Raw genomic sequence first — 54744 nt, forward strand, 5'->3', positions numbered from 1 at the left:
TATTGATATCGCGATCCAGCTGATCGGGATGCATAAATGGTATGGGGAATTTCATGTCCTGAAAGACATCAACCTGACGGTGGAACGGGGAGAGAAAATCGTTGTCTGCGGGCCGTCCGGTTCGGGCAAGTCAACGATGATCCGCTGCATCAACCGGCTGGAGGAGCATCAGCAGGGCCAGATCATCGTCGACGGGATCGAGTTGACCAACGATGTGAAGAAGATCGATGAAATCCGCCGCGAGGTGGGGATGGTCTTCCAGCATTTCAACCTGTTTCCGCATCTGACGGTTCTGGAGAACTGTACGCTGGCGCCGATCTGGGTCCGCAAGACCCCGAAGGCGGAAGCCGAGGAAATTGCCATGAAGTTCCTCGAACGGGTGAAAATCCCGGAGCAGGCGCTGAAATATCCGGGCCAGCTCTCCGGTGGTCAGCAGCAGCGTGTGGCGATTGCCCGCTCGCTCTGCATGAATCCGCGCATCATGCTGTTTGATGAGCCGACATCGGCGCTTGACCCGGAAATGATCTCCGAGGTGCTGGACACCATGATCAGCCTTGCCGAGGAGGGGATGACGATGATCTGCGTGACCCATGAAATGGGCTTCGCCAAGACCGTCGCCGACCGGGTGATCTTCATGGACGAGGGCGAGATTATCGAGCAGGCGCCGCCAACGGAATTCTTCGAGAATCCGCAAAGCGAACGGACCCAGCTGTTCCTCAGCCAGATCCTGCACAACGGCTGATAACGCCTTACAATAAAAGAAAAAGCCCGGTAAGAAATTGCCGGGCTTTTTTATGGGAAGAAAAGGCGCCTAACTCCCGGCGCCGAGGGACTTCCAGTATTTCGTGTTGAGCGTGCCGATCAGGCGGTCATGCCAGCTCCCCAGACAGGCGCGGAAGCTGAGGCTGCCGGCCATGGTGCGGTCATAGCATTCATTGACGACGGCGTTCGCGTTATCCCTTGCACCGCTCGCAAATCCGGATTTCTCGGTGAGGTCGTCAAAGGCGGCGCGGACAGTGGCGCGCTCGGTATCGCTCGCCCGGCCACGCCAGGGCAGACGGTTGATCGCCTGGTTAATCAGTTCCGCCGCGTCGCGCTTGTTCACATCCAGATCGACAAGGCGGGTCGCCGCCTCCCGCAGTGGCCCGGTGGCGAGCAGGATATCCTCCTCCGTCTGCGGTTTCACGTCGTTAGCGACGGGCAGCGGCACGAGGGAGAGATTATCCGGTACGGAAAGGCTTATCTCCAGTGGCCCGTATTTTTTCAGGTGGGTGTCGCGAAAGGTGAGGCGGACTGCGTTATGGCCCCGCGCGGCGGTAATCTCGAGCGGGAGATGGGCGAGCGAGATTTCCTGTCCCGTTGCCGTCCGGCCGCTAAGATCGAAGAATTTATCGCCATGGACGTAATAACCCGTACCAATATTGGGGGAGGCGCGATGCTCCTGCAGGCAGATGGTGGTCAGTTCCACTGTGCATTCGCCCTTTTCGCAGGTGACGGGCAGTTTCAGGTCAGTCGAGGCCACGGCCAGGATCTGCGGCGCGGCAAGCGCGGGCAGGGCCGCCACGGCACCGGCGAGCGAAGCGGCCGTAAAGAGGGAGACGCGTAGTTGTTTGTTCAGGGGCGCCATATGAAAACCTCCGCGCGTGTCAAACCAGCATATATATCAGAATAAACTGATATGGTGCGCCGGTCAACGCGGAGACGATCACATCCTGGCGATCAGAGGTTCTCGATCGGGTCGATTTCCACCTCGCGGCGGCGGATTGGTTCGAACCCTGCGCGTTGATACATGGGCAGCGCCTTCGGATGATCGAGGGTGCAGGTATTGATGGTGACTTTCTCCGGCTCCTTCACCCAGGCCTCATCGAGCGCCCAGTTCAGGAAATAGGGGCCGAGCCGCATCCCGATAAATTCGGGCATGATACCGAAATAGGCGACATCGACGGCCTCGGGCAGATCGGCGCTGTTCAGCTCGACAAAACCCGCCGGGACGCCATTGACATAGAGTACATAGACTTCGGTCGTTGACGCATGAAGGATTTCCTCAAGCTCGGAATCAGGGATGAAACGGCGGTCAACCCAGCCCCAGTCGCGCCCCACCGTGTTGTAGAGATAGCGATAGAAGGAAACCGTCGGTTTTTCCGCGCGGATGATCGCATGGGGAACCGCTGGCGGCGGGGGCGGGGCGGCATGTTGCCGCGTCGTCATTTCAAGAAAGGTAATGGTCACGGGCCATTTACCCGTGCTCGTCGGTTTCGGCGGTCGTTTGAGAGGCATTCTTACTTTCCGGTTTCGACTGGTAATTCCTCATCAAGAGCCCATTCGGTCCAGGAGCCATCATAGACGGCGACGCGCTGATGGCCCAGCAAATGCAGGCCGAACGCCAGGACGCAAGCGGTGATACCCGATCCACAGGATGTAATCACTGGTTTCTTTAAATCAATCCCTGCGCCACTAAAAGCTGCATTCAGTTCTTCTGCCTGACGGAAGGTTTTGTCCGCGTCATTGAGGAGGGCCGTATAGGGCAGGTTCTTTGAGCCCGGGATATGGCCGCCACGCAGGCCTTCGCGCGGTTCCGGCTCCGTGCCGTCAAACCGTCCGGCGGAGCGTGCATCGAGCACCTGTTCGCGGCTTTGGTCGATATTGCGGGCAACCTGATCCTTCTCGCGCAACAGAAAGCTGTTAATGCGGGAGGTGAAGTGACGTTCGGCGGGCTTTACAGGCATATCGTCGACCGGGCGTCCTTCCGCCTTCCACTTGGGCAGGCCCCCGTCGAGGATGGCAACATCCTGATGCCCGAACAGCCGCAGCAGCCACCAGGCGCGCGCGGCACTGACCATGCCAAGGGTGTCATAGACGACGATCCGGTTGCCGTCGCCAAGGCCCAGTTTCCGCATCCGACTCGAGAATTTCTCCGGGCTCGGCACCATATGGGGCAGCGGGTTGTCGGTGTCGGCAATCTCGTCAATGTCAAAGAAGACCGCGCCGGGGATATGTTCCGCGTCATATTCTGCCCGTGGATTACGGTTGGTGGCCGGCATATGCCAGGAGGCATCGACGATCCGGACGTCCGGGGCGGAGGCGTGCTGTGCCAGCCATTCAGTGGAGACAAGAGAGGAGGAGTTTACATAGGACATATCGCTCATTTCACTTTTCTTTGGCGTTTAGGTCTGACTTCATTCCGTAAATTCTAGCGACACCCGACGGTTTTGCCGACCCTTCTTTTCAATTTTTCTTACCCGGACCGCGCCGATCTCCGACGTGTTGCGCACATGCGTCCCGCCGCAGGGCTGCAAATCCACGCCATCGACCTTGATCAGGCGGATTTGGCCGGCGCCGCGGGGCGGTTGAACGGACATGGTTTTCACCAGGTCGGGCTTGGCATCAAGCTCGTCCTCGCTGATCCAGTCGCTGCTGACCGGGTGATTTTCATTGATGATCCGGTTGAGCTCGGTGGTGATTTCTTCCTTGTCCAGCGTCGCCTCGGGCAGGTCGAAATCGAGCCGGCCCTTGCCGTCGGACACCTGGCCGCCGGTTACCGGATAGGGCAGGACGGCGGAGAGCAGATGCAGGCAGCTATGCATGCGCATATAGCGATGGCGGGTATCCCAGTCGATTTCGGCGGTGACCGTGGCGCCAACCTCAGGAAGAGTGCTTCCCTCCGCCGGGACATGGACAATCTCGTCCGGGGTTTCCCCCTTGACCGTCGTTGCAATCTCGATCTCTGTGCCGCCCTCCAGGATCAGGCGGCCGCGATCCCCCGGCTGACCGCCGCCGGTGGGATAGAAAACTGTCTGGTCCAGAATGATGCCGCCCCGTTCGTTCACGCCTTTCACCACCGCCGACGTTTGGGTTAGGTAAGCGTCGTCGCGAAAGAGGGGGTGTGTCATGATGTACTCCGGTTGGTTAGCTGTCGCCGGTCAACCAGGGGGCAACCGGCAGGTTCTTTTCCTTCAGCATATCAATGTCCATCAACTTGCTAAAGTATTTTTGCGCCGTATCGCAAAGAACCGTGACAATCGTATGACCGGGGCCCATTTCCTTCGCCATGCGGATGGCGCCGGCCACATTGATGCCGGTGGAGAGACCAAGTTGCAGCCCTTCATGAATATTGAGGTCATAGAGGACGTTAAGCGCCTCCACATCGTCGATCTGGAACGGCAGGTCGATATCAAGCCCTTCCAGGTTGGCGGTGATGCGGCCCTGGCCGATGCCTTCGGTGATCGAGCTGCCCTCGGACTTCATTTCGCCATTCTTGTAGTAGTTATAGAGCGCCGCGCCCATCGGGTCGGCGAGGCCGATCTTGATATTCGGGTTCTTCGCCCGGAGCGCTATCGCCACGCCCGCCAAAGTGCCGCCGCTGCCGACGGCGCAGATAAAGCCGTCGACCTTGCCGTCGGTCTGTTCCCAGATTTCCGGGCCCGTGGTGTCGATATGGCCCTGACGGTTGGCGACGTTATCAAACTGGTTGGCCCAGATGACGCCGGCATTATTGGTTTTCGCCATTTCCTCTGCCAATCTGCCGGAATATTTGATATAATTATCCGGATCCTTGTAGGGCTTGGCCGGGACGAGGCGTAAATCCGCGCCGCAATAGCGGAGCAGGGCCTTCTTCTCCTCGGTCTGGGTTTCCGGCATGACAATAATCGTTTTATACCCTTTTGCATTGGCCACCAGGGCAAGGCCGATGCCGGTATTCCCCGCGGTTCCCTCGACGATCAGGCCGCCAGGCTTCAGAAGGCCTTTCTCCTCGGCATCCTTTACGATGGCAAGGGCCGCGCGATCCTTCACCGATCCGCCGGGATTAAGAAATTCGGCCTTGCCGTAAATATCACAGCCTGTTGCCTCGGAGGCGGCTGTCAGGCGGATGAGCGGCGTATTGCCGATGCTGTCGATAAAGTCTTTGCGGATTTCCATGAGAGGCTCTGTAGTTTGTCGTTAATACCAGCGTATTTATGTTAATCTGGCAATTTACATGCGTAGCGTCAAGCGCTGTCGGTGAAATAAATGGCGGTTCCTAAAATTGCCGGAAGCAAGAGCAGGCAAACATCGCCTGAACGCCATCCATTGACGTAATATTAGGAATGTATTATACTATAAATAGAATTAATACCTTTATTAGGTGTAATTATAAATTTTATGTCGTGTGAATCTGTACTTTAAACAAAATTTTCGACAGAAATTATCCTCCCCTTCAGGCGCATCTTTTCGGCGTTCCATACGAACTGCCTGCGCGACCGCATTTCCGACTTCTCCAAAGGCACCACTGGAACGGCAGAATGCCCTCAGTGGCTGGATTAATACTAACGCTATAAACCAGCTATTTCAGATTGAGAGGAAATATGACATCCAAATTGATTGGCGCTCGTAAATTGCGGGACAACCCCATAACGCAGAAATTGACGGATCGCATGGTTGTTTCGGCCAGCGGCGGTATGGGGCCCTGTTGGCGATCCGCCCGGAATAATCCTTCGGCCAGAATGAGAACGTCTAATGGCAGGGCGGGGGAACCGCGCTTGTTCGCTCTGTTGACAGAGGACCAGATTCGGATCGCGGAAAGAATTGCGCGCGGCTTTCATCTGCGGACGGCGGGTCTCGGGATGCGGACACAAACCTACCGGTGGCAACCGACGAGCACAGGCAACGCAGAAGATTGGCAGTTTGATTTGATGCGTCGCTTCACGCTGTGGGCGGTTGCGGTACAGGAGGCCGGGCTTTCGCTCGCCGCCGTGCTTGATGTGCTTGTTTTCGGGAACAGCTGTCGGGCCGTTGACCGGGCGCGGCGTAAGCGAAATGGATATGTGCGGGCGCAGATTATGGAAGCCCTGGAGCTTTACGAGAAACTATAAAAAACATCCTCAGATAGAAAATGATTGACAATTGGGGAACATTACCTTACACTAATTGTCACAGTCGGAAAATGGGCCCATGGAAATCAAAGCATTTCTGTGGGCCTTTCTTTTTGGAAAAATAGTCAATTAAAACAACGTCTGTTCCCTGAAAATTCTGATACATAACTTTCGTAATTCTAGATTACCTAGCCCGAAATAGTCTCCGGGCCGGGCGGTATCGGATAGGGTAAACACCTAAAGATAGAAACATATAGTGATCGTTGAAAAATGAGGCCTCCGGTATGACAACTATCGAGCTGTTGAAATCTGCCCTGCATAACAAGATCTGGCGCCGCAATGTCGCCCTGCCGCTGCTGGAGGAAATCAAGCAGGCCGGGCGGATCAATGACATAGTTGCGCTGCTCGGATCCGTCTTCCTGAAGAAGGAGGAAGAGACCGTCCGCCGCTTCGTTGCCGATGTCTTTGCCGGGGAAATTCTGGAAATCGCCGACAATGCCAATGACAATGACGCGGAAAAGGAGGCGCGGGAGGATATCGCCCGCTCCAAGCTCCGGATCGATACGCGCAAATGGCTGATGGCGCATTTCGCGCCGGCGCAATATGGGGACGGGGCGGCCAATGACAAGGGCAAGCGCAGCTTCCCCGTGCCCCGTCTGTACCTGCCGGAAAATGGCCGTGATTAGACCCCAGCCCGGCCCGCAGGAAATGTTTCTTGGCACTTCCGCCGATATCGCCATCTATGGCGGCGCGGCGGGCGGCGGCAAGAGCTTTGCCCTGTTGATGGAACCGCTCCGTCATATGGTGCATGGGGAGTTCAAGGCCGTAATCTTCCGCCGCACCTCGAAACAGGTGAAGAATGAGGGCGGGCTGTGGGATGCCTCCGCCGCGCTATACGGCACTCTTGGTGGGCAGGCGAAGGAGAGCGAGCTCAGCTGGAAGTTCCCGAGCGGGGCGTCAATCAGCTTCGGCCATCTGGAGCATGAGAAGAACAAATATGACTGGCAGGGATCGGAACTTGCCTTCATCGGCTTTGACGAGCTGACCCATTTTACCGAGAGCCAGTTCTTCTACCTGTTGAGCCGGAACCGCTCCACCGGGCGGGCGCGGCCCTATGTGCGGGCGACCTGTAACCCGGATGCGGATAGCTGGGTCGCCGATTTTATCCGTTGGTGGATCGATCCGGAAACCGGCTATCCGATTTCCAGCCGCTCTGGAGTCTTGCGCTGGTTCGTCCGGGAGGACGACAGCCTGATCTGGGGCGATGACAAACGGGCGCTGGAGGCAGCGCATCCCGGGAGGATCGCCAAATCCGTGACCTTTATCGCCGCCTCTATTGAAGATAACCAAATCCTGATGGAGCGGGACCCGGGCTATCGCGCCAATCTTGCCGCTCTCTCCACGGTGGATCGGGAACGGCTGCTGAAGGGGAACTGGAACATCCGCCCGGCGGCCGGCGCCTATTTTCGCCGAAGCTGGTTCCCCGTTGTGGCGGCGGCACCGGTGGAGGCCCGCCGGGTGCGCGGCTGGGATCTGGCGGCCAGCCATATGGAACCGGGGACCTCTCCCGACTGGACCGTCGGGGCGCGGCTTGCCCGGGACACCAGCGGGGTGTTTTATGTAGAACATGTAGAGCGGCTGCGGGGCACCCCGAACGAGGTCGAACGCGCCATCCGTAATCTCGCCATGAGTGACGGGCGGGAGACGGAAATCGCCCTGCCGCAGGACCCGGGGCAGGCTGGTAAGGCGCAAGTTCAGGCCCTCGTTCGTCTGCTCGCGGGCTTCCGGGTAAAAAGCCAGCCCGTAACGGGCAGCAAGATTGTCCGCGCGATGCCCTTCTCGTCACAGGCCGAGGCGGGCAATGTCCGACTTGTGGCGGGGCCATGGAACGGGGACTTCCTCAATGAACTCGAGAATTTCCCGACCGGTCGTCATGATGATCAGGTCGATGCGGTCTGCGAGGCGTTTCACGCTCTCACCCAAGTTTCACAGAAATCACAACAGGATATGTACTCATGAACGATCCTTCCACCTCCTCACAGCTGTATGACACGATGGCGCTGCGCTGGGCACTGCCGAAGGCGCTGATGGGCGGCACGCTGGCGATGCGGGCGGCGGGCACGCGCTATCTGCCGCGCCATCCGGCGGAGAACAGCGCCATCTATACGGAGCGGGCGAGCCGGACCGTGCTGCGCAATCATTTCCGCCGCACGGTGACAAAGCTGGTCGGCCGTCTCTTCGCCGAACCGCTGATCCTCTCCGACGACTTGCCGGAGGAAATGGTTGCGATCTTGCGCAATATCGATCTGGTCGGACGCGGCCTCAATGTCTTCGCCCGCGACTGGTTCGAGGATGCGATGGTCTGCGGTCTGTCCCATGTGCTGGTGGATTTTCCGGCGACGGCGGGCGGGCAGTCCCTGGCCGAGGAACGCGAGCAGGGCGCGCGGCCCTATGCGGTGCATGTCCGCGCCGATCAGCTGATTGCCGCACAGTGGGATGTCCGGGGCGGCGACAAGGTGCTCACGCAAATCCGTATCCGCGAGAAGGCGCTGCGCTATCACGGGTTCGAGGAGCGGGAGGAGGAACAGATCCGCGTGATCGAGCCGGATCGCTGGCGTCTCTATCGAATGGACAAGAAGGGCATCTGGCAGGAGGTACAGGCAGGGGAGAATACCTTGGGCCGCATTCCGCTCGTCACCCTATACACCGCGCGGACAGGATTTTTGCAGGCCGAGCCGCCGCTTGAGGATCTCGCCTTTTTGAATTTAGAGCATTACCAGATCCGCTCCGATCAGCGTAACGCGCTCAATGTCGCGTCCTTCCCGATCCTCGCGGCCTCCGGCTACAACCCGGAGATTGACGGCCCGATCGAGGTGGGCCCCAATAAGGTGCTGACCACCAGCGAGAGCGAGGGCAAATATTATTATGTCGAAAGCTCCGGCGCGGCGCTGGAGGCAGGCGCGACGGAGCTGGAGGCGCTGGAAAAGGCGATGCTGCTTTTCGGGTTGCAGTTTGAAACCCCGAAGGAACGGGAGACGGCGACCGGCCGGGCGCTGGATGCCGCCGATGCGCTCTCGCCGCTTTCCGCCATGGCGATGAATCTGGAGGATAGCCTCAACACCCTGCTGTCGTTGTTCGCCGCCTGGATGGAGATGCCGCTGACCGGCAGCATTGCAGTTGCGTCGAAGTCTGGCGCGGCGCAGGCGAGCGAGCGCGACCTCGACTTCCTGCTAGAGGCGCGACGGCTTGGCGATGTGAGCGGGGAGGAATTGATCCGCGAGGCAAAGGCGCGTGGGCTTCTCAGTGACAGTCTCAAGGTGAACGCCGCCGCCGAATAGCTGCGTTTCGATAATTTTTCATCCATCAGGGCCCCGTTGCGGGGCTTTTTTATTGAGGTTTTCCATGTTTGACTTTCCCAATAACGTGACCGACTTGAGCGAGGTGCCGGAAGCCTATCGCAGCCTTTACCAACCGGGGGAGGAAGGGTTTACCCTCGACCCTCATCTGGCAGAGAAGCTGGATGTCTCCGGGCTGTTATCGGCGCTGGAGAAGGAGCGCGGCAATGCGCAAAATTTCGAGAAGGAGCTGAAGGCCTGGCAAACGCTCGGCCCTGATCCGGAGACTGCCTGGGCGAATAAGCAGAAGGCGCTTACGGCGGAATTCACGGAACAGTTCGATGCGATTCTGGCGGAGAAGGATGAGGAGATCGCTCGATTGAAAGAGCGAAATGCCGAGTTCCTGACCACCACCCGCGCGACGGAGGCGCTTTTGAAAGCCGGCGGCAGCGTCGAGCTTCTGATGCCGCACTTACGCGCCGCGATCACGCTGGTGGAAGAAGAGGGCGCGCCGGTCCTCCGGATTATCGATACGGACGGGTCCTTCCGCGAGAAGGCGGAAGGGGTGCCCCTGACCGTCGAGGATCTGGTGGCGGAAATGCGCAGTTCCCCGGTCTTTGCCCGCGCCTTCAACCCGACCGGCAACAAGGGCAGCGGCATGGACCCGAGCGGGGTTCCCGTCAACCGCGCCACTGTCAACGGACAGAACCAGTGGGCGCTCAACGCCCGGATCGAGGATATCGCCGCCGGAAAGGTGTCTGTCTCGATGTAGTGAACCAAGTCCGCGGGATGCGGCAGGGCCCGGGACGGGTCTGCAATAACCCCTTAATCCCTTATTCTGGAGATAAAGAAAATGGCAAATGATATTTCGGCCGCCATGCCGAAGATCCTTGCGCGCGGCCTGATGGCCCTGCGCGAACAGACCGTGATGCCGCGCCTCGTGAATGGCGATTTCAGTGCCGATGCGGCGCAGAAGGGCGACACCATCGATGTGATCCTGCCGTCCGACCTGACAGCGGATGACGTGACGCCGGGGACAACTCCGCCGACACCGACCAGCTCAACGCTTGAGAAGGTGCAGATCGAGCTTAACAACTGGAAGAAGGCGGACTTCTATCTCACCGACAAGGAGATGATGGAGGTCGAGGCGCGGGAGAATTTCATGCCCGTGCAAGCAAGCGCGGCCATTCGGGCGCTTGCGAACGCGGTCAACCAGTCGATCCATGCGAAATATACCGGCATCTACGGCCTGGTCGGCACGGCGGGCACGACGCCCTTTGCGTCGGATGCCAGCGATGCGACGGCCGCCAGAAAGCTGCTGCTGGAGCAGAAGGCCCCGAAAGAGTTCCGCTATGGCGTACTCGATTTCGATGCGGAATCCAACGCGCTCGATCTTGCAGCCTTCGCCGATGCGGACCGCGCGGGCAGCAGCTCCGCCAAGATCGAGGGCGAGATCGGCCGCAAATATGGTATCGACTGGTACAGCGATGATCACGTGGCCACCCATGTCACGGGGGCGGAAGGAACGCCGCTCGTCAAGGGCGCATCCCAGACCGGCACCAGCCTGATCGCCGATGGCTTTACGACCAAGCCGTCCGTTGGCGATATCTTCACCATAGATGGCGATACGCAGCAATATGTGGTGCAGGCCGCAACGGATTTGTCGGGCACGGAATCGACCCTGACCATCGCCCCGGCGATTAGTTCCGCGCCAGCCGACAACGCGGCGATGACCTTCGTCGATGATCATGTGGTTAATCTCGTGTTCAACCGCGATGCCTTTGCCTTCGCCAACCGTCCGCTGGCCCACAGCACGCAGGACATGGGGCTGGGCAGCCAGATCCTGTCGATGACCGATCCGATGACCGGCCTGTCGCTCCGCCTTGAGGTGGCGCGCCAGTACAAACAGGTCGTCTGGGAGTTTGACATCCTCTGGGGTGTCGCGCTGGTCCGGCCCGAGCTGGCGGTCCGTCTCGCTGGCTGACCGGAGTGGGGAGCGGTGCGAAACATCGCCGCTCCCTTTTTCTTTTCTGATCTAGCAGGAAAAAATCCATGACCTTGATAACCGAAACCGGCAGCGGCGTTGCCGGGGCAACGACGTATGTGTCCCTCGACGAGGCGGACAGCCATTTCACTGCGCTTGCTAATGATGACTGGACCAGCGCCACGGACGGCCAGCGCGAGCTTGCCCTGATCCGGGCGGCCCTGCATATCGACAGCTATCTCTATCCCGGCACGATCCTCGATTGGGATCAGGGCCTGAAATGGCCGCGAAGTGGCGCCTATGACCGCGACGGGCGGGCCATGACCGGCATCCCTCATGCGCTTCGCACCGCCACGTTGGAGCTTGCGGATATCTTTCTGCGCGATCCCAACGGCCTCGATGACCGGCAGATAACGCGGCAGAAAATCGGTCCCATTGAGGTGACGTATGAGGAAGGCAAAAAGCGCATGAGCTTCGTCTTTCGCCTGCTGCAGCAGATTGGCGCGCGCGCCCAGGACAGCCAGATGGTGAGGGGGTGAACCATGCGGAACGAGACTATCCGGCAGATGGTGCGCGACCTCTTCGATACCGTCGGCGAGGTGGCCGTGAGCGCCACACTTCGACAAAAGATCCAAGGCGCGTATGACCCTGGCAGCGGTGCGAGTGAGGCAACAACCGACACCACCATCCGCTTGGTGCGGACGGAGAAAAGCCTTTCTGATGCGGCGAATGTGGGCGGCACGCCGATTAACCCCGCGCTCCATCACGCGCTGATCGAGTGCGAGGACGTGACGCCAAAGGCAGATGACGACCTGATCATCGGCGCGGAAACTTTCACCCTGCTGCAGGTTGTCGCGGCAGATACCGGCGCAGGCATTCTGTATGAGGTGAGCTACCAATGAGCTATCGCAAAATACAGGCGGCGCTGGATGCGCGGCTTCAGGCTTATGAGTCTGACGATGTGGCCTTTCCGGGCACGTCTTATTACCCCGCCCATGGCACCTCATATCTGGAGGTTCTGTTCCTGCCCGCCCCGGCGGAAGGGATATTCCTCGGCTCCGGCGCGGTGGAACTGCATACGGGCGACTACCGCATCACCGTCCATGACGCGGACATGGCCTCCGCGCAGAGCCGCATCGATGCCCTGCGGTCGCATTTCAACAAGGGCCGCGTGCTGAGCTTTGAAAGCCTTGACGTGCATCTTGATGGCGCGGCCGTCGGTGCCAATGAGGGCGACCTCAAGAAAATCGCCCTCCCGCTTCTCGTTTCCTGGCGCAGCTATTTTTAAGGAGCCACTGCCATGACCTTTGCTACCGGAGCCCAGCATGGGCTGACCTATATTACTGAAAGTGTCTTCGGCACGACGCCGGCCTCGCCGGAGATGACATCATGTCGTCATACGGCCTGCAGCCTCGGCCTTTCCAAGACGACACTGGAGACGGCGGAAATCCGGAGCGACCGCCAGATCGCCCATCTCCTGCATGGGCAGAAAACCGTCTCGGGCAATATAGATATGGAGCTTTCTTACGGCGCGTTCGATGACCTGCTCGCCGGCCTGATGCAATCAAGCTGGTCATCGGATGTGCTGAAAGCGGGTGCAACACAGCCCAGCTTCACCTTCGAGCGCGGCTTCAGCGACATCGCCCAGTATCAGGTGCTGACCGGCTGCGTGATCGACCGACTGCGCCTCAATGTCCGGCCGGATCGGTTGATCTCGGGAACATTTGGTCTTGTCGGCAAATCCTCCGCGATCAATTCCTCTTCCCTTGATGCGAGCCCGACGGCTGCCGCCGCCAATGACCCGATGGACAGCTTCTCCGGATCACTGGAAGAGGGGGGCAGCAGCATCGCTATCGTGGTCGGTCTGGAACTGAATATCGATAACGGCCTGGAGCAGGCCTTCGTGATCGGGGAGGACGAGGCGACGAGCCTGCTCGCCGGGCAATCGCGTATTACCGGGGAAATCACCACCTATTTCGAGGATGCGGCGCTGCTCAACAAATTCGCCGCCCGCACCGAAAGCAGCCTTACGCTTACCTGCAGCGGGGCCGGCGGCAGTCTTGAGTTCGATCTCCCGCGGATTGTCTACACCGGGGCGGAGATCCCGACGCTGGGCGCAGGGCCGATCACCCTCTCGTTGCCCTTCAGCGCACTCTATGACGAGACGGAAGCCACCAACCTGAAAATCACCCGGACCGCAGCATAGGAGGGGTTAAATGCCTAAGAATGTATTTGATGTGGCAGCGTTTGACCTGAAGGCCCGGTCGGAGGCGGGGGCGCCGCTAACCCTCCGTCATCCCAAGACGGGCGAAGACCTCCCCGCCGTTATCTGGCTGCAGGGGGAGGATGCGGAGAATTACCGCAAGTGCCTCCGGTCGCAGATCGACCGGCAGATCATGGAACGCAAGCTGGAACTGACCGCCGCAGAGCTGGAGGAGAGGCTGATCGAGCGGCTCGCCGCCATCACGCTCCGCTTCGAGAATATTGAGCTTGACGGCGTGCAGTATGACGGCACGGCGGAAAATGTCTTGAGGCTCTATCGGGATCATCTCTGGATCCGCGAGCAGGTCGCCGCCTTTGTGGAGGACCGGGCCAATTTTTTGCCCTGACCGCCGCGCGCCTCACGGACTGGGCAGCGCATCAGTTTCAACTGGCGGAAGAGGTCGGTCCCGGCATCACCCGCGCCGCCGCGCTGCGTCAGATGGCGAAGGCAACGGGCCGGAAGATAGCGAATTCCGGAACGGTTGTCCCGCCGCCATCCTGCATCGCCCATGTCTGGAGCTGGTTTTTGGGGCTTCTGCCGCTCTATGCGGCGGGACCTTTACCGCGTCCAGCCTGGATTGCGGCGGATATCGAGGCGCGCTTCGGCCTACGCCCCACGGGGTTTGAGGTTGGGGTTCTCCTCGATCTCTTCGGTCTCTGGTGGCGGCAACGGGCCGGGAACGCAGAACAAGGATAAAGTATATGGCAAATAACAGTGATTTCACCGCCCTTGGCGGGCTGGACAGGCTGCTCAAAAGTCTCGACACGCTCGGCGACAAGACCCGCAAGGCAGAAAAAGAAGCCGCGCGCCTGACGCAGCAGTTTTCCGGCTTGCAAAACGGGCTTGCCAGCTCAAGCGGGACGGGCGGATTCGTCGATGATCTGAACGCTGGCCTTCAAACCGCGAAAGAAGAAATGACTGATTTCGCGGAGATTTCGGGCAAGGTCGCGGCGGGCATCGGCACCGCGTTCGAGGACGCGTTCGAGAAACTGCTCCTGTCGGGCAAGGATTTCAAGACGGTCCTGCAAAGGCTGGAGGCGGATCTCATTCGTCTCGGCACCCGGACGCTCACCTCGACCGCAAGCCAGAGCCTCGGCGGGGCAGGTGGCCTGCTTTATGAACTCGGCGGCGCCCTCTTTGGCGGCGGCGGATCGCTCGCCAGCCTGTTCCCCGGCTTCTCGACCGGTGGGCAGTTCACCGTCGGCGGCGCGGCCGGGGTGGACCAGAATCTTGTCCCCCTCCGTCTGACGCGGGGGGAGCGGGTGACGATCGAAACCCCGGCGCAGCAGCGGCTAGCGAATAATGCCACAGCGGCACCCGTCATCAATATGGCGTTCAATATCTCGACCCCCGACGCAGCAAGCTTCCGCCTCAGCCAGACGCAAATCCAGGGCGAAGCGCTTCGTCAGGCACAACGCAGCCTTAGAAGGAACGGTTAAACCATGAGCTTTCATGACGTCAGATTCCCGACCCGCATCTCCTACGGCGCAGTGGGCGGGCCCCGCTTTTCGACCACGGTGCAAGTCCTGAATTCCGGGTTTGAGCAGCGCAATATCAACTGGGCACAGGCGCGGCGCGAATATAGCTTCGATATCAGCCCGAGCCGGGGGGAGGACTGGACCGCGGTCCTCAATTTCTTTCATGCACGGCGCGGCCGGGCCTATGGCTTTCGCCTCAAGGATTTTTCCGATTTCGAGCTTGCCGAGCAATCCATCGGTACTGGCGATAACAGCACCACCCAGTTCCAGATTTTCAAGCGCTATGTCGACGATGATGAACTTGCCCCGCCCTATGACCGGGACCTGAAGAAGATCGTCGCCGATACGGTGGAGGTGTCCGTCGATGGCACACCGCTGGCCAGCGGCTGGAGCGTGGATGAAACGACCGGCATCCTTACCTTCGATGTTGCGCCCGCGACGGACGCGGATATCGCGGTGGCCTGTGAGTTCGACGTGCCGGTCCGCTTCGATACGGACTTGATGCAGGCCGCCATTCCGGGGCCGGACATCCATCACTGGCAGAGCGTCAAATTGGTGGAGATACGGATATGAAGTCTCTCAGTGCGGCCCTGAACAGCCATATCGCCGGGGAGGTGACCACACTCGCGACCTGCTGGGCGCTGACCCGGCAGGGCGGGACGGAAATGTTCTTCACCGATTTCGATGAGGATCTGGTGATTGACGGCGACACCTATCTGGCGGCGAGCGGCTATTCCCGCTCGGCCATCGCCAATAGCAGCAGTTTCAGCGTCGATAACCTTGATATCATTGGCAATCTCACCAGCGATATCATCCGCGAAGAGGATCTTTTCGCCGGGCTCTATGACTTCGCCGAGGTGCGGATTTTCATGGTCAACTGGCAGGATCTTTCCCAAGGCACATTAGCGCTCCGGCGCGGCTGGATCGGGGAGGTTTCGGCGCAGGACGGGGCCTTCACGGCGGAGCTGCGCGGCCTTGCCCAGGCGCTCCTTTATGAGGTGGGGGAGGTTTATTCTCCCCTTTGCGGCGCTGATCTCGGCGATAGTCGCTGCGGTGTCGATGTGGATGCACTCACGCAAACCGATGTGGTGGCGGGCGTCACTTCGCGCGACCTGTTCACGCTCACCGACTATAACGGTGCGGATGATGTGCTGAATGGCGGGGTGCTGACCTTTACCAGCGGTGCGAACGTCGGGCGCTCTTGCGAAATCCGTGACTGGACGCAATCGGGTAAGACGCTCACGCTCTATCTGGAGGTGCCCTACGAGATTGAGGCGGGAGATGAGGTCTCCTTCTTTCCCGGCTGCGACAAGCGCTATGCGACCTGCCGCGACACCTATTCGAACCATCTCAATTTCCGCGGCTTTCCGCATATTCCGGGCACCGATGCCCTGCTGGAGACCGGCGATGGTTGAGCGCGCGGACATTATCACCGAGGCACGCCGCTGGATCGGCACGCCCTGGCGGCATCAGGGACGCAGCCGGGCGGGCGTCGATTGCGTCGGGCTGGTCGTTCTGGTGGCCCGCACTCTCGGTCTCAAGCCTGAGGATGTCACCGGATATGCGCGGCGGCAAGATGGCCGGGCACTTCTGCGTCATCTTCATAAACAACTTGAGTTACAACCAGCAACTGACTGGAAATATGGAAATATCGGTGTTTTCAAGGAAAGCGCCTTTCCCATCCATGTCGGGTTTTTAAGCGAACGCGATGGAGTGCCGACGGTCATCCATGCCCATGCCCGGAGAAGGCAGGTGATCGAAGAGGCGCTTGATCCATACGGTACTCCGTTTGCCGTTTTCTCATTTCCGGAGGTTCTCTAATGGCGACTTTGGCACTTGGGCTCGCGGGCGCCGGTATCGGCGCGGTAACCGGTGTCGGCGCCGGGGCTGGTTGGCTTCTCGGCACGACGTTGGGCCGCGTTCTCTTCCCCGAAGAAGGCAATTCATCCTCCGCGACGCGGCTCACCGATCTCAATGTCACGGGCGCAAGCTATGGCGCGGCGATCCCGCGCTTGTACGGCACCATGCGCCTTGCCGGGAATATCATCTGGGCGGGCGAGCTTCGCAGCGAGGCAGTGACCAGCAGCAGCGGCGGCGGCAAGGGCGGCGCGGGCGGCTCATCCCAGGTAACCGGTTACAATTATTTCACCAGTTTCGCTGTCGCTATCTGCGAGGGGGAGGTATCGAACCTCCTTAAAATCTGGGCCGATGGGGAGGTCATCTATGACGCCGGCGCGGAGGGGGACGTGATCGCCTCCGATGTGCGGTTCCGCTTCTACCCCGGCGATGAGGAACAGCTCCCCGACAGCATTATCGAGGCGGCGGAAGGGGAGGACAACACGCCTGCCTATCGCGGGCTCTGTTATCTCGTGTTCGACGACCTGCCGCTGCGCGCCTTTGGCAACCGCATCCCGAATATAGAGGTGCTGGTCACCACTGATGGTGTCGGCGCCTATCCGCTCACCGACAGCGAGATTGCCTCCGTCAATGCGGGCAGCTTTGCCTATGATGCGGAGCGGGGCCTTGTCTACAGCTATGAGGTGGTGGGCGGTGTCGATACGGTCCGCAAGATCGATGCCCTGACGCTGGAGGAACTCGCGACAGCCGAGGTGGAGACGGAATTTCCGCGCCTGCCCGACGCGGCGATCGGGTTTTCGCGGGATCGCAAGGGCAATTTCTGGATCGGCACGGGCGCAGCCCTGCTCGCCGGGCGGCAAATCCACCATGTGAACGGCGAGACAATGCAACTCAACGACAGCGCCGATCTGCCGAGTGGCGTGGGTGCAATTACCCATTCGACTGATATCATCAATCCGCTTACCGGCGCGCAGTTCCAGGTCGCCGGATCGCAGCAGAATTATCAGGTGGTGATCTTCGATGAGGCGCTGGAGGTGTTGGACAGCATCACGACAAGCTCGCGCGTCTCTACCGGTGCGGTGACAGACGCAGACGAAGTCGCCTGGGTCGGCCTGTCCGGCTGGGCGACCGGCCCGGTGTTCAGCGACCTTGAGATCGTCCGCGTGTCGGTTTTTGGCAGTCCGGGTGTTTCGGGCACGGACTATTCCGTCGAGAGTGAGATTTTTACCATCGCCACCGCCGATCTCACGCCGCTGGGCGGGACGGGGAGCGAAACCAACAATATCACCAGGCTGGTCGCCTATTTGCCCGCGAGCGATGAGCTTCTGTTCCAGAATGATTATCGTATTTTAAAATGGTCGACGCGTACCCATGAAATCACCGCAAGTCGCGATGTGAGCACGTTGAGCGGAAGTCTCAGCCTTGTCCATACGCATAACGGCAGCGAGATCGTCTTTATCAGCGCCGGGCGCTATGCGGTTTATTTGAGCGCCGAGACGCTGGCGGAGAGGGAGCGGGTCGATCTTTATGACTTCGACGGGGTTAGTGCGTCCGTGAACGGCGTCTATGACGCGGCGACGGACAGCATGTTTGTCTTTAACAGTTCCTTCGGGGTGAAACGGCTTTTCTTGCGCCGCGCGAGCGGGGCGGGGGCCGAGCTTGCCGATATCGTCAGTGACCTCTGTGCGCGTGGGCGTCTGACGGATGAGGATGTCGATGTCTCCGCCCTTGCGGGCAGCATTCCGGGCTATCTGGTGAGCCGCCCGATGTCGATTGCCGAGGCGCTGACCCCGCTCAGCGATTATGCCTTTTTCGATGCGGTGGAGAGCGGCGATGTGCTGAAGTTCCTCCCTCGCAACCAGGCCGACAGCGGCGTGACCATCACGGATGAGGAGATGATCGCGCCGCCCGCCTTGCGCCGGTTGCAGGAAAGCGAACTGCCGGAGAGGATATCGCTCTCCTATCTCGCGTCCGATGCGGGCTACCAGATCGGTACGCAGATGGAGAAGCGGGCCTTCCGCCCCGTCGCCACCATGTTCGGGCGCAACCAGATTGCGCGGGATCTGCCGATGGCGCTTACCGCTGATCTCGCGCGGCAGGCGGCGGCGAAAACGCTCTATTCCGCCTGGGCTGAGCGACAGACGGTGAGCGCGTCGCTGCCGCTGAAATACCTCGCCCTCGATCCAGCAGATGTGCTGAGCCTTGAGATAAACGGTGCGGCCAGCAGCGCCCGGCTGATGCAGTCCCATTTCGGCGCGGATATGACCATCGAGACCGAGGCCGTGACCCTTTCGCCCTTGAGCTATGACGCGGGCGAAACCGGGGATGCGGGCTCGGGCTATGAGCAGGTGCTGATCCGCAAGGGAAGCTATGCGGAGCTGTTCCTCCTCGATCTGCCGTTGCTCAGGGATCAGGATGCGACGGCGGGGAACGGCAGCCGTTTCTATTTCGCCATGGATGGTTATCAGTCCGGCTGGACCGGTGGCACCCTCTATTCCGCCTTCGATGAGGACAGCTATCAGGTAGAAGGGGCAATCAGCAACGAAGTTGTCTGGGGTGTGACGTTGAACGCGCTTGAGGGTACGGAAACGCCGTTCCAGACGGATGAAAGCTCGACCCTCGATATCCGTTTTGTGAGCGGCGGGGACGAACTCGAAAGCATTAACACATCCGCATTGTTGAACGGCGGTAATGCCCTGCTGGTGGGCGCAGAGATTATCCAGTTCGCCGATGTGTCGGAGAATGCGGATGGCAGCTACCGTCTCTCGACCCTGCTCCGGGGACGTCGCGGCACGGAAGGGGCGACCGGCTCGCACAGGGTTGGGGAGCGGGCGATCCTGCTTCGCTCTGGCGATATCGGGGGCGGCTTTAGTGCCCTCAACACCCTCGACCTGCCGCGCCGCTGGAAAGCGGTGGGGGCGGGCCGCCTGATTGAGGAGGTTTCGCCCACCATCAAGGCCCTGACCGGCAATGACCTCAAACCTTACGCACCGGTCCATATTACGGGCACGCGCGATGGCGGGGATCTCTCTCTCAGCTGGCAGCGGCGGACGCGGATCGGCGGCGGCAGTTTGAGCGGCGAAGTGCCGCTTTCCGAAGCGTCGGAGCGGTATGAGCTGGTCTTTACCCATAATGGGGAGAGTGTCTCCAAATATGTATCAGATGCCACGGAATATACCTATGAGCTGGCCGATTTCAACGCGGATTTCGGTGTTTCCGAAGTCGCGGTGCCGGAGCTTTCGCTCACTCTCTATCAACTTTCTGAAACCATAGGCCGGGGTTTTCCGGCAACGGAGATTATCTAGCATGCCAGAACTTGATTTACCGCAGATCGCCGAGAGCCAGGCGCTTGCCTATGTCACCTCCAACGATGCGGACGCGAAGCTGGAATCCGCGCTCTGCGACGAGATTGCCAGTCATGACCCGACCGCTGGCGATGTGACGCTAACCGACGCCGAGTTTCGCGAGACCTGGCATCATGTTATCGGCGGCAGCCCCTCCGGCGGCTTTAACTTCATCGTGCCGGAGATCAAGCGCCCCTTCATGGTCACCAACGGAAGCGGGGAGACGGCAACGGTCAAGACCGCCTCCGGCGCGGCGGGGCAGGCGCTCGAGGGGGAAACCCGGCTCTTCTATTGCGACGGGACGGATGTCATCGGCCTGACGGACAGCACCTCGGGCGGTGGGGGCGGCGGAACCCACGCAGGGGCGCTGGTCAAGATGAGTTCCAACCAGAGCATTGCCGACAGCACCAACACCACGCTCAACTGGGCGAGTGAAAGCTACGATACCGATAGCTATCACGACAACGCCACCAACAACAGCCGCCTGACCGTGCCGAGCGGGGTCTCCAAGGTGATCGTCAGCGGGCAGGTCCGCTGGGACAGCAATGGAAGCGGCACGCGGGAAATCCTGCTCGAGAAGAACGGGTCCAGCAGTTTTGATGGCCGCCCGTTCGAGCATATCGACGCGCAGACGAACCGCACCATGCAGAGCTTTGTCTCGCCGGTGCTGGCCGTGACGCCGGGGGATTATTTCGAGTTGGTCGCCTGGCAGGACAGCGGCGCCAGCCGGGACATCGAAAGTCATGTCGCCACCTGGTTCAGCATTCAGGCCATCGAGTAAGAGAGGTTGCAAGGGGAGAAACGATGAAAATACTGACGCTGACGGCGGTCCTTGGGGCCGCTTTTCTTATGGACAGTGTAACGGCCTCGGCTGCACCGCTCTGCCTGCCGCGGAGCGAGCTTGCCGTGCATCTGGCGGAAAACTACGGCGAGGTCCTTGTTGCGCAGGGGCTCAATAACCGGGGCAGCCTGATCGAGGTCTTCGCGACCAGATCGCGCGATCGCTGGACCCTGACCGAAACCGATGTGCTGGGCCGCTCCTGCCTGATCGCGGCGGGGGAATACTGGAACGCGCCCGGTGACCGCCCGCAACAGGCGGCGCGCCAGCCCGCGGCCTATCCCGCCATCGCGGACCCGGCGGAGGGAGACTCTCCATGAACAACCTCGAACAGGAAATCGGCGCCATGCGGGTGCGCATCGAGAATCTGCATCTCGACATGGTGGAGCTGCGTGATGACGTCAAAAGCCTGACCCTGCAGGTCAGCATGGGGCGCGGCGCGCTGAAGGTCATCGGGATCACAGGGACTGTCATTGCGGCGTTAACCACCTTTGCCGCCTGGCTGGGGCAGGCCTTCCGGCCGTTCAATCTGTAAATCATGGAGGAAGGAATATTGGGTGCCTTTGTCACTATTGGCGACATGCTGCAGGCCCTCTGTCTGGCTGTCGCGGGACTCGCCTTCCTGGTCACCCTGGCGACGATCATCACCGCGCTGACGCCGACCCGCTGGGAGGAGGAACCGATCGACCGGTTTTTCCGGATGCTGAACCTGATCGCGGGGAATGTCGGCCATAACCGGAATGCCGACGACAGATGAACCCGTTGGAGGCGGCCATCTGCGCGAAGATTGCCTATGACCCGAACGGGGCGGAGCGGGCGACACGCCTCGGTTACAGCTACCACGCGGTGGCGGGACGGGACCATTTCGCCTGGATCGGGCGCAAGGACGGGATCACGATCGTCGGCTTTCGCGGCACGGCCCTGTTCGGGCGGGAGAGACGGAGCTATCGCAGCAATCTCTCCACCGACCTGATCCCCTGGGCCGGAGCGGGGCTTGTGCATGAGGGCTATTACCAGGCGCTCTGGCAGGTGCTGGCCGCGGTCCGGCGGGAATTGAAGGGCGCACGCGGAATTATCCTCACCGGCCATTCCATGGGCGCGGCGCTGGCGACGCTGGCGGCCATGCTGCTGGAGGCGGAGCGGGTCTATGCCTTTGCCTGCCCGCGCCTCGGCAACCGGACGTTTGCGGACGGCTTCTCGCGCGCGATCCGAGTGACCCGCTTCGTCAACCGCTGCGATGTGCTGGCGCGGATGCCTTTTTCAGGGGAGGTGCAGGGCAGCGATCCGGCGGTGCGGCAGCCTTACTGGCATGTCGGGCGCGTCGTCCGCCTGCCGGCATTCGGCCATTCCATGAGCGCCTATGTCCAGGGCGTTCGTCAGCGCCGGGACGGAAACTACCAAAGTCATCAACGATAAACAGAGGAGGACTTTTGACATGACTTCAGCAGGGCAACGCAAAACCCAGGAAACGGAGACACCGACGCTGGACAGCTTTATCGAGGAAACGGCGGAAGCGGCATATCTTTCCGAACCGTCGGATGAGGAAGAAGCAAATGACAACTTCCCCGCCCATGAGATTCTTCTGGGCTGTATCTGGCGTGATACGGAGAGTGCGCAGCAACGGGTCGGCCTGATTGACGACGCGCCGTTTGGCGCATCGCGTGACGATGCACGGGGGCGGCAGGAGCTTGACTTTTCCGACGACCGGCACGGCGCCCGCGGATTTCTCGATGAGGATTTGGATCCGGGTGACGGGGCTGTCGGTTTCTAGATGACGGCGGGCGCGGGCTATTTCCGTTCGGCCAGCGCCAGGCCGATCCCGGCGGCAATCAGGAAGCCGGCGGTGATCCGGTTGCGGATATTCTGGTAGCGTAGCATCAGCGGCCGCAGCGCGCCCGCAAAGACCGCCCATATTGCATCGCCGAAAGTCAGGACCGTCAGGAAGACGGCCGCCACGAGGGCGAGCTGGCTCATATAGTCGCCCTCCGCCGAAATGAACTGCGGCAGCAGGGCGGCGTTGAAGATCAGGGTTTTCGGGTTGAGGATGGCGACCATCAGCCCGCGTGTGAAAAGCGCCATGACCGGCGCCCGCACGGCCCGGATCGCGGAGAGGTCCTCCGGCGGGGCAATCCAGCTCCGGTAGCCGAGCCAGAGAAGATAGACAACTCCGGCCCATTTCAGCCAGGTCAGGATATCGGCAGCGACTTCCAGGAGCGCCCCGATGCCGAGCACGACAAGCAAAAGCTGGATCCCGACGCCGACAGTGGTGCCGGCCACAGTGCAAAGACCGTACAGCGTTCCGTAGCGCAAAGAGTTGGCAATCGTCAGCGCTACATTCGGGCCCGGAATGGCGACCAGCCCAAGGGTGATCACGGCAAGTGTAAAAAGAGAATCCATTCGAAAAAAATACCACATATCAGGGTGTCGGCAATCGTAATTTCATAAAGTTGTCACAGTGTCTAGGTAACAATGGTGGGTTAGGCGGCCCCGGCTGATTCTCATAACCGAGGAGAGAATTGACAGTTTGAGGGAATTTTTTGGATTTATGTTGGGTTAATTAACTATATTGGAGAAATTGCTGGATTTAACGCATATTTTTCGGTAAAATTTGGTCATTATCGCCAAAAATTTTGAACTTTGTTGTATTTCCAACAGTCGCGTTTCCAACAAAAAGTTGATTGGACAAAATTCATTTTGAATGGAGACGGCCCATGTCTTTTAAATATCTGAATATGAAGCTTGGAATTTTTGCGCTGGGTCTTGTCGTTATCATTGGATTGTCTGCCGTCCTTGGTGTCAGTGAGCAGGTAAGGGCAGCGACGGCGTCGGTTGAATGTTCCAAAACCCTGTCTGGACAGGCGGAGACATGCGCAAAGGAGCGCGCTGACGCGACCGAAGACAAGTCGTTCGTAACCGCGTGGTTTTTTCCGCAATCCAAACCACAGGGGTCGGAGAATTCTGCCGTAAGCGCCGGAACGCCTGGTAAGGGCGGCGAGACGGTGGCGCAGGATAATTCGGCCAGCGGCTTTCCTCCGGAAGCGCTGATCCTGTTCGCGGTGGCACTTGCCGGTATCGTCTTTCTTGGCCGACGCAAGAAGTCGGCTGTTCGCGAGGAATAGCCTCCGAAGTGACCAAAAAGAAGCGGCTGTCCCGATGCGGCCGCTTTTTTCATGAAAATCCAAGCGACTTAATTTTTGCTTAGTATCTCCCCGGTAGAATTCCGCCCATGGAAATAACGCATACAGTCAAGCCGACAGCCTGCCTTCTGGAGGCGTTCCGATTTGTGATCGGGCATCGCTGGCCCTGCCTGTTCCGGGCTGTGCCGGTGGTGATGATGACGGCGCTGATCGCCTGGCTGGAAACTAACATACTCGCGGCGGCGGACTATTTCCGGCTGGTCGTGAATGAAATTCTCTATGCGATCTTTTCCGTTTATTGGCACCGCTATACCGTCTTCAAGTTCGAGCGGCGAAATCCCTCCTTCGGCCTGCATTTCGGGCTTCGCGAGATCAAGTTTGCCGGGGCGATGCTGGGGTATGTGCTCATCACCTATGTGCTGGCGAAGGTCTATGTGGCGAGCGGTGGCGATGGGTCCAGCGCGTCAATCATGCTGTTCGTGACGTTGTTGTGCCTGTGCTTCATGCCGCTGATGTTTATCTTTCCGGCGATTGCGCTCGACCAGCCGCTGGCCCTGAAGGATTTCGCCCGGACCGTCATTGATATGTTCCTGCCTCTGGTTGGCACCTTCCTGCTGGCGCTGGTGGCGGTGGTCGGGCTGTATGTCCTGATCTATATGCCGATGCTGCTGCTGATCCTGATGAACAAGCCGGATATGGCGGGAATCCTGTTTTTCGTCTTGTCCAGCTTCCTGATCATGCCCTTTATCCTGGCCGTGTTTATCTCTTTTCTGTCGATCCTGTTCCGGGAAACCGTCGGCATTCAGCCGATCAACTATAAATCATCTTATTGAGGCTTGCCCGCGGCGGCCGATTTTTCTAACCTTGGGCGCGTGACGGGACGGCGGCAGTCTGTCCTTTGTTCAGAGAATAGTATCCATAGAGCCGGACCGGCGTTTCGTTCCGTCCGGCGCCAGAATAAGAAAGATAAGAAAATGGCGCGAAAAATAGGAATAGTCGGAGCCGGGGCAATCGGCGGATATTTTGCGGCTCAACTGGCCGAGTCGGGATATGAGGTTGTGGTGCTGGCGCGCGGAAAGAACCGCGACGTGCTCTCCACCGACGGGATCACGATCACCTCCGAGAAGGGGGAGCAAACCGTTAAGTTTGCCGCCGTGTCGGACAGCCCGGCGGAGCTCGGGGTATGTGATGTTGTTTTCTTCGTGGTGAAGGGGCAGGACACGGACCAGGCGGCGGCGGACATGCGTCCGATGATTGGCCCCAAAACCGAGATTATCAGCCTGCAGAACGGGTTTTACGGAATAGAGCATCTGGTCGCGACCTATGGCGCGGAACAGGTCTCGCCGGGCATCACCTATATCCCCGCCGTGGTGCAGGCGCCGGGCCGGATCTATCGCACGGGGCAGAACACCCGGACGGTTTTCGGGCCCTATACCCCGCGTGACATTACGCTTCATGAGGAACTGGCGGCGGCGCTGCAGAAGGCCGGTACCGATGTCCGCGCGAAGGTGGAGCCGATGCGGGAAATCTGGGCGAAATATGTGGTTCTGGCACCGTTTCACGCCATGTGCAGCCTGACCCGTCTGCCCGTTGGCGGCTGGATTATCCATCCTGAAATGCGGGACATCTATTTCCGCGCGATGAAGGAGGTCTGTGCCCTCGGCCGAGCCAAGGGAGCGGATGTCCCGGATTCAATTGCCGAGAAACAGGTGCAGTACAGCCAGACCGTGACCAACCCGAAAACCCGGGCGTCGATGTTTGAGGACCTGGACCGGGGCAAGCCGCTGGAACTGGAGCCCATCATTGGCTGGCTCTGCCGTGAGAGCGAGAAGCATGGACTGGAAAGCCCGGTTCATGACATGGCCTATGCGATCCTGCGGCCCTATCGGGACGGCCGCCCCGATATCTGAGCCTAGCTGACTGCCCTCGCAATTCTGATCCCGGACTGACACATCGGCGCAATTGTCGGTGACTGCCGCCTGACCCCAGGCGGCCGCGTTCGCCTGTGCGCAAATCACGGCAAGACAATCAGCACGCATCATAGGAGCGATGGGATGTTCATCAGTGATCTGCGGACGCATGTCGTCCGGCCGACCCTGGACGCGCTTGGCATGGGCGGGGCGGCGGCGGAAAACCTCATCCTCGGGACCGGGCTGGTGGAAAGCGGCTTTCGCCATCTGGCGCAGATGGGTGGCCCGGCGCTCGGCGTCTATCAGTGCGAGCCCGCGACCTATGACGATATTCTCCGCTATCTCGACCGCCGCCCCGACATCGTCGCGCGGCTGCGGCCGTTTATCGCGGGCGAGGGCCTCCCTGCGGTATCGCAGCTGGTCTGGAACCTCAAGTTCGCGACCGCGATCTGCCGCATCCATTACTGGCGCAGGCCCGGCGCGATCCCGGCTGATCTGGCAGGGCAGGCGGTGTACTGGAAGCGGCATTACAACACCGCGCTCGGGCGTGGCACGGTGGCAAGATACCTCGAATGCGCCCGTCCCCTAACAGAAGGAATGACCCCATGAAGGATTATTTGAAGGGAAAGAAAACCTATCTTACGGCGTTTCTCGCCATTATTGCGGCGGTGGGCAGCTACCTGCTCGATGAAATCGCGATGCAAGACATGATCGAGGCAATCTTCGCGGCCCTCACCGCCATGACCATTCGCGCCGCCATCTCGACGGAGGCCGCGAAATGAGGCGCCTTGCTGTTGCCGCGCTGCTGTTGGCGCTCACGGCCTGCACGTCGCCGCTGGGACAGCTCTCGGCGCGCGATCAGCTGCTGGTGACCTGCGACGGCCTCGCCACCACCATGGGGATCGTCAAGAACTACATCCTCGATGGCACCATCGACAACCCGGCGACGCTGCGTGATATCCGTGATGCGTCGAGTATCGTCGAGGAAAGCTGCACCTCCAATATCGATCATACCACGGCGCTGAGCCGTCTTGCCGGGCAGTCGGTGATATTACTGGAGGCGCGGATCATGGCGGAAAACGGCGCCGGGAAAAGGAGCTAGCCCATGGATATTACATCCGCATCCATCATCGCCCTGATCGAGGGCGGGGCGTTCCTTGTGAATACCGCGCTTCGGGCCCAGAAGGGTGAGCTTTCCCAGTCCGACGTTGACGCCATCCTTGCACATGTGGGGGTGGAGGCCTCCGACCTTCGCCGCGTGATCGACGCCGCGCTTGAAGAAAAAGACTGACCCGACAAAAAGGGAGGCTGCCACGGCCTCCCTTTTCCTTGCCAAAATTCCTCTCACATTATCCCGCCTTTTTGAACGTCTGCTTCGGCTGATCCTCGATCGTGCAGGCGGTGAGCCGGGTGAGGCCGATCACGGCATATGCTGGTTTCATAAGTATTTCCTTTGCATTTTTACAACTTCAACTAAAGCATTTTCTACTGTTCAATTCGCCGGAAGGTTTTGTTATATTAAACTATGAAAACGTCATGGTGGAAAAAGGTTGATCAGTTAGGAGACGGTGTCGAAATCCTTGGAGCAATCTTTATATTTGTGATTGTTGGGCTGATCGGCATCTACTTTATTACGGATGGCATACCATGGATATGGAATGCGGTGGATCAAAATGAAGGCCGTGGTGCGCTTATCGGTTCATTTATTGGCGCATCAATTGGCTTTCTTGGATTAATTTATGTCGCTCGCATTACAATTATGCACGAGCGTGAACTGTCTGACGAAAAAAGATTATCGAATGAAATTGATCGAGCCGGGTTTTTGTTCGCTTGTGCTGATTCTGCCTTGCATGATTTTCGTCGTTTCCACAGATTTATTGCGAAACCATATGATGGTAACTCCTTGACTCCAAAGTCCAAGTGGCAAACCATCAACCTAAAATTCAAAAAAAATACTTACGAATGGAGTGGTGACAAAGACTTATTGATAGGCTTAGATCGACGCATTGTAATGCGAGCGCAGGCGTTTCAAAAAGCAAATGAAGATTTCATCGAGTTTATTTCAGAGATAAACAGAATGTATGAGCTGGGTGTTTTCGCTACTCATAAAAAAAATTTGGAATTAAGTTTCGATGAAGAGCGCGAAACAAGAATGCTGAATGACCTTATGGCGCAGGCGAATGAACTTGCTACGGAAGCTCAAGAGTTTTTGATAAAGCTATATGATGAAATCTATATTGTTTATGGAGAAAAATTAGACTTCGACTGATCTGCTTCCTTACCTAATAATGACAAATAACGATTTTTGTCTTCCCTTCCCGTTTTCCCCTCCATGCACCCAACAAAAAAAGCCTCCGGCTGGTGGCCGAAGGCTTTTGAATTGGCTCCCCGAACAGGACTCGAACCTGTGACAGGCTGATTAACAGTCAGCTGCTCTACCAACTGAGCTATCGGGGATCAGGGCCCGAATTATATCGGGTTGGCGGCTTATAGCAATTGCCATTACCCCTGCCAAGCCTTGTTTTCGGATTTCGGCAAAAATTTTTGGGTATTGGACAAAATGCCGCGGTGGTTAATCGCTCATATGCGCTTCTGAGATTTTTTTGTCCGTATTATACTGGCTGAGCGCATAGACGGCCCAGATCGCGGCGGGAATCCAGCCGATCAGCGTGATTTGCAGGATCAGACAGATAATCCCCTGGAACGGCTTGCCAATGGTGAAGAAAACCAGAAATGGCAGGATAAGCGCGATAATCAGTCTCATGGTAACTCCCTCTCATAAGCAAACTGACGCGTAGCTTACCCAACTATGCGCCACTTGGCAAATGAAGGTAAAGGGAGCGGGGGAGGTTAATTTCCCGGCTTGTCGGCCTTGGGTTTGCGGCGGCTCGGGCGGGAGCGGTGCAGGGCCACCAGGGCCCAGATGGCGGCCGGTAGCCAGCCCAGGACGGTGAGCTGCAGAATCAGGCAGATGATTCCTTCCAGGGTCCGGCCCAGCATGAAAAACATCAGCCAGGGCAGCAAAATTCCAATCGCGATAAACATTGATCTCTCCTGCAGTGCATGACGGTCACGGACGCCGCACTTCGGGCGCCGCTTCAGTCAGGACGCGCGAAACCGGCGTCTTGTGAGAGATTCAAGGTAAATCAAGGGGAATTGGAGGCCTGGACCGGAATCGAACCGGTGTGGACGGATTTGCAATCCGCTGCGTCACCACTCCGCCACCAGGCCATCCTGTTCGTGGTGTATTGCCAAAAGCCTAGGCGTTGTAAGGCTTTCGGCAGGGAGTGTCAAGCGCAACAATGGGCGCGTCTGGCCGCGCCCGCTGCACTCTCTAGACGACGACTTTTCCGTCGCGCTGGAAATGATCCATGGGGCCGTACAGCTTCACGATTTCCGCGTATTCCGCCGTATCGAAGAAGGCGCAGTTGCCCTCGGTGAAGGATTTCGCGACTTCCAGGGTGAAGCGCGCCGCAGCTTCCACATCGGTGAGGTGGGTCGCCCCGGTGGCGCAACCGGCAACCGGCACCTCGGTTGTGATTGCGACGCCGACAACCGGGGCGGTCGTCGCGGTGCAGGGCTGCATGATGCTGTTGATATGATAGAGGCCGTTGCCGTAAGGGGTGATGTCCTGCTGGGAGAGGGCGAACACCTTCGGGTGCTGGCCCGTCACCTGCGCCATCAGCTCGAGCAGGTCGTCGCTTGTCTTGAGCAGATATCCTTCCTTGACCGTCGGCGAAATGGCGAAGCCCCGATGGTTGAGGATCTTGTTGCCCTTGGTCGTATCGACAGAGAGGATGGCGTCCATCTCCTTGGCCACTTCCCACTGGTTCTTGAGTTCCATCGGGATAGGCGAATCCATGAACGGCACCGGCTTGTGCGGCCGGGTCGGCGCATTGGGGCAGATATGGGTGGAGAGGATCACGTCCCCTTCCAGCTGATCGCCGAGGGAGGCCATCCGTCCGAGCTTCGCCGCCGCGGCCAGCACAGCAAGAGCGCCGTCGCCATCGGAGACAAAGCCGACCCGCTCCGGCCGGGCGCCGATGCCGCCGAGCCGGCCGATGATGCCAAGTGTCGGCGCATCCCCGCCATTGATTCGGCCGTTTTTGCCGGGCACGGTGATCTTGATGAAATCCGTCGCCCCCTTGTCGGAGGTAACGTGATTGACCTCGCACTCGGCCGTGCCGGTCTCCTTCAGATAAGCCTGCACATGCGCGCCGCTGGCCGACGGTGCATCCAGAATTTCATAGATATCAATGATTTGTTTCAGCATGTCTCATATTCTTTTTGTTTCCAAATCCCAGCGTAAAATCTACATCGGGAGCGGAAAGGTTGAATATGAGGGTGACTACGTATCTTAACCGCGCTTGTGATTACAGCATCAAGACCTGGCGAATTAGGCCGGAAACCGTCGAGACGCCGAGCTTTTTCATCACCCGGCTGCGGTGGATCTCGACTGTGCGGTGACTGATGTCGAGCAGGCGGGCAATCTCCTTGTTTGACAGACCCGCCACGACATTTTCCGCCACTTCCAGCTCCCGCCGGGTGAGTTGCGGATAAGCCTGCGCCATGCGCATGGCGAGGTTCTTCTTCTCCCGCGGGCGGGTGTCTGTCATCGAATTGAGCTGCATCCGCAGGGAGCTTGCCAGAATGTTGCGGGCCGTTGCCACCGGCTTGCCGCTCTGCGCACTGACCTTCCGCGCCATCTCCCCCGAATAGGCCATGCTGTACATGACGATGAAGTCGCAGTTCTTGAGGCTGCGGGTGATGTCGTCGATATTCCCGCTCGGCCCGGGCAGGGTATAGCTGACCGACTGGCGGATCGCCGCGCCATGGGTGAAGATATTCTCGGTGCCCTGCAGATCGACGGAATAGATGATGCCGACCCGGCAGCCCACCATGGTAAGGGACTGGACCCAGGATTCAACAATGGTCTGGCCGTTGAGAAGCGGCGTCTTGGTGACGATTTCCTGCTGCAGCCCGGTACTGACAACGACGATAAAGTCGTAATTCTCCTGGTCCAGCCGCGCGCAAAGGGCCGCCATGCGTCTCTCCACGATATCTCCCGAGACGATCTTGTACTCCCCATTGGCGAAACGGGTATGAAGGGCGATCTGGTTGGGCGCTTTGGGGAGTTTGTCGAACTCGGTCGGGTCGATGCCGTCAAGGGCGCCGAATTCCTCGACGATGATCTCGGTGTCGAGCTGCCGGATGAGGTGCGGCACAATATCAGGGCGCGGCGCCTGACCTATGGTGACAAAGGCAATTCTCGGCAGTCGAGCCATCTTTCCCCCTTCTTGGAAAAAAGCAGTTATAGACGCTCTGGCTCGCGGATATCAAGGCGTCCGTATTGTGTAAGGGCTTTTACGTATTTCACGAAACCGTAACAACCGTCAAACTTCTCACACTGGATAAAGTAATTTTCGGAAAATTCGGGGGCAAGTCAATGAGCGTGGAAAAGATACGGGGCAAACGGCTGGCGCTGGTGACCATCGGGCAGGCACCACGGGTCGATATCACACCGGACATGATGCGCGGATTCGAAGAGGACTATGACATCACCGAGTTCGGCGCGCTGGACGGCATGACGAAAGAGGAAGTTGCCGCGCTCGCCCCGGCGGACGGGGAAGATCGCCTGGTCAGCCGTCTTGTCGACGGAGAGGAAGTGATCTGCTCCCACGCGGCGATCGAGGCGCGGCTCGGTGAGTTGTTCGCCCGCATCGACGCGGACAAGTTCGACGCCATCCTGATGCTCTGTTCGGGCAAGCTGACCGAGGCAAGTCACACGCTGCCCGTCTTTTCCCCCTATGAAACTCTGAATGCCGAGATTGCGGAATGCCGCGCCCGGGGCGAGGTGATCGGCATGATCTCCCCCCTGGCTGAACAGATTGACAAGAACAAGGCGCTGTTCGACAACCCGTCGGGCGCCCGCTTTTCCTATGTCACGCCCTATGGTGACGGCAGTTTCGAGGCGGTGGGCGAAGAACTTAAAGACACCGATGTCATCATCATGAACTGCATGGGCTTTGACAGCGAGATGGCGGCGAAGGTGGAAAAATCCGCCACCGTGCCGACGCTGACAGTGCGGCAGATATTCATGAAACATATCGAGCGGGCGCTTTCAAAGGATGCGGCGGCCTGATCGCCGGCGCCCGCGTGATCCATAATAATAACGGGAATAGTGAGCAAGAATTCAACCTGGAGGAAGAAAGTATGAAAGATATGAGCAGACGTAGTTTTGGCAGGCTGGTAAAAGCCTGCGCCGTCGCGGGACTGGCCGTTGCCAGCCTTGGCGCGACGATGGAGCCGGCCACCGCCTTCGAGCGCGTAGACGGAGGCAAGGTTCTCGTCATTGCCGGACGCCAGCCGGTATCCACCTTGGACCCGAGCGTGAAATACAATGCCTCCATCCGGTCCCTGCAGCAGGCGCTCTATGATGCGCTGGTGAAATATGACGGTAACCCGCCGCAGGTAAAGCCGTGGCTCGCCGAAAGCTGGGAGCAGAGTGACGATGGCAAGACCTGGATCTTCAAGCTGGTCAAAGGCGCCAAGTTCCACAGCGGAAACCCGGTCAATGCCGAGGCAATCAAATATTCCTTCACGCGGACGCTGGAACTGAATAAGGGCCCGTCCTGGATGCTGTCCGACTTTCTCAAGCCCGAAGGCATTGTCGTTGTTGACGACCACACGGTCCAGTTCAATCTTGAAAAGCCCTACGCGGCGTTTCTCTCCTTCCTGCCGTGGTGGTACATCATGGACCCGGCGGTTGTCGGCGCCCATGTCGAAGGCGATGACTATGGCCAGAAATGGCTTACCGAGAATGAAGCCGGCAGCGGCCCGTACAAGCTGAAACGCTTCGATCAGGGAACGCTTTATGAAGTCGAGCGGGTCAAGGATTACTGGAAAGGCGACGGCGGCTCCAATATTGAGGGCATCGTCTACAAGCTGATCCGGGAAACCTCGGCACAGCGCGCGGCGCTGATGCGCGGCGAGGCGGATATCGTACTTGACCTCTCCCCGGACGAGTTCGACCAGGTGGCAAAAGCCAAGGGGATCAAGACCTCGACCGAACCGGCGCTGACCGCGTTTGGCCTGAAGTTCAACACCAAGGGCAAATACATGTCCGACAAGAACCTGCGCAAGGCCGTGGCCCATGCCTTCGACTATGACTCACTGGTCGCCATCTTCAACGGCAAGGCGGTTCTGCAGACGAGCCCCTTCACCGACGATATCAAGGGCAAGATCGACGTGCCGGGCATTCCGCGCCACGACGTGGAAAAAGCCAAGGAATATCTGGCGAAATCCCAGTGGCCGGAAGGTGGGATCGAACTGGAATATGTCTATGTCCAGGGTCTTGAGGTCGAGCGCCTGATGGGCCTCGTGCTGATTGACAATCTGAAGCCCCTGAACATCACGTTGAAGATGGTGCCGCTGACCTGGCCGAACCTGGTCGCCCGCGGGTCCAAACCGGAAACGGCCGCCGATCTCATGGCAATTTTCGCCACACCGGTTTCGGTTGACCCGGATGCCGTCGCCTATCAGTATCACCCGGATTCCTGGGGCAAGTACTATGGCACGCATTTCTACGACAACCCGAAGGTCACGGAACTGATCGAGAAGGCACGCTATACCACCGACTGGGAAGAGCGGGCGCCGATGTATGCGGAAATCCAGAAACTGATCGTCGAGGATCAGCCGGAAATCTTCGGCATGATGCGCAAACGGCTGGTGGCTTATCGTGACTATGTCACGGGCTTTTCCTATACACCGGTCCGGATGACGTCTGAAGTCGACTATTACGGCCTCGGCATCGGAAAATAACGCAAAACCGTTCTGCCGGGTTTATAGTGATCCGGCAGAACTTTTCTAATACTTAGGAGATGTTATGCTGCAGATGATTGGCAAGCGCAGTATCCTGATGCTGGGCATGCTTTTGGGATTGCTGGTGATCACCTTCTCCATCTCCCATATCGCGCCTGGCGATCCGGCAGCCCTCGCGGCCGGCCCCGATGCCACGCAGGAGATGATCGACCAGGTCCGCGAGGAATATGGCTTCGACAAGCCGCTGGTGGAACAGTTCGTTATCTATGTCGGCGGGATATTCGAGGGCGACCTCGGCCGGTCCGTCTACACCACGCGGCCCGTCGCACAGGACCTGATGGTCTATTTCCCGGCGACGCTGGAACTGGTGATCTACTCAATCCTGTTCGCGATCATACTTGGCGTACCCATGGGCGTCATCTCCGCCGTCAAGCAGAACGGCTGGGTCGATAACCTCGTCCGTTTCGTCTCCTCGTCCGGTGTCGGCCTGCCGATGTTCTGGCTCGGGCTGATGCTGCAGCTCTATTTCGGTCTTCAACTCGGCTGGTTTCCGCTGGGCGGCCGGCTGGACCTGATGACCGACCCGCCGACGACCATAACCGGCATGTATACCATCGATGCGTTGCTGACGCTGAAATTCAACGTCTTCTTCGAGGCGCTGCACCATATGGTGCTCCCCGCGATCGCCCTCAGCTTCCCGGCGCTGGCCTCCATTGTCCGGGTCAACCGCGCGGAGATGATCGAGACGCTCAGCCTTGACTATATGACCAACGCCCGCGCACAGGGCATTTCGAAATTTCGCATGATCGCGGCCTATGCGCTTAAAAACGCGATGCTGCCGACCCTCGCGATTATCGGCCTGCGCTTTGGCTGGATGCTGGGCGGGACGGTGCTGATCGAGAGCGTGTTCGACTGGCCCGGCGTCGGCCTTTACGCGCTGCAGGCGGTCACCGCCTCGGATTTCGAGCCGGTAATGGCCGTGACACTGATCCTCGGCGCCTGGTTCATGCTCACCAATTTTCTCATTGATATCATTTACGGCATACTCGACCCCCGAGTACGTGGCCGGGCATAGGGGCAGGACAGATGACAGATATTCTTGACACTCCCGCCGAGCCGACCTTCCGCGAACGGCATGCCAGCACGATCCGCACCATGCGGCTCTATGCGCGGACGTTCCGCAATAACGGCGCGGCCATGATTGGCCTGCTCATTATCGCCGGGTTTATGTTTCTGGTGATTTTCGGGCCCTCCATCGTGCCCTATCCCGAAGATGCCCTCGGTGCGACGCATATCGAGCAGAAGCTGCAACCGCCAAGCGCGGAACACTGGTTCGGCACCGACGAGGTCGGCAATGACGTCTTTACCCGCGTCGTGATCGGCGCCCGCGTCTCCTTGCAGATCGGGCTGATCATTACCGGTATCTCGATGCTGATAGGGGTCCCGCTCGGGATCATCGCCGGTTATGTCGGCGGCTGGGTCGAGGAGTCGATCATGCGGATCACCGATATATTCCTCTCCATCCCCGGGCTGATCCTCGCCATTGCGATTGTCGGGGTGCTGGGGCCGGGGATCGGTAATGCCATGCTCGCCATCTCGCTGGTCTGGTGGCCGGGCTATGTCCGGCTGGTGCAGGCGAAGACCCTGTCGCTCAAGAGCGCGATCTATGTGGACGCGGCGCGCTCCATGGGGGCGAGCAAGATGCGGATTGTCTTTGTACATATCCTGCCCAACTGCCTGTCCCCGATTATCGTCAAGGTGAGCATGGATATGGGCATGGCCATCCTTTATGCCGCCAGCCTCGGCTTTCTCGGTCTTGGCGCGCAGCCGCCGTTTCCCGAATGGGGCGCGATGATCAGCGTCGGGCGGAACTATTTGCCGGACTGGTGGTGGTACTCTTTCTTCCCGGGCCTCGCGATCTTCCTGACGGTGCTTGGCTTTAACCTGCTGGGCGATGGCCTGCGCGATATCCTGGATCCACGAGGGAGAGAAAAATGACAGACGCTCCGGTTCTTGAAATTCGCGATTATCGGTTGAATTTCAATACGTTCGACGGTGTTTATCATGCGCTGGACGGGGTCAATCTCGCGGTCGGCAAGGGCCAGTCCCTCGGTATCGTCGGGGAGACGGGCTGCGGCAAGTCGGTGACGGTGCGCAATGTGCTCGGCCTGCTGCCGAGCCCACCCGCCGAGGTGGTCTCCGGCGAGATCCTCTATAACGGCAAGGACATGCTGAAGGTCACCCCCGCCGAGATGCAGAAGATCCGCGGCATCGAGATTGCCATGATCTTCCAGGACCCGATGACCTATCTCAATCCGGTGTTCACCATAGGCACGCAGATGGTGGACGTCATTCTTGCCCATCAGAAGGCGCTGGACAAATCCGTCCGCAAGAACAAGAAGCAGGCGCGCGCCCACGCGATCGAGATGCTGCGAAAGGTTCATCTGCCGAACCCGGAAAGCCAGATCGACCGCTATCCCCATGAGCTCTCTGGCGGGATGCGCCAACGGGTGCTGATCGCCATGGCGCTGTCGGGTTCTCCTAAGCTCCTGATCGCCGACGAGCCGACAACCGCGCTGGATGTGACGATCCAGGCGCAGATTCTCGATCTCATCGCGGAACTGGTGGAGGATATGGGCCTCTCCGTCATCATCATCACCCATGATCTCGGTGTGGTCGCCAAGGTTTGCGACAATGTCGCGGTGATGTATGCCGGGCAGGTGGTTGAATATGGCACGATCGAGGAGGTGTTCGGCAAGCCCAAACATCCCTATACGGAAGGACTGTTGAAATCCATTCCGCATCCGGGAAAACCGCCGGAGGAGCTCTACGGCATTCCCGGTTTCCTGCCCAATCTCCTGACCCCGCCCATCGGCTGCCGGTTCCAGGATCGCTGCCCGAAAGCGATGGAAATCTGCGGCACGCCGCCCAAGAACCGGAACAACGCGGCGCACGACCGAACCGTGCTTTGCCACCTCTATGAGGAAGGATTTGAGGATGCTTGAAACCCGTGAACTTACGGTCAATTTTGCGGCCAAATCCGGCGGCAAGAAAGCCCAGCTGACGGCGGTCAACAAGGTCAACCTTCACATCAAGAAGGGCGATGCCCTGGGGCTGGTGGGCGAATCCGGCTCGGGCAAGTCAACCGTCGGGCGGACGATCCTGCACCTGAACAAGGCGAGCAGCGGCAGCATCATCTTTGACGAGCAGGACATTACCCGGCTCAATAGCACCGACGAGAAGATCCTGCGCCGCCGGGCGCAGATGGTTTTTCAGGATCCGCATTCGGCGCTGAACCCGCGCATGACGATCATGCGCTCGGTCGCCGAGCCGCTGATCCTGCACACGAAGCTCCGCGGCGCTGCCTTGCGCGAAAAAGTCGGTACGTTGCTCGAGATTGTCGGGCTGCAGAAGCAGTTCCTCTATCGCTATCCGCATGAGCTGTCCGGCGGCCAGAAACAGAGGGTCTGCATCGCGCGCGCCATCGCGCTCAACCCGGAGCTTCTGGTTCTGGACGAGCCGACCTCGGCACTCGATGTGTCGGTGCAGGCGCAGATTCTCGAATTCCTGAAGTCGATCCAGAAGGAACTCGATCTCACCTATCTGTTCATCTCCCATAACCTCGCGGTGATCCGCTATGTCTGCAACCGCATTGCGGTGATGTATCTGGGACAGATCGTCGAGCAGGGGGAGACGGAGGAAATCTTCAACAACCCCAAGCATCCCTATACAAAGGCGTTGCTGGAGGCGGTGCCGCTGCCCGAACCGGGCCAGCCCCGGCGGGGCAAGCCGCTCGTCGGGGATATCCCGAGCCCACTTGACCTGCCGAAAGGGTGTTTTTTCAACAACCGCTGCGAAAAGGCCATTGCCGGGGTCTGCGATGTTGCGCCGGTGCCGACCTACACGCTGGAGGGCGGGCGCGAGGTGCGCTGCGTCCTCTATGACCCGGAAACGCAGCGCCAGACGGCATAAAGGCCTATATCCGCGCGTTCGAGATATTCCGGACGATCAGCCGCATCAGTTCGCTGCCCGTGGAGACCCCCATCTTTGCGAGCATGCGGGCGCGGTGAATCTCGACCGTGCGGGGGCTGATGCCAAGCTCCGCCGCGATCTCCTTGTTGGCGAGGCCTTTGATCAGCAGCTCGAATACCTGATGCTCCCTTTTGGTCAGGTCTTCCAGGCGCAGGCTGAGCGCGCTGCCCTCCAGAAGGTCGGCGCCGCTGGAGGTGCTCCGGGCCTGCTTGATCATCTTGGCGACGGTGCCGGCGATGACCCGCCGCATCTGTACCACGGGCCGTCCCGAGGCTTCCCGGATAAGGTTGATCACCTGCGCGTCATAGCCCATGGAATTCAGCACGATCAGGTCGCGGTCGCGAAGCTGTTTTGCCGCATGAAGTAGGGCGTCCTGGTTATAGGCCGGGGCGTAAACCGACTTGATGCGGGAATCGCGGACTTCCTTCCCCCGTGTGAGCTGGCCTTTCAGCGGGCGGATCTGACCGATCTTCTGCCCGGCGATGAGAACTGATTCCGTGAATTTATCGAGCGCGTTCTGGGCATGAATGACGTAGGGGTTGGTGGTGCCGAGGTCGAAGACGCCGGTCGAGGCAATGACGGTGAGGTCGTTGATCGTCTTGCCGCGCCCCTCGCACAGCTCGAGGATTTTCTGGCGCAGCCAGCTTTCCGAGATGGCGACGATGGAGCCATCCTTCAGCGTGGTGGCGATCCCGGCCTCGTCCGCATGGGGTTCCAGTTCAAGGATCTCCGCCGGGGTCAGCTCGTCGAGGGCGCCAATCTCAGTCACTTGCATGTCGTCAGGCAGGTGGGCGAGAATTTCGTCAATCATGTCCTGCCGCGGCGATTGCCCGGCCGTGATTACAGTCAGTCGTTGCAAGCCGGTTTCCTTTTTTGCGGGCTCAACTGTTTGCGCATATTACATTGCCCGGCGCATTCCGCGCCAGTCCAAACATGACCGAAAGCCGGTTCTAAGTGTCGATACGTATTTTGGTGCCGTGTCGTTCGCGATAGGCTGGACCACAGAATACAAATTGAAAAATGTGGGAAGAAAATGGCTGAACAGTTAGGGGTCGCCGTGACGGCGCAAGGCGAGGAACGCCCGCTCGGACCGGGCGAGCGTTATTTGAGAGCAGACGACATCGAGGCACTGGCACTGGGTGCCTGGATTCTCGGAACCGGCGGTGGCGGCTCGCCCTATCTTAATCTCCTGAACGTGCGGGAACTGTATAAGCAGGGCCACAAGGTTGTCCTGAAGGACCCGATGACCTTGCCCGACGATGCGCTGGTCGCGGTTCTCTCCACCCAGGGCGCGCCGGTCGTCGGTATGGAACGGCTCGGCGATCCTGAGAATTCCCTGAAACCGCTTCGTATTCTTGAGGATTACCTCGGTCGCAAGTTCGATGCGGTGATGCCGGTGGAAATCGGGGGCGGCAATGGCGTGATGCCGCTCATGGTCTCGGCCATATCCGGCCTGCCGACCATCGATGCGGACAGCATGGGGCGGGCCTATCCGGAAGCCCAGATGACCAGCTTCTCGGCGGCCGGGCTGCAATGCTTTCCATTGGCCATGGCCGATGTGCGCGACAATGAGATCCTGATCAAGAAAGCCGATAGCTGGAAATGGATGGAACGGATCAGCCGCAAGATCTGCACCGAGATGGGCTCCACGGCCTCCACCTGCAAGGCCCCGCGCTCCGGCGCCGAGGTCAAGAAATTCGGCGTGCTGCATACGACAACCAAGGCGATCAGTCTCGGCCACGCCGTTTTCGAGGCGCGCGCCAACCATACCGATCCGGTGGCGGCGATTGTCGAAAATTGCGAGGGCCTCAAGCTGTTCAAGGGCAAGATTACCGATATCGAGCGGCGCACGACGGAAGGCTTCCTGCGCGGCCGGGCCGAGCTGGAAGGCATGGATGAGGATCAGGGCAAGCAGTTCACCCTCGATTTCCAGAATGAATTCTCCGTCGGATCGCAGAATGGCGAGCCCGTGGTGATGACGCCGGACCTGATCTGTGTGGTCGACAGCGTCAATGGCGACGGGATCGCGACCGAGACCATTCGCTATGGTCAGCGGGTAACGGTTCTGGCGCTGCCAGCGCCGGATATCTTCCTCACCCCGCGTGGACTTGAGCTTGTAGGGCCGCGCGCCTTTGGGTTCGATTTCGATTATAAATCAGTATTTTAAGGAATGAATTTCATGCAACGCATTGGCATTGATGTTGGTGGAACCAATACGGACGCGGTTCTTGTTGATCAGGACAAGGTGGTCGGCGCGGTCAAGACCCCGACCACACGCGACGTCACCGGGGGTGTCCGTAAGGCGCTGGAAGACCTGATCGCGCTGGTCGGGCCGGAGGCGAAGAACGCGAGCTCGGTGACGGTTGGGACCACGCATTTCCTGAACGCCGTGGTCGAGCGGCGCCGTCTGAACAAGGTGGCCGCGGTGCGGATTTCCTTGCCGGCGTCGGCGAGCCTGCCTCCTTTCGTCGACTGGCCGGAGGATGTGGCCGCGATCGCCAATGGCGGTCATTACATGGTGCGCGGCGGTCATGAATATGACGGGCGGGAAATTGTCCCTCTCGATGAGGAAGAACTCGCGCGGGTCGGCCGCGAAATCCGGGAGGCGGGGATCACCTCTGTCGGGATCAGCGCCGTCTTCTCGCCGCTGAATGCGGAGTTTGAAGAACGCGCCAGAGAGATTATCGAAATAGAATGCCCTGGTGTGCGCATCACCTGTTCGCACAGCCTGGGCCGGCTTGGCCTGCTGGAGCGGGAGAATGCGACGCTTCTCAATGCCGCATTACTTGATCTCGCGGAGGAGGCGACCAGCGCCTTTCAGGAGGCGCTTGAGCAGCTTGGCATCACTGCGCCGCTTTATATTGCGCTCAATGACGGGACGGTGACGAACGCGGAGATGACACGGAAATTCCCGGTCTATTGTTTCGCCTCCGGTGCGACCAACAGCATGCGCGGCGCGGCATTCCTCTCCAAGATCGAGAATGCCATCGTCTGCGATGTCGGCGGCACAACGACGGATATCGGCTCCCTCGTCAACGGCTTCCCGCGGGAGGCCAACAGCACGGTTACCGTCGGCGGGGTTCGCACCCTATTCCGGATGCCGGACCTTATCTCCATTGGTATCGGCGGCGGCACGCGGGTGCATGACGATCCGCTGGATGTCGGCCCCGACAGCGTCGGCTTCCGCCTGACGGAGGACGCTCGGGTCTTTGGCGGCGCGCAAATGACGCTCACTGATGCGGCGGTCTCCAAAGGGTTGATGGAGGCAGGGGACGCATCCAAAATTGCCGATCTCGAGGCCGGCTATGTGGATGATATCCTCGCCATCGTGCATGAGCGGATCGCCAGCAATGTGGACCGGATAAAGACCGAGGCGACGGAAGTGCCGCTGATTGCGGTGGGGGGTGGTGCACCGCTGATCCCGACCGAAATCCCGGGTATTTCGCGGGTGCATCATGTCGAGAATTACGCTGTTGCCAATGCGGTCGGGGCGGCCATCGCCCAGATCAGCGGCGAGGCGGACCAGGTGTTTCAGGGGCTCAGCCGCGATGAAGCGCTGGCGGAAGCCCTGAAGATCGCCGAGGAGAAGGCGATCAGCTCCGGCGCGGCAGCGGATACGCTGAAAACCATCGAGATGGAAGATCTGCCCATCGCCTATCTTCCCGGCCATGCCATCCGGGCGCGGGTGAGGGTGATCGGGGATATTGCCGCACTCTCGGAGTCATAAGCGGGTATTCTAAGGAAGCAGCTTCAGAGTGTCATTGCCCGCATGGGTCGGGAATGGCACTCTGATCAGGAAGTTGGGGCGATCCGTTTCTGCTTCTCGCAAGGATACGGCACCCGGAATGATTTTGCAGTTGCACCGCAGCATTTTTCCTCTACTCTATTCGAATGCAGAAAGCCCAGACTGTTTTCGATGAAATGAACGGGGAAGCGGGAGACGTCCGCTACCCTTACGAAGAATATCAAAAATGGCTGTCAGGTGAAGACCCGGCTAGGCTGCGGCGCAAATCAAGCGCGGCCGAAGCTTTTTTCCGACGCACCGGCATCACCTTCAATGTATATGGACGCGAAGAGGCCGCAGAACGGCTTATCCCGTTCGATATTATTCCGCGCGTCATCTCGGCGCGGGAATGGGCGCGGCTGGAGCGCGGCATCGAGCAGCGGGTCCGGGCCATCAACGCCTTTCTCCATGATATCTATCATCGCCAGGAAATTATCCGGGCGGGACGTATCCCGAAGGAACTGATTGCCAATAATAATGCGTTCCTGCCGCAGATGATCGGTGTCTCGCCGCCGGGCAATGTCTATACCCATATTGTCGGCACCGACCTGGTGCGGACGGGCGAGAATGAGTTCTATGTCCTTGAGGACAATGCGCGGACGCCGTCAGGGGTCTCCTACATGCTGGAAAACCGGGAGACCATGCTGCATATGTTCCCCGAACTGTTCTCGCAGGTGCGGGTCCGGTCGGTCAGCGATTACCCGAAAAACCTCCGCCGTTCCCTTGGGGACTGTGCGCCGCCCGCTTGTGACGGCAAGCCCGTTGTGGCGGTGCTGACGCCCGGTATTCATAACTCCGCCTATTTCGAGCATTCCTTCCTCGCCGACCAGATGGGGGCGGAACTGGTCGAAGGACATGACCTGCGGGTCGTCAATGGCCGGGTCGCTATGCGCACAACACGGGGCTATGATCCAATTGATGTGCTGTATCGCCGTGTCGATGACGATTTCCTCGATCCGCTGAATTTCAACCCGGAATCACAACTCGGCGTCGCCGGCATCATGGATGTCTACCGCGCGGGTGGCATCACCATCGCGAACGCACCGGGCACGGGAATTGCCGATGACAAGGCGATCTATTCCTATATCCCCGAGATTGTCGAATTCTATACCGGCGAGAAATCGATCCTGCAGAATGTGCCGACATGGCGCTGCGCGGAGCCGGATGCGCTCGCCTACGTTCTTGATAATCTTGACGAACTGGTGGTGAAGGAGGTGCATGGCTCCGGCGGATACGGAATGCTGGTTGGCCAGGCTGCGAGCAAGCGGGAATTATCGGCTTTTCGCGCCAAGCTCAAGGCAAACCCGGGAAATTATATCGCCCAGCCGACCCTTGCGCTTTCCACGGTGCCGATTCTCACGAACAAGGGCCTTGCGCCGCGCCATGTCGACTTGCGCCCGTTTGTTCTGGTCTCCCCGCGCAGCGTTAATATCACGCCCGGCGGCCTGACGCGGGTCGCCCTGAAGGCTGGATCGCTGGTTGTGAATTCGAGCCAGGGGGGCGGTACAAAAGACACTTGGGTGCTGGAGGAGTGATCGCGCAATGCTAGGAAAAACCGCCGGGGGTCTGTTCTGGATGTTCCGCTTTCTTGAACGAAGCGAGAATACGGCACGGATGCTTGATGCGGGTTTTCGCATCGCGTTGACCCGATCCACCGCAGCCGAAAATGAATGGGCGTCCGTGGTTGCCGCCGCCGGGGTGACGGATGCTTACACCGCCAAATATGATCAGTATATCGCCCGAAACGTGATTGATTTTCTGCTCAGGGATACGAGCAATTCCTCCAGTGTGTGGTCGGTTATCGAAGGCGCCCGCAACAATGCGCGGCTGGTCCGCACGGCGCTCACCCGCGAGGTGTGGGAGGCGACGAACGAATGCTGGATCACGTTGAAAGACCTGCTCGCCCATCCGATTTCGGAGCGTGACTTGCCGGAGGTACTGGGCACCATCCGCCAGCAGAGCGCGCTGGTGCGCGGGGCGTTGCACGGGACGATGCTGCGCAACGATATTTTTGACTTCGCCCGCCTGGGCACCTATCTGGAGCGGGCGGACAATACAGCCCGAATCCTTGACGTCAAATATTATGTCCTGTTGCCCTCCGCCTCCTTTGTCGGGTCCTCTCTCGATAATGTGCAGTGGGAATCGATCCTGCGATCCGTTTCGGCACAACGCGCCTTTCGATGGCTCAATCCCGGGGAAATCAACCCGATGGGGATTGCCGACTTCATTATTCTGGACCGGCGCCTGCCGCGGTCTTTATCCTTCTGTTATGCAAAAATTGTTGATAATTTATCCTATCTTGAGGCAGATTACGGTCTCCGGCTCGATTGTCACGAGATGGCAGCCCCAATTTTACAAAGATTAAAAGAGAGCTCGATAGCGTCCATCTTTGATGAAGGATTGCACGAGTTTATCACGGCTTTCATCCGCGACAATATGGCGCTGGGCGCCCAGATCGAACAAGATTACCGCTTTATCGGATAACTTTATGCTTCTGAAAATTTCGCACCTTACGGAATACCGCTTCGAAGAGCCGGTGCATTATGCGCTGCAACAACTGCGCCTGATGCCGAAATCGGGTGTCGGCCAGAATGTCGTGTATTGGGATGTGACGGTGAAAGGCGGCGTGCGCGAGCAGGAGTTTGATGATCAGTTCAACAACCGAGTCATGCTTGTCTCGATTAACCCGGGTGTGAAGGGAATCTCCATTCTCTGTGAAGGGGAGGTCGATACAACCAACATGCATGGCGTGATCGGGCAGAATAACGGATTTGCGCCGCTCTGGTTTTTCCTGAAGCCAACGCCGCTGACGGAGCCGGGCAGCCGGGTCGAGAAACTGATTGAGCAGCTCGGTACCGACCATGAATCGGATGTCACGCGGCTGCATGCGCTGTCGCACCTGATTGGCAAGGTGGTGCCGTACCAGACCGGCGAAACCCATTCGGAAACAACAGCCGAAGAGGCATTAATCTCCGCCAGTGGCGTGTGCCAGGATCACGCGCATATCTTCGTCTCGGCGGTTCGGCAGATGGGCTATCCCGCGCGCTATGTCAGCGGTTATCTGTTGATGAATGATCGTACGCAGCAGGACGCAACCCATGCCTGGGCGGAAGCCTATCTGCCCGATCTCGGCTGGGTCGGCTTTGATGTTTCCAATGGCATTTCGCCGGATGATCGCTATATCAGGGTGGCGACGGGACTGGACTACAAGGATGCAGCGCCGATTTCGGGGTTGCGGATGGGCTCCGGCGGAGAAGATATGGATGTCATGCTGCAGGTGCAGCAGTAATGTTTCGCTTAGTTAAGGGCTGAAGAAAAAGAATGACATATTGCATCGGGTTGAGGCTCAACAAGGGCCTCGTATTTATGTCGGATACCCGCACGAATGCGGGTGTCGATAATGTATCGGTCTTCAAGAAGATGCATAGCTGGATCGTTCCCGGAGAGCGTGTCATCACCATGATGACGGCGGGCAATCTTGCGACAACACAAGCCATCATCAGCACGCTTGACGAGCGCTCCAAGGCGCCGCAGGACCGCAAGCCCTCGATACTGGAGGCGCCGTCGATGTTCCAGGTGGCGCGGCTTGTCGGGGAGACCGTGCGCGAGGAAATTCACGGCACGGTCCTGGAAGGGCAGGAGGCGGATTCCGCCTTCAACGCGACGCTGATCCTTGGCGGGCAGATCAAGGGGAGCCCGCCGCGCCTGTTCCTGATCTATCCGGAGGGGAATTTTATCGAGGCGTCCGACGAAACGCCCTTTTTTCAGATTGGCGAGACGAAATACGGCCGGCCGATTTTGGTCAGGGCCTACGATCCCGACATGAGTTTTGAAGATGCGGTCAAGCTGATGCTGGTCTCATTTGATTCGACCATCAAGGCAAACCTCTCGGTCGGGCTGCCGCTGGACCTTCAGGTTTACGAGAATGACGCCTTCCGGATTAAAGAGGAACAGCGCATTCCGGCGGACGATCCCTATTTCAACCAGATTTCCGCCGGGTGGGGGGATGCCTTGCGGGAAGCCTTCCGCTCGTTGCCCGATTTTCATTTCTAGGGCGAGATCAACAGATTATTAAGGGGCAGCCGGTTAAAATCGGGAAGCTTGCCGGTGATGACCTTATGGCTTGCGCAACTAGGCGGTAATTCAGTATAACCACGGAAAGTTTTACTAAGGGGTGATCGGAAAACATGATCTCTGAAAAATTCGCTGAAGCGCGCCGTCACATGGTGCTCAGTCAATTGCGGCCGAACCGGGTAACGAGCGACCGGGTGGCGGAGGCCATGAATACGGTCCCACGCGAGGAATTCGTGCCCAAAGAGCTGCGCGGTGTGGCCTATCTGGATGAAGATCTGGAAGTCGCCCCGGGACGCTATATCGTTGAGCCGCGTGTCTTCGGCCGTTTGCTGCAGGAGGCTGATATCCAGCCGACAGACGTAGTCCTCGATATCGGTTGTGGCACGGGATATTCTTCCGCCGTTCTTGGTTACATGGCGCAGGCCGTCGTTGCGATCGAGAGTGATCCGGCGCTTGTGGAAACCGCGAGTGAGACCCTGAGCCGTCTGGAAGGCGATAACGTCGCGATTGTTGAAGGCGTGCTGGCCGAAGGAAATGCCAAGCAGGGACCCTATAACGTCATTCACATCAATGGCGCGATTTCAACGGCTCCGCAAAGCCTGCTGGATCAGCTGGCGGAAGGCGGACGACTGATATGCGTGCTGGGATCGAATCCCGGCGTTGCCACCATATATCGCCGCCAGGGGGACAGCTTTTTCCCGCGGGCGGCTTTTGATGCGTCGGTTCCGGCCCTGCCGGACCTGATGAATGCCGCCACCTTTGAATTCTGATTGAAGGGCGTGGCTGTTACTATTTTGTCATGGTCGCCGGAAATAACGGGGATCGTGATACAACACCGGACAGACCGGATACTGGGTTTCAATTAGGCGATTTATTTAAAATTGTTGATTGAAACCGGTATCGGGACTAAATTCGGCTATGGTTAATTTATGAGCGGCCTAATTTTGGGTTCGAGAGGCGAGTTTGATGAAAAAAGTAGCTTTGACCGTTGCATCTGTAATCGCCATTACGATGCCGGTGTCTTTGGTAAATGCCGAGACATTGCGAGATGCGTTGGCATCAACTTATCAGAATAACCCCAGCCTGCTGGCCCAACGGGCAAATGTTCGCGGTGTGGACGAAAATGTGCCGCAGGCCCTGTCGGGCTGGCGCCCGCAGGTTTTTGCCACCGGCGAGGTAGCCGCTCAGCATAATTCGACAAGCACTGCCGCGGCGGGAACGAACAAGAATTCCAATCCGCGGGAAGCGGCCCTGGTTGTCACGCAGCCGGTGTATACGGGCGGTCAGACAGTCGCGTCGACCAAATCCGCAGAGGCGGCGGTGGAGGCCGCACGGGCTGGGTTGTTGTCGACCGAGCAGAATATTTTCCAGTCCGCTGTCGAGGCCTATATGAATGTGCTTCGCGATGAAGCGCTGGTCGAGTTGAACCGGAATAACTCCGTGGTGCTGCGACGTCAGCTGGAGGCCGCGAATGACCGTTTCCAGGTCGGCGAAATCACCCGTACCGATGTCGCGCAGGCGGAAGCCCGTTTGGCGGACTCCATTTCCAGGCTGATCCAGGCAGAGGGTAATCTTCGTTCCACCCGCGCCAATTTCGAACGCATTGTCGGTCGCCCACCGGAGAGCCTTGAAGAGCCTTTGGTTCCCGACGACTTCCCGGAGTCGGAAGAGGCCGCGCTGGCGATCGCCCTTGAAAACCATCCGGATATTGAGGCGGCCAAATTTAACGAGGAAAGTTCCCGTCACACGATTCGCGCAACCTCCGGGCAGTTGCTGCCGTCACTCGACGTTGAAGGCCGGCTGTCGTCCGGTCGGGAACTTGCGGGCGCGGGAACAAACAATGATACCGCACGCGTCGGTGCCGTGCTGACAGTTCCGCTGTATCAGTCCGGCTCCGTCTACAGTCAGGTCCGGCAGGCCCGCCAGATCAACAGTCAGCGCATGCAGGAGATTGAGGAAACGGTCCGCGGCGTCCGTGAATCCGTCATCCAGTCGTGGGAGCTTCTGGAAACTTCCCGCTCTCGGATCGGGGCGAATGAGGAAGCGGTGCGTGCCAATACCATCGCTCTGGAAGGTGTTGAGCAGGAAGCCCAGGTTGGCTCCCGCACCACACTGGATGTGTTGAACGCGGAACAGGAACTCCTGCAAAGCAAGGTCGATCTTGTGACCGCCCGGCGTGACCAGTATGTGGCGATCTACACGGTGCTTGCTGCGATCGGCAAATTGAATGCGCGCGACCTCGACCTCGATGTCGAGTACTACGATCCGACCGCCAACTACGAAAGGGTACGCAACAAGTGGTTCGGTACTGACGGCGGATTGGATTAAGAATTAATTAAATTAAACCGGCCATAGTTGACGGAATGAGCGAATAATAATGATGAGGCGCATGCTATTCGATAACTAGGCCCCCGGTTTCAATGGTGAATTGACTATGAGCGATCCAACGACTGAACAAGAACCGACGATGGAAGAGATTCTTGCCTCCATCCGGCGTATCATCTCCGAGGACGGGGACGAAGAAAGCCAGGACGAGGAGGGCGCCGCCGCAGCTGATGCTGATGCTGCCGCTGAAGAAGGGGAAGACACTGTCGGGGTCGAAGCTGGCGCGGACGCGGAGACGGAAGACGAGCCGGAGGCAATGGCTGAATCCGAGCCTGAACCTGAACCCGAGATGGAGGTTGAGGCGAAAGCTAAAGCCGAGCCCGAGGCCGTTTCAGAACCTGAGCCGGAACCGGAGCCCGAGGCGGAACTCGACTCTGAGGATGACGTTCTGGAACTGACAGACGTAATCGAGGATGATGATGATATTCTCACCCTTGGCGAGGAAATCGAGGAAGACGCTGTCGAAGCCGATGCCGATGCCCATGCCGCAGTTCAGGAAGAACCTGAAGGCGACCCGGAACCCGAGGTTGAAGCCGAAGCCGACGTAGAAGCGGAGGCCGAGGACGACGCCGAGGTTGAGGCGGAAGAGGTAGCCGAACCTGAGACAGCGGAAGCCGCTGCCGCCCGCACCACAAGCAGCCTGTTGGCTGACCCCACAATTGCCGCGACGACGACCGCTTTTGCCAGCCTGGCCGGTGCCGTTGCATCATCACGAGGATTGCAGATGGGAAAGAATGCAACTTTGGAAGACATGGTCAAGGATATGCTCCGTCCGATACTGAAGGACTGGCTCGATCAGAATCTCCCTCAGATCGTGCAGCGCATCGTAGAGCGCGAAGTGAGCAAGCTCGCTGACCGGGCGGACGACGACGAATAAAGTCCTTCCTCCCGGGTGGTGAGCCGACTATATTACTCCCGAATTTTTTTGCCGACGAATAAATAAAGAAAGGTTCAGCGATGCTGGACAAATCTTATCGACCCGACGAGGTCGAGGGAAAGCTCTATTCAAAATGGATGGAGCAAGGGGCGTTTTCCTGTGGACGCGCCAAATCCGACGATACCTACACAATCGTGATCCCGCCACCGAATGTGACGGGCAGCCTGCATATGGGCCATGCGCTCAATAACACGTTGCAGGATGTGCTGATCCGGTTCGAGCGGATGCGGGGCAAGGACACGCTCTGGCAGCCGGGGATGGACCATGCCGGTATTGCGACCCAGATGGTGGTCGAACGCCAGCTCGGCGAACAGGGGATGACCCGCCATGACCTCGGCCGCGAGAAGTTCATCGACAAGGTCTGGGAATGGAAAGACCAGTCCGGTGGCCAGATTTTCGAACAGCTACAGCGCCTTGGCGCGACCTGTGACTGGGATCGCGAACGCTTCACCATGGATGAGGGCCTCTCCAAGGCCGTGCGCAAGGTGTTCGTCCAGCTCTATAAGGAAGGCCTGATCTATCGCGACAAGCGGCTGGTCAACTGGGACCCGAAATTCCATACGGCGATTTCCGATCTTGAAGTCGAGCAGAAGGAAGTCAACGGCCATATGTGGCACTTCCGCTATCCGGTCGAGGGGGAAGAGGAGCGCTTTATCACTGTTGCCACCACGCGGCCCGAAACCATGCTCGGTGATACGGGCATTGCGGTTCACCCGGAGGATGAGCGTTACAAGGATCTTGTCGGCAAGTTTGCCATCCTGCCTATCGTTGGGCGGCGTATCCCGATTGTCGCCGATGACTATGCGGACCCGGAACAGGGCTCCGGCGCGGTGAAAATCACTCCTGCCCATGATTTCAACGACTTCGAGGTTGGCAAGCGCGCCGGTCTCGATGTGATCAACATCATGGATGAGAATGCGCATCTGAATGACGCGGTGCCCGAGGCTTATCAGGGCATGGAACGGTTTGAGGCACGGAAAAAAGTCGTCGCCGAGATGGAAAGTCTCGGCCTGCTTGAGAAAATTGACGATCATCCGCATACGGTGCCCTATGGCGACCGGTCCGGCGTGATCATTGAGCCCTTGCTCACCGATCAGTGGTTCGCCGACGCGGCAACACTGGCCCAGCCGGCCATCCGCGCGGTGGAAAGCGGCAAGACCAAGTTCGTGCCCGAGAAATGGACGAACACCTATTACGACTGGATGCGCAATATCCAGCCCTGGTGCATCTCGCGCCAGCTCTGGTGGGGGCATCGCATTCCGGCCTGGTTCGGCCCGGACGGCATGATCTTTGTGGAAGAAACCGAGGAGGCGGCCTTCGCCGCCGCCGAGGCGCATTACGGCCGCAAGGAGGACCTCACCCGCGACAGTGATGTGCTGGATACCTGGTTCTCCTCTGCGCTCTGGCCGTTCTCGACCCTCGGCTGGCCGGACAAGACACCGGAACTTGATCGCTATTACCCGACCGACGTGCTGGTTACCGGCTTTGACATCATCTTCTTCTGGGTCGCCCGGATGATGATGATGGGCCTGCATTTCATGGAGGAGGCGCCGTTCCACACGGTCTATATCCATGCGCTTGTCCGCGATGAGCAGGGCGCGAAGATGTCGAAATCCAAGGGCAATGTGGTTGACCCGCTGGAGCTGATGGATAAATACGGTGCCGATGCGCTCCGTTTCTTCCTCTCCACCAGTGCGGCGCAGGGACGCGACGTGCGCCTCTCCGAACAACGGGTCGAGGGCTATCGCAACTTCGCGACCAAGCTGTGGAATGCCGCGCGCTTCTGCGAGATGAATGACTGTGCCGTTCCTGAGGGATTTGACCCCTTCGCGGCCAAGGAAACCATCAACCAATGGATCGTTGGCGAGACGGTGAAATGCGAGGCGGCAGTGCGTGCCGCGCTTGAAAGCTATCGTTTCAACGATGCCTCCAATGCCATCTACGCCTTCACCTGGAATGTCTTCTGCGACTGGTATCTTGAATTCGCCAAGCTGCCCTTCCAGGGGGATGACAAGGCGGAAACACAGGCAACGGCCGCCTGGGTACTGGACCAGATCCTGAAAATCCTGCATCCCTTCATGCCCTTCGTGACCGAGGAGCTTTGGGGCAGCGTCGCCGCCACCCGGGAAACCGACCTGATCATTGCTGACTGGCCGGCTTATCCGGCAGAGGCAGCCAATGCGGCCGCCGCAGTGGAAATGGACTGGGTGCAGGAATTGATTACCGGCATCCGCGGTGTCCGCAGTGAGATGAACGTGCCCGCGGGCGCGAAAATTCCGCTGATCTTCAATGACGGCAGTGCGGACGACAAGGCGCGGCTTGAAAAGCATTGGGACATCATCGCCCGCATGGCGCGGCTGGAGTCTTATGAGGCCGATGCCGACGTGCCGAAAGGCGCCCTCCAGTTCGTGCATAAGGGGGCAACGGTTGTTCTGCCGCTAGCCGGGGCCATGGACATCGACGCGGAAAAGGCGCGGCTGAATAAGGAAATCGGTAAGCTCTCAGGCTATATGACGGGCCTCAACAAGAAGCTCGGCAATGAGAAGTTCGTCGCCAATGCCCCGGCCGATGTGGTCGAGGGGGAGAAGGCGAAGCTTGCCGACGCTGAAACCCAGCTTGCCAAGCTGAATGACGCGGCGGCCCGCCTCGCGGAGCTTTAAAGACTAGAGCCGGATGCCTTGACGGGTGTCCGGCCTATCTTTTCAGGAAGGCGGGCGCCTTGTCCCAGCCCCAGTTCAGCAGGCTGTCGATCCAGCGGACCAGCGGGCTGATTTTCAGCCACGGCAGCAGGATCAGGCAGGCCGCCCCGCCACCGACGATAACGTCCGTAAACCAGTGGCCACCTCCGGCAAGGCGCGGGACACTGACGAAAATCATCAACAGGACACTCAGAACCGCGATTGCGGGACGGTTCCGGAACAGCATAATGACTCCGCCCGCGAACAACGCACTGGTCATTGCGTGGTCGCCCGGGAAGGAGTTATCGGTCGAGGTCTTGACCGTATAGCCGGTGATATAGTCGTTTATGTTGTTAAACGGGGTGAGGACGAGGCCGGGGCTTGGATGAATGAAGTCACCAACGACCTTTTTCGAGACGAGCAGCGCGATGAGGATCAGGAAAGTGATTGCGCCAATTCTGGCGGTGACGTCAATGCGTTCCTCCCGCCGTGTCGAGACCACCAGATAGATGCAAATTGCCAGCATGAAGACGAATGTCGCCCGGTCGAAGGTCTTGCTGTTTGTCCAGGCCCAGAACTGGGTGAGGAAGCCGTCCGGCGTGATCGTGCTGTTGAGGCTGCGGAAAATGCGGGTGTCGAGGCTCTGCCAAATCACCTCATAAAGGCCGGTGAAGTTTGAAATCAGCAAAAGTGCTGCCAGCGCATTGCACACCAGCAGCAGGATAATCGACTTGCGTAAATTCGGGGACTCAGTGGAAGTCATGTAATCGCGATCCTTCAAGGCCTCTGATACTCGCGGCAACCCAGTATTTCGCCGCCTTTTGCATATAGCGGGATTTTCAACCTAATCTCAAGAGTCAAAATTTTGATTGAGTGGAGGGCGGAATTAGCCTTAGAGTTGTGTCATCATTCCATTAAACGAGAAACCGGAGAAAATCCGGCGCCGAAACAGGGAAGGACCCCCGACATGACAGACATTCATTTTGCGCCTGCCTATGAACAGGCAGCGAAGATCGCCAAGGGTGAGATTGGTGCAGAGGAACTGCTGGATCACTATCTTGCGCGGATCGGGAAATATAATGGCGACCTGAACGCCGTGATCTGGATGGATGAGAAAGGCGCGCGGGCGCGGGCGAAGGCGGCGGATGCGGCCCGGGCGCGCGGTGACCGTCTTGGTCCGCTGCATGGCGTGCCGATGACGATCAAGGAATCCTATAACTTCGTCGGCAGCCCGTCCACATGGGGAAATCCGGCGTGGAAGGATCATTACCCGGAAAAGAACGCTTTGAGTGTTCAGCGCCTTCTGGATGCAGGCGCGAATATTTTCGGGAAAACCAACGTGCCCTTCATGCTCGCCGACTGGCAGAGCTTTAATGATATCTACGGGACGACGCATAACCCCTGGGATATGAGCCGGACACCCGGCGGATCTTCCGGCGGCTCCGCGGCGGCGCTGGCGGCGGGTCTTTCGGGGATCGAGACGGGCTCCGACATTGGCGCGTCCATCCGTAACCCGGCCCATTACTGCGGTGTCTGCGGCCATAAGCCGACCTACGGCATTATTCCGGGACAGGGCCAGAAACCGCCGGGAATTGTCGCTGACAGCGATATCTCGGTGCTGGGTCCGCTTGCGCGCTCGGCCTTTGACCTGGAGATTGCGCTGGATGTCATGGCGGGTGCGGGTAGTCCGCAGAATGGCGCCTGGAAACTCGATCTGAAACCGGCGCGCCACCGGCATCTGAAAGACTTCCGCGTCGCCGTGATGACAAGCGCCGAAGGCTTCGATGTGGATAATGACTATCAGGCGGCGCTGAATGGGATAGCTGACAAGCTGGAGGCGGCGGGTGCCCGCGTCAGCCGGACCGCACGCCCCGATATCCCCATCGCGGCGGCCTATGAAACCTATATTCTGCTGCTCCGGGCGGCGACTTCCGGCGCGCTCTCCGATGACCAGCTGGAGCGGTTCCGCAAGATCGTTGCCGAGGCGGACCCGGATGACAAGAGCTACCTCACCCTGATGGCGCGAGCCGGGACCCTGTCGCACAAGGAATGGTTACGGATCAATAATGAACGTCACCTGATGGCACGCAAATGGGCGGAATTTTTCGGCGATTGGGATGTCCTGATCTGTCCCGCCGCGGCCGGACCGGCTTTCCCGCAGAACCAGAAAGGGGAGCGGCAGGATCGGATGATCGATATCAACGGAAATCTTCAGCCAAGCACGGACCAGATGTTCTGGGCCGGCTACCCAAATATGGTTGACCTGCCGTCGACTGTCGTTCCGGCAGGGATTACGCCCGGCGGTCTTCCGGTCGGGTTGCAGGCCGTCGCCGCCTATGGGGAGGATAAGACCTCCTTGAAGCTCTGCCAGTTGATCGAGGAGGCATTTGGCGGCTTTACCCCACCTGCCGGATATGACTGACGGTCAAGGCTGATAATCCTTAAAGACTCCAAGAAAATGCCTTAATTTCAGCGGCCTTTGATAAGATGCTGTATTTAAACGAAAAATGGAATTCCGCGTGACTGGACCCTAAATTTTTCGTAAAAATTCCGGCGGATAGCAAGATTTTGTAAAGGAATTTTTGCTATTTCTTATCTCAGGTTGACTGTGCCGGAACGCGTCGGTCCAAGCGGCGAAAAGGGACCGGGAGCGCGGCGGAACTTCTGCTTTGGAGGTAAAAATGGCCTATGCCATTCCGATGATCGAGCCGCATTCCCGAAAACGGGCGATCGCCTATTCAGGCATTTCCTGGACATGTCTGTTTTTCGGACCATTCCCGGCCTTATACCGCGGTCATATCCTTGGTTTTGTCGGCATGTCGTTGGTCAATCTCGCGACCCTTGGATTATCCATGCCGGTCTTTATCTTCGTCTATAACGCCTGGCATTATCATTCGTTGCTGTCGCAGGGGTATCAGCCGGCGCGGGACAGCTATGGCGTCGTGACAGAGGAATTCGTACACATGCCCCCCGGCTTTCACGATGACGCGGACGATATTTACGACACCGGCGAGGCACCCCGGGCACGGCGGATTCGT

62 protein-coding genes and 2 tRNA genes (2 of these 64 running past the window's edge) are annotated in these 54744 nt (G+C 58.9%); 50 read left to right on the forward strand and 14 right to left on the reverse strand.

Annotated elements, in window-relative coordinates:
* Positions 1 to 742: the 3' portion of an amino acid ABC transporter ATP-binding protein gene (locus tag J0X12_RS13100; RefSeq protein ID WP_273543425.1), read on the forward strand. The gene continues 29 nt to the left of window position 1, outside the view; the window shows 742 of its 771 coding nt (coding positions 30-771); the start codon falls outside the window, past its left edge; its stop codon occupies positions 740 to 742.
* Between the two features lie 69 nt (positions 743 to 811).
* Here J0X12_RS13100 and J0X12_RS13105 read toward each other — a convergent pair whose 3' ends face one another.
* From J0X12_RS13105 to J0X12_RS13125, 5 genes are all read right to left on the reverse strand, one after another.
* Positions 812 to 1627, reverse strand: coding sequence for a hypothetical protein (locus tag J0X12_RS13105; protein WP_207046502.1), 816 nt, complete (start codon positions 1625 to 1627; stop codon positions 812 to 814).
* Between the two features lie 92 nt (positions 1628 to 1719).
* Entirely contained in the window at positions 1720 to 2277 is a 558-nt protein-coding gene (locus J0X12_RS13110; RefSeq protein WP_207046505.1) for a GNAT family N-acetyltransferase, read from the reverse strand.
* A gap of 2 nt (positions 2278 to 2279) precedes the next feature.
* Complete coding sequence (gene sseA, locus J0X12_RS13115; RefSeq protein ID WP_420497081.1) at positions 2280 to 3137, reverse strand: 3-mercaptopyruvate sulfurtransferase; 858 nt, start codon at positions 3135 to 3137, stop codon at positions 2280 to 2282.
* A 39-nt stretch (positions 3138 to 3176) separates the two neighbouring features.
* The gene (locus J0X12_RS13120) at positions 3177 to 3890 is read right to left on the reverse strand and encodes an alanyl-tRNA editing protein (RefSeq protein ID WP_207046509.1); all 714 of its coding nucleotides are present in this window, start codon (positions 3888 to 3890) and stop codon (positions 3177 to 3179) included.
* 16 nt (positions 3891 to 3906) lie between these two features.
* A complete protein-coding gene (locus tag J0X12_RS13125; RefSeq protein WP_207046511.1) occupies positions 3907 to 4917 on the reverse strand; it encodes a cysteine synthase A in 1011 nt (336 codons plus the stop codon).
* A gap of 425 nt (positions 4918 to 5342) precedes the next feature.
* Here J0X12_RS13125 and J0X12_RS13130 point away from each other — a divergent pair, with 425 nt between their 5' ends.
* The 23 genes from J0X12_RS13130 to J0X12_RS13240 all read left to right on the forward strand — a co-directional run bounded on the left by J0X12_RS13130 (position 5343) and on the right by J0X12_RS13240 (position 22719).
* Positions 5343 to 5849 carry a hypothetical protein gene (locus tag J0X12_RS13130; protein ID WP_207046513.1) on the forward strand — a complete coding sequence of 169 codons (507 nt, stop codon included), beginning with the start codon at positions 5343 to 5345 and terminating at the stop codon, positions 5847 to 5849.
* A gap of 284 nt (positions 5850 to 6133) precedes the next feature.
* A complete protein-coding gene (locus J0X12_RS13135) occupies positions 6134 to 6535 on the forward strand; it encodes a terminase small subunit-like protein (protein ID WP_207046515.1) in 402 nt (133 codons plus the stop codon).
* The gene (gene terL / locus J0X12_RS13140) at positions 6528 to 7868 is read left to right on the forward strand and encodes a phage terminase large subunit (protein WP_207046517.1); all 1341 of its coding nucleotides are present in this window, start codon (positions 6528 to 6530) and stop codon (positions 7866 to 7868) included. The genes J0X12_RS13135 and terL overlap by 8 nt, the downstream gene beginning before the upstream one ends.
* Positions 7865 to 9187 carry a DUF4055 domain-containing protein gene (locus J0X12_RS13145; protein ID WP_207046519.1) on the forward strand — a complete coding sequence of 441 codons (1323 nt, stop codon included), beginning with the start codon at positions 7865 to 7867 and terminating at the stop codon, positions 9185 to 9187. Before terL ends, J0X12_RS13145 begins: the two co-directional genes overlap by 4 nt.
* A 64-nt stretch (positions 9188 to 9251) precedes the next feature.
* On the forward strand, positions 9252 to 9956 hold the full coding sequence (locus J0X12_RS13150; protein WP_207046521.1) for a hypothetical protein: 705 nt from the start codon (positions 9252 to 9254) through the stop codon (positions 9954 to 9956).
* A gap of 81 nt (positions 9957 to 10037) precedes the next feature.
* Positions 10038 to 11168, forward strand: a complete 1131-nt coding sequence (locus J0X12_RS13155) for a major capsid protein (RefSeq protein WP_207046523.1) — start codon at positions 10038 to 10040, stop codon at positions 11166 to 11168.
* Between the two features lie 68 nt (positions 11169 to 11236).
* Positions 11237 to 11707, forward strand: coding sequence for a DnaT-like ssDNA-binding protein (locus J0X12_RS13160; protein WP_207046524.1), 471 nt, complete (start codon positions 11237 to 11239; stop codon positions 11705 to 11707).
* Between the two features lie 3 nt (positions 11708 to 11710).
* Complete coding sequence (locus J0X12_RS13165; protein ID WP_207046526.1) at positions 11711 to 12070, forward strand: hypothetical protein; 360 nt, start codon at positions 11711 to 11713, stop codon at positions 12068 to 12070.
* On the forward strand, positions 12067 to 12456 hold the full coding sequence (locus J0X12_RS13170) for a phage tail terminator-like protein (RefSeq protein ID WP_207046528.1): 390 nt from the start codon (positions 12067 to 12069) through the stop codon (positions 12454 to 12456). The genes J0X12_RS13165 and J0X12_RS13170 overlap by 4 nt, the downstream gene beginning before the upstream one ends.
* Before the next feature lie 12 nt (positions 12457 to 12468).
* On the forward strand, positions 12469 to 13374 hold the full coding sequence (locus tag J0X12_RS13175; RefSeq protein ID WP_207046530.1) for a phage tail tube protein: 906 nt from the start codon (positions 12469 to 12471) through the stop codon (positions 13372 to 13374).
* A 10-nt stretch (positions 13375 to 13384) separates the two neighbouring features.
* On the forward strand, positions 13385 to 13777 hold the full coding sequence (locus tag J0X12_RS13180; RefSeq protein ID WP_207046531.1) for a hypothetical protein: 393 nt from the start codon (positions 13385 to 13387) through the stop codon (positions 13775 to 13777).
* A 92-nt stretch (positions 13778 to 13869) separates the two neighbouring features.
* Positions 13870 to 14127, forward strand: a complete 258-nt coding sequence (locus tag J0X12_RS13185; protein WP_207046533.1) for a hypothetical protein — start codon at positions 13870 to 13872, stop codon at positions 14125 to 14127.
* 5 nt (positions 14128 to 14132) lie between these two features.
* On the forward strand, positions 14133 to 14870 hold the full coding sequence (locus tag J0X12_RS13190; protein ID WP_207046535.1) for a hypothetical protein: 738 nt from the start codon (positions 14133 to 14135) through the stop codon (positions 14868 to 14870).
* A 3-nt stretch (positions 14871 to 14873) separates the two neighbouring features.
* Positions 14874 to 15482 carry a DUF2460 domain-containing protein gene (locus J0X12_RS13195; RefSeq protein ID WP_207046537.1) on the forward strand — a complete coding sequence of 203 codons (609 nt, stop codon included), beginning with the start codon at positions 14874 to 14876 and terminating at the stop codon, positions 15480 to 15482.
* Positions 15479 to 16324: a DUF2163 domain-containing protein gene (locus J0X12_RS13200; protein WP_207046539.1), complete on the forward strand. Its 846-nt coding sequence runs from the start codon at positions 15479 to 15481 to the stop codon at positions 16322 to 16324. The genes J0X12_RS13195 and J0X12_RS13200 overlap by 4 nt, the downstream gene beginning before the upstream one ends.
* Entirely contained in the window at positions 16317 to 16730 is a 414-nt protein-coding gene (locus J0X12_RS13205) for a C40 family peptidase (protein ID WP_207046541.1), read from the forward strand. Before J0X12_RS13200 ends, J0X12_RS13205 begins: the two co-directional genes overlap by 8 nt.
* Positions 16730 to 20071 carry a phage tail protein gene (locus J0X12_RS13210; RefSeq protein ID WP_207046543.1) on the forward strand — a complete coding sequence of 1114 codons (3342 nt, stop codon included), beginning with the start codon at positions 16730 to 16732 and terminating at the stop codon, positions 20069 to 20071. Before J0X12_RS13205 ends, J0X12_RS13210 begins: the two co-directional genes overlap by 1 nt.
* Before the next feature lies 1 nt (position 20072).
* Complete coding sequence (locus tag J0X12_RS13215; protein WP_207046545.1) at positions 20073 to 20891, forward strand: hypothetical protein; 819 nt, start codon at positions 20073 to 20075, stop codon at positions 20889 to 20891.
* Between the two features lie 23 nt (positions 20892 to 20914).
* Positions 20915 to 21268, forward strand: coding sequence for a hypothetical protein (locus tag J0X12_RS13220; RefSeq protein ID WP_207046547.1), 354 nt, complete (start codon positions 20915 to 20917; stop codon positions 21266 to 21268).
* On the forward strand, positions 21265 to 21483 hold the full coding sequence (locus J0X12_RS13225) for a hypothetical protein (RefSeq protein ID WP_207046549.1): 219 nt from the start codon (positions 21265 to 21267) through the stop codon (positions 21481 to 21483). Before J0X12_RS13220 ends, J0X12_RS13225 begins: the two co-directional genes overlap by 4 nt.
* Positions 21484 to 21501: 18 nt before the next feature.
* Positions 21502 to 21705, forward strand: a complete 204-nt coding sequence (locus tag J0X12_RS13230; RefSeq protein WP_207046551.1) for a hypothetical protein — start codon at positions 21502 to 21504, stop codon at positions 21703 to 21705.
* Positions 21702 to 22364 carry a lipase family protein gene (locus J0X12_RS13235; protein WP_207046554.1) on the forward strand — a complete coding sequence of 221 codons (663 nt, stop codon included), beginning with the start codon at positions 21702 to 21704 and terminating at the stop codon, positions 22362 to 22364. The genes J0X12_RS13230 and J0X12_RS13235 overlap by 4 nt, the downstream gene beginning before the upstream one ends.
* A gap of 19 nt (positions 22365 to 22383) precedes the next feature.
* Positions 22384 to 22719 (forward strand): hypothetical protein, encoded by a 336-nt coding sequence (locus J0X12_RS13240; protein WP_207046556.1) that lies wholly within the window; start codon positions 22384 to 22386, stop codon positions 22717 to 22719.
* Between the two features lie 17 nt (positions 22720 to 22736).
* Here J0X12_RS13240 and J0X12_RS13245 read toward each other — a convergent pair whose 3' ends face one another.
* A complete protein-coding gene (locus tag J0X12_RS13245) occupies positions 22737 to 23345 on the reverse strand; it encodes a LysE family translocator (RefSeq protein ID WP_207046558.1) in 609 nt (202 codons plus the stop codon).
* A gap of 314 nt (positions 23346 to 23659) precedes the next feature.
* On the opposite strand from J0X12_RS13245, the gene J0X12_RS13250 reads away from it, so the two are divergent.
* The 8 genes from J0X12_RS13250 (at position 23660) to J0X12_RS13285 (ending at position 28264) form a co-directional block, all read left to right on the forward strand.
* Positions 23660 to 24067: a hypothetical protein gene (locus tag J0X12_RS13250; protein ID WP_207046559.1), complete on the forward strand. Its 408-nt coding sequence runs from the start codon at positions 23660 to 23662 to the stop codon at positions 24065 to 24067.
* 107 nt (positions 24068 to 24174) lie between these two features.
* On the forward strand, positions 24175 to 24918 hold the full coding sequence (locus J0X12_RS13255) for a hypothetical protein (protein WP_207046562.1): 744 nt from the start codon (positions 24175 to 24177) through the stop codon (positions 24916 to 24918).
* A 141-nt stretch (positions 24919 to 25059) separates the two neighbouring features.
* Positions 25060 to 25995, forward strand: a complete 936-nt coding sequence (locus tag J0X12_RS13260; protein WP_207046563.1) for a ketopantoate reductase family protein — start codon at positions 25060 to 25062, stop codon at positions 25993 to 25995.
* Between the two features lie 144 nt (positions 25996 to 26139).
* Positions 26140 to 26604 carry a hypothetical protein gene (locus J0X12_RS13265; protein ID WP_207046566.1) on the forward strand — a complete coding sequence of 155 codons (465 nt, stop codon included), beginning with the start codon at positions 26140 to 26142 and terminating at the stop codon, positions 26602 to 26604.
* Positions 26601 to 26777 (forward strand): hypothetical protein, encoded by a 177-nt coding sequence (locus J0X12_RS13270; protein WP_207046568.1) that lies wholly within the window; start codon positions 26601 to 26603, stop codon positions 26775 to 26777. The genes J0X12_RS13265 and J0X12_RS13270 overlap by 4 nt, the downstream gene beginning before the upstream one ends.
* The gene (locus J0X12_RS13275; protein ID WP_207046570.1) at positions 26774 to 27097 is read left to right on the forward strand and encodes a hypothetical protein; all 324 of its coding nucleotides are present in this window, start codon (positions 26774 to 26776) and stop codon (positions 27095 to 27097) included. Before J0X12_RS13270 ends, J0X12_RS13275 begins: the two co-directional genes overlap by 4 nt.
* Before the next feature lie 3 nt (positions 27098 to 27100).
* Positions 27101 to 27286: a hypothetical protein gene (locus J0X12_RS13280; protein ID WP_207046572.1), complete on the forward strand. Its 186-nt coding sequence runs from the start codon at positions 27101 to 27103 to the stop codon at positions 27284 to 27286.
* Between the two features lie 234 nt (positions 27287 to 27520).
* Positions 27521 to 28264: a hypothetical protein gene (locus tag J0X12_RS13285; RefSeq protein ID WP_207046574.1), complete on the forward strand. Its 744-nt coding sequence runs from the start codon at positions 27521 to 27523 to the stop codon at positions 28262 to 28264.
* Between the two features lie 112 nt (positions 28265 to 28376).
* On the opposite strand, the gene J0X12_RS13290 is transcribed toward J0X12_RS13285, so the two are convergent.
* The 6 genes from J0X12_RS13290 to J0X12_RS13315 form a co-directional block, all read right to left on the reverse strand.
* Positions 28377 to 28452 (reverse strand) — tRNA-Asn (locus J0X12_RS13290).
* Positions 28453 to 28567: 115 nt separating this feature from the next.
* Positions 28568 to 28759 (reverse strand): YqaE/Pmp3 family membrane protein, encoded by a 192-nt coding sequence (locus J0X12_RS13295; protein ID WP_207046576.1) that lies wholly within the window; start codon positions 28757 to 28759, stop codon positions 28568 to 28570.
* Positions 28760 to 28845: 86 nt separating this feature from the next.
* On the reverse strand, positions 28846 to 29040 hold the full coding sequence (locus tag J0X12_RS13300) for a YqaE/Pmp3 family membrane protein (protein ID WP_207046578.1): 195 nt from the start codon (positions 29038 to 29040) through the stop codon (positions 28846 to 28848).
* Positions 29041 to 29152: 112 nt separating this feature from the next.
* Positions 29153 to 29226: transfer RNA gene (locus J0X12_RS13305), tRNA-Cys, on the reverse strand.
* Between the two features lie 103 nt (positions 29227 to 29329).
* Complete coding sequence (locus J0X12_RS13310; RefSeq protein WP_207046580.1) at positions 29330 to 30268, reverse strand: DUF1177 domain-containing protein; 939 nt, start codon at positions 30266 to 30268, stop codon at positions 29330 to 29332.
* Between the two features lie 100 nt (positions 30269 to 30368).
* A complete protein-coding gene (locus J0X12_RS13315) occupies positions 30369 to 31280 on the reverse strand; it encodes an AroM family protein (protein WP_207046582.1) in 912 nt (303 codons plus the stop codon).
* 161 nt (positions 31281 to 31441) lie between these two features.
* On the opposite strand from J0X12_RS13315, the gene J0X12_RS13320 reads away from it, so the two are divergent.
* The 6 genes from J0X12_RS13320 (at position 31442) to J0X12_RS13345 (ending at position 37788) form a co-directional block, all read left to right on the forward strand.
* The gene (locus J0X12_RS13320) at positions 31442 to 32137 is read left to right on the forward strand and encodes an AroM family protein (protein ID WP_207046584.1); all 696 of its coding nucleotides are present in this window, start codon (positions 31442 to 31444) and stop codon (positions 32135 to 32137) included.
* 71 nt (positions 32138 to 32208) lie between these two features.
* On the forward strand, positions 32209 to 33816 hold the full coding sequence (locus J0X12_RS13325) for an ABC transporter substrate-binding protein (RefSeq protein WP_207046586.1): 1608 nt from the start codon (positions 32209 to 32211) through the stop codon (positions 33814 to 33816).
* A gap of 64 nt (positions 33817 to 33880) precedes the next feature.
* Complete coding sequence (locus J0X12_RS13330; RefSeq protein ID WP_207046587.1) at positions 33881 to 34891, forward strand: ABC transporter permease; 1011 nt, start codon at positions 33881 to 33883, stop codon at positions 34889 to 34891.
* 11 nt (positions 34892 to 34902) lie between these two features.
* Entirely contained in the window at positions 34903 to 35814 is a 912-nt protein-coding gene (nikC, locus tag J0X12_RS13335; protein WP_207046588.1) for a nickel transporter permease, read from the forward strand.
* A complete protein-coding gene (locus tag J0X12_RS13340; protein WP_207046589.1) occupies positions 35811 to 36821 on the forward strand; it encodes an ABC transporter ATP-binding protein in 1011 nt (336 codons plus the stop codon). Before nikC ends, J0X12_RS13340 begins: the two co-directional genes overlap by 4 nt.
* Positions 36814 to 37788 (forward strand): ABC transporter ATP-binding protein, encoded by a 975-nt coding sequence (locus J0X12_RS13345; RefSeq protein WP_207046590.1) that lies wholly within the window; start codon positions 36814 to 36816, stop codon positions 37786 to 37788. The genes J0X12_RS13340 and J0X12_RS13345 overlap by 8 nt, the downstream gene beginning before the upstream one ends.
* Before the next feature lie 4 nt (positions 37789 to 37792).
* Here J0X12_RS13345 and J0X12_RS17425 read toward each other — a convergent pair whose 3' ends face one another.
* Entirely contained in the window at positions 37793 to 38707 is a 915-nt protein-coding gene (locus J0X12_RS17425; protein WP_237688139.1) for an AroM family protein, read from the reverse strand.
* A gap of 174 nt (positions 38708 to 38881) precedes the next feature.
* Between J0X12_RS17425 and J0X12_RS13355 the strand changes: the two genes are divergently transcribed.
* The 10 genes from J0X12_RS13355 (at position 38882) to J0X12_RS13400 (ending at position 51688) form a co-directional block, all read left to right on the forward strand.
* On the forward strand, positions 38882 to 40015 hold the full coding sequence (locus J0X12_RS13355; protein WP_207046591.1) for a DUF917 domain-containing protein: 1134 nt from the start codon (positions 38882 to 38884) through the stop codon (positions 40013 to 40015).
* A 12-nt stretch (positions 40016 to 40027) separates the two neighbouring features.
* A complete protein-coding gene (locus J0X12_RS13360) occupies positions 40028 to 41575 on the forward strand; it encodes a hydantoinase/oxoprolinase N-terminal domain-containing protein (RefSeq protein ID WP_207046592.1) in 1548 nt (515 codons plus the stop codon).
* A 164-nt stretch (positions 41576 to 41739) separates the two neighbouring features.
* Positions 41740 to 43167 (forward strand): circularly permuted type 2 ATP-grasp protein, encoded by a 1428-nt coding sequence (locus J0X12_RS13365; RefSeq protein ID WP_207046593.1) that lies wholly within the window; start codon positions 41740 to 41742, stop codon positions 43165 to 43167.
* A 7-nt stretch (positions 43168 to 43174) separates the two neighbouring features.
* Positions 43175 to 44116, forward strand: a complete 942-nt coding sequence (locus J0X12_RS13370; RefSeq protein ID WP_207046594.1) for an alpha-E domain-containing protein — start codon at positions 43175 to 43177, stop codon at positions 44114 to 44116.
* A gap of 4 nt (positions 44117 to 44120) precedes the next feature.
* Positions 44121 to 44921, forward strand: coding sequence for a transglutaminase family protein (locus J0X12_RS13375; RefSeq protein WP_207046595.1), 801 nt, complete (start codon positions 44121 to 44123; stop codon positions 44919 to 44921).
* A gap of 32 nt (positions 44922 to 44953) precedes the next feature.
* Positions 44954 to 45685, forward strand: a complete 732-nt coding sequence (locus J0X12_RS13380; RefSeq protein ID WP_207046596.1) for a proteasome-type protease — start codon at positions 44954 to 44956, stop codon at positions 45683 to 45685.
* A 134-nt stretch (positions 45686 to 45819) separates the two neighbouring features.
* Positions 45820 to 46476, forward strand: a complete 657-nt coding sequence (locus tag J0X12_RS13385; protein ID WP_207046597.1) for a protein-L-isoaspartate O-methyltransferase family protein — start codon at positions 45820 to 45822, stop codon at positions 46474 to 46476.
* A 196-nt stretch (positions 46477 to 46672) separates the two neighbouring features.
* A complete protein-coding gene (locus tag J0X12_RS13390; RefSeq protein WP_207046598.1) occupies positions 46673 to 48034 on the forward strand; it encodes a TolC family outer membrane protein in 1362 nt (453 codons plus the stop codon).
* A 106-nt stretch (positions 48035 to 48140) separates the two neighbouring features.
* A complete protein-coding gene (locus J0X12_RS13395; protein ID WP_207046599.1) occupies positions 48141 to 48968 on the forward strand; it encodes a DUF2497 domain-containing protein in 828 nt (275 codons plus the stop codon).
* An 80-nt stretch (positions 48969 to 49048) separates the two neighbouring features.
* Positions 49049 to 51688, forward strand: coding sequence for a valine--tRNA ligase (locus J0X12_RS13400; RefSeq protein ID WP_207046603.1), 2640 nt, complete (start codon positions 49049 to 49051; stop codon positions 51686 to 51688).
* Positions 51689 to 51722: 34 nt separating this feature from the next.
* Here the strand turns inward: J0X12_RS13400 and J0X12_RS13405 are convergent, their stop codons facing one another.
* Entirely contained in the window at positions 51723 to 52469 is a 747-nt protein-coding gene (locus tag J0X12_RS13405) for a phosphatase PAP2 family protein (protein WP_207046605.1), read from the reverse strand.
* 204 nt (positions 52470 to 52673) lie between these two features.
* On the opposite strand from J0X12_RS13405, the gene J0X12_RS13410 reads away from it, so the two are divergent.
* Positions 52674 to 54128 (forward strand): amidase, encoded by a 1455-nt coding sequence (locus J0X12_RS13410; protein ID WP_207046606.1) that lies wholly within the window; start codon positions 52674 to 52676, stop codon positions 54126 to 54128.
* A gap of 259 nt (positions 54129 to 54387) precedes the next feature.
* Positions 54388 to 54744, forward strand: the 5' portion of a protein-coding gene (locus J0X12_RS13415) for a hypothetical protein (RefSeq protein ID WP_207046607.1). 69 nt of this gene lie beyond the right edge of the window; only the first 357 of its 426 coding nucleotides appear in the window; the start codon lies at positions 54388 to 54390; its stop codon lies beyond the right edge, outside the window.

This window comes from Sneathiella sedimenti (genome assembly GCF_017313765.1).
Classification (GTDB): domain Bacteria; phylum Pseudomonadota; class Alphaproteobacteria; order Sneathiellales; family Sneathiellaceae; genus Sneathiella; species Sneathiella sedimenti.

What these genes read in the sequence shown, in the direction of transcription:
- J0X12_RS13310 (WP_207046580.1), bottom strand. Translation starts at nt 30,268, where the DNA reads ATGCTGAAACAAATCATTGATATCTATGAAATTCTGGATGCACCGTCG.
- J0X12_RS13375 (WP_207046595.1), top strand. Translation starts at nt 44,121, where the DNA reads ATGCTTCTGAAAATTTCGCACCTTACGGAATACCGCTTCGAAGAGCCG.
- J0X12_RS13390 (WP_207046598.1), top strand. Translation starts at nt 46,673, where the DNA reads ATGAAAAAAGTAGCTTTGACCGTTGCATCTGTAATCGCCATTACGATG.
- J0X12_RS13250 (WP_207046559.1), top strand. Translation starts at nt 23,660, where the DNA reads ATGTCTTTTAAATATCTGAATATGAAGCTTGGAATTTTTGCGCTGGGT.
- J0X12_RS13150 (WP_207046521.1), top strand. Translation starts at nt 9,252, where the DNA reads ATGTTTGACTTTCCCAATAACGTGACCGACTTGAGCGAGGTGCCGGAA.
- J0X12_RS13120 (WP_207046509.1), bottom strand. Translation starts at nt 3,890, where the DNA reads ATGACACACCCCCTCTTTCGCGACGACGCTTACCTAACCCAAACGTCG.
- J0X12_RS13225 (WP_207046549.1), top strand. Translation starts at nt 21,265, where the DNA reads ATGAACAACCTCGAACAGGAAATCGGCGCCATGCGGGTGCGCATCGAG.
- J0X12_RS13255 (WP_207046562.1), top strand. Translation starts at nt 24,175, where the DNA reads ATGGAAATAACGCATACAGTCAAGCCGACAGCCTGCCTTCTGGAGGCG.
- J0X12_RS13195 (WP_207046537.1), top strand. Translation starts at nt 14,874, where the DNA reads ATGAGCTTTCATGACGTCAGATTCCCGACCCGCATCTCCTACGGCGCA.
- J0X12_RS13235 (WP_207046554.1), top strand. Translation starts at nt 21,702, where the DNA reads ATGAACCCGTTGGAGGCGGCCATCTGCGCGAAGATTGCCTATGACCCG.
- J0X12_RS13370 (WP_207046594.1), top strand. Translation starts at nt 43,175, where the DNA reads ATGCTAGGAAAAACCGCCGGGGGTCTGTTCTGGATGTTCCGCTTTCTT.
- J0X12_RS13395 (WP_207046599.1), top strand. Translation starts at nt 48,141, where the DNA reads ATGAGCGATCCAACGACTGAACAAGAACCGACGATGGAAGAGATTCTT.
- J0X12_RS13325 (WP_207046586.1), top strand. Translation starts at nt 32,209, where the DNA reads ATGAAAGATATGAGCAGACGTAGTTTTGGCAGGCTGGTAAAAGCCTGC.
- J0X12_RS13145 (WP_207046519.1), top strand. Translation starts at nt 7,865, where the DNA reads ATGAACGATCCTTCCACCTCCTCACAGCTGTATGACACGATGGCGCTG.
- J0X12_RS13380 (WP_207046596.1), top strand. Translation starts at nt 44,954, where the DNA reads ATGACATATTGCATCGGGTTGAGGCTCAACAAGGGCCTCGTATTTATG.
- J0X12_RS13180 (WP_207046531.1), top strand. Translation starts at nt 13,385, where the DNA reads ATGCCTAAGAATGTATTTGATGTGGCAGCGTTTGACCTGAAGGCCCGG.
- J0X12_RS13125 (WP_207046511.1), bottom strand. Translation starts at nt 4,917, where the DNA reads ATGGAAATCCGCAAAGACTTTATCGACAGCATCGGCAATACGCCGCTC.
- J0X12_RS13185 (WP_207046533.1), top strand. Translation starts at nt 13,870, where the DNA reads ATGGCGAAGGCAACGGGCCGGAAGATAGCGAATTCCGGAACGGTTGTC.
- sseA (WP_420497081.1), bottom strand. Translation starts at nt 3,137, where the DNA reads ATGTCCTATGTAAACTCCTCCTCTCTTGTCTCCACTGAATGGCTGGCA.
- J0X12_RS13165 (WP_207046526.1), top strand. Translation starts at nt 11,711, where the DNA reads ATGCGGAACGAGACTATCCGGCAGATGGTGCGCGACCTCTTCGATACC.
- J0X12_RS13275 (WP_207046570.1), top strand. Translation starts at nt 26,774, where the DNA reads ATGAGGCGCCTTGCTGTTGCCGCGCTGCTGTTGGCGCTCACGGCCTGC.
- J0X12_RS13345 (WP_207046590.1), top strand. Translation starts at nt 36,814, where the DNA reads ATGCTTGAAACCCGTGAACTTACGGTCAATTTTGCGGCCAAATCCGGC.
- J0X12_RS13320 (WP_207046584.1), top strand. Translation starts at nt 31,442, where the DNA reads ATGAGCGTGGAAAAGATACGGGGCAAACGGCTGGCGCTGGTGACCATC.
- J0X12_RS13220 (WP_207046547.1), top strand. Translation starts at nt 20,915, where the DNA reads ATGAAAATACTGACGCTGACGGCGGTCCTTGGGGCCGCTTTTCTTATG.
- J0X12_RS13265 (WP_207046566.1), top strand. Translation starts at nt 26,140, where the DNA reads ATGTTCATCAGTGATCTGCGGACGCATGTCGTCCGGCCGACCCTGGAC.
- J0X12_RS13135 (WP_207046515.1), top strand. Translation starts at nt 6,134, where the DNA reads ATGACAACTATCGAGCTGTTGAAATCTGCCCTGCATAACAAGATCTGG.
- J0X12_RS13170 (WP_207046528.1), top strand. Translation starts at nt 12,067, where the DNA reads ATGAGCTATCGCAAAATACAGGCGGCGCTGGATGCGCGGCTTCAGGCT.
- J0X12_RS13385 (WP_207046597.1), top strand. Translation starts at nt 45,820, where the DNA reads ATGATCTCTGAAAAATTCGCTGAAGCGCGCCGTCACATGGTGCTCAGT.
- J0X12_RS13360 (WP_207046592.1), top strand. Translation starts at nt 40,028, where the DNA reads ATGCAACGCATTGGCATTGATGTTGGTGGAACCAATACGGACGCGGTT.
- J0X12_RS13330 (WP_207046587.1), top strand. Translation starts at nt 33,881, where the DNA reads ATGCTGCAGATGATTGGCAAGCGCAGTATCCTGATGCTGGGCATGCTT.
- J0X12_RS13295 (WP_207046576.1), bottom strand. Translation starts at nt 28,759, where the DNA reads ATGAGACTGATTATCGCGCTTATCCTGCCATTTCTGGTTTTCTTCACC.
- J0X12_RS13110 (WP_207046505.1), bottom strand. Translation starts at nt 2,277, where the DNA reads ATGCCTCTCAAACGACCGCCGAAACCGACGAGCACGGGTAAATGGCCC.
- J0X12_RS13315 (WP_207046582.1), bottom strand. Translation starts at nt 31,280, where the DNA reads ATGGCTCGACTGCCGAGAATTGCCTTTGTCACCATAGGTCAGGCGCCG.
- J0X12_RS13260 (WP_207046563.1), top strand. Translation starts at nt 25,060, where the DNA reads ATGGCGCGAAAAATAGGAATAGTCGGAGCCGGGGCAATCGGCGGATAT.
- J0X12_RS13400 (WP_207046603.1), top strand. Translation starts at nt 49,049, where the DNA reads ATGCTGGACAAATCTTATCGACCCGACGAGGTCGAGGGAAAGCTCTAT.
- J0X12_RS13270 (WP_207046568.1), top strand. Translation starts at nt 26,601, where the DNA reads ATGAAGGATTATTTGAAGGGAAAGAAAACCTATCTTACGGCGTTTCTC.
- J0X12_RS13300 (WP_207046578.1), bottom strand. Translation starts at nt 29,040, where the DNA reads ATGTTTATCGCGATTGGAATTTTGCTGCCCTGGCTGATGTTTTTCATG.
- J0X12_RS13105 (WP_207046502.1), bottom strand. Translation starts at nt 1,627, where the DNA reads ATGGCGCCCCTGAACAAACAACTACGCGTCTCCCTCTTTACGGCCGCT.
- J0X12_RS13200 (WP_207046539.1), top strand. Translation starts at nt 15,479, where the DNA reads ATGAAGTCTCTCAGTGCGGCCCTGAACAGCCATATCGCCGGGGAGGTG.
- J0X12_RS13160 (WP_207046524.1), top strand. Translation starts at nt 11,237, where the DNA reads ATGACCTTGATAACCGAAACCGGCAGCGGCGTTGCCGGGGCAACGACG.
- nikC (WP_207046588.1), top strand. Translation starts at nt 34,903, where the DNA reads ATGACAGATATTCTTGACACTCCCGCCGAGCCGACCTTCCGCGAACGG.
- J0X12_RS13240 (WP_207046556.1), top strand. Translation starts at nt 22,384, where the DNA reads ATGACTTCAGCAGGGCAACGCAAAACCCAGGAAACGGAGACACCGACG.
- J0X12_RS13210 (WP_207046543.1), top strand. Translation starts at nt 16,730, where the DNA reads ATGGCGACTTTGGCACTTGGGCTCGCGGGCGCCGGTATCGGCGCGGTA.
- J0X12_RS13130 (WP_207046513.1), top strand. Translation starts at nt 5,343, where the DNA reads ATGACATCCAAATTGATTGGCGCTCGTAAATTGCGGGACAACCCCATA.
- J0X12_RS13340 (WP_207046589.1), top strand. Translation starts at nt 35,811, where the DNA reads ATGACAGACGCTCCGGTTCTTGAAATTCGCGATTATCGGTTGAATTTC.
- J0X12_RS13155 (WP_207046523.1), top strand. Translation starts at nt 10,038, where the DNA reads ATGGCAAATGATATTTCGGCCGCCATGCCGAAGATCCTTGCGCGCGGC.
- J0X12_RS13205 (WP_207046541.1), top strand. Translation starts at nt 16,317, where the DNA reads ATGGTTGAGCGCGCGGACATTATCACCGAGGCACGCCGCTGGATCGGC.
- J0X12_RS13245 (WP_207046558.1), bottom strand. Translation starts at nt 23,345, where the DNA reads ATGGATTCTCTTTTTACACTTGCCGTGATCACCCTTGGGCTGGTCGCC.
- J0X12_RS13175 (WP_207046530.1), top strand. Translation starts at nt 12,469, where the DNA reads ATGACCTTTGCTACCGGAGCCCAGCATGGGCTGACCTATATTACTGAA.
- J0X12_RS13405 (WP_207046605.1), bottom strand. Translation starts at nt 52,469, where the DNA reads ATGACTTCCACTGAGTCCCCGAATTTACGCAAGTCGATTATCCTGCTG.
- J0X12_RS13410 (WP_207046606.1), top strand. Translation starts at nt 52,674, where the DNA reads ATGACAGACATTCATTTTGCGCCTGCCTATGAACAGGCAGCGAAGATC.
- J0X12_RS13190 (WP_207046535.1), top strand. Translation starts at nt 14,133, where the DNA reads ATGGCAAATAACAGTGATTTCACCGCCCTTGGCGGGCTGGACAGGCTG.
- J0X12_RS13365 (WP_207046593.1), top strand. Translation starts at nt 41,740, where the DNA reads ATGCAGAAAGCCCAGACTGTTTTCGATGAAATGAACGGGGAAGCGGGA.
- J0X12_RS13355 (WP_207046591.1), top strand. Translation starts at nt 38,882, where the DNA reads ATGGCTGAACAGTTAGGGGTCGCCGTGACGGCGCAAGGCGAGGAACGC.
- J0X12_RS13285 (WP_207046574.1), top strand. Translation starts at nt 27,521, where the DNA reads ATGAAAACGTCATGGTGGAAAAAGGTTGATCAGTTAGGAGACGGTGTC.
- J0X12_RS13215 (WP_207046545.1), top strand. Translation starts at nt 20,073, where the DNA reads ATGCCAGAACTTGATTTACCGCAGATCGCCGAGAGCCAGGCGCTTGCC.
- J0X12_RS13280 (WP_207046572.1), top strand. Translation starts at nt 27,101, where the DNA reads ATGGATATTACATCCGCATCCATCATCGCCCTGATCGAGGGCGGGGCG.